General features: G+C 44.3%; 48 protein-coding genes, 3 pseudogenes and 2 riboswitches (2 of these 53 cut by a window edge). Of the genes and pseudogenes, 10 read left to right on the forward strand and 41 right to left on the reverse strand.

What is annotated here, in order from left to right; genetic code table 11:
• From RCO25_RS10025 to RCO25_RS10040, 4 genes are all read right to left on the reverse strand, one after another.
• Positions 1–403: the 5' portion of a S8 family serine peptidase gene (locus tag RCO25_RS10025; protein ID WP_308996009.1), read on the reverse strand. It extends 6,149 nt beyond the left edge of the window; only the first 403 of its 6,552 coding nucleotides appear in the window; it begins with the start codon at positions 401–403; the stop codon falls past the left edge of the window.
• 56 nt (positions 404–459) lie between these two features.
• Entirely contained in the window at positions 460–3,048 is a 2,589-nt protein-coding gene (locus RCO25_RS10030; RefSeq protein ID WP_308996010.1) for a S8 family serine peptidase, read from the reverse strand.
• 15 nt (positions 3,049–3,063) lie between these two features.
• Positions 3,064–3,186, reverse strand: a complete 123-nt coding sequence (locus RCO25_RS10035) for a hypothetical protein (protein WP_308996011.1) — start codon at positions 3,184–3,186, stop codon at positions 3,064–3,066.
• 330 nt (positions 3,187–3,516) lie between these two features.
• Positions 3,517–3,669: a hypothetical protein gene (locus tag RCO25_RS10040; RefSeq protein ID WP_308996012.1), complete on the reverse strand. Its 153-nt coding sequence runs from the start codon at positions 3,667–3,669 to the stop codon at positions 3,517–3,519.
• Positions 3,670–3,987: 318 nt separating this feature from the next.
• On the opposite strand from RCO25_RS10040, the gene RCO25_RS10045 reads away from it, so the two are divergent.
• The gene (locus tag RCO25_RS10045) at positions 3,988–5,316 is read left to right on the forward strand and encodes an FAD-dependent oxidoreductase (protein ID WP_308996070.1); all 1,329 of its coding nucleotides are present in this window, start codon (positions 3,988–3,990) and stop codon (positions 5,314–5,316) included.
• Positions 5,317–5,520: 204 nt separating this feature from the next.
• Here the strand turns inward: RCO25_RS10045 and RCO25_RS10050 are convergent, their stop codons facing one another.
• A complete protein-coding gene (locus RCO25_RS10050; RefSeq protein ID WP_308996013.1) occupies positions 5,521–6,492 on the reverse strand; it encodes a glycoside hydrolase family 43 protein in 972 nt (323 codons plus the stop codon).
• A gap of 303 nt (positions 6,493–6,795) precedes the next feature.
• On the opposite strand from RCO25_RS10050, the gene RCO25_RS10055 reads away from it, so the two are divergent.
• Complete coding sequence (locus RCO25_RS10055) at positions 6,796–7,710, forward strand: ArsR/SmtB family transcription factor (protein ID WP_308996014.1); 915 nt, start codon at positions 6,796–6,798, stop codon at positions 7,708–7,710.
• Positions 7,711–8,118: 408 nt separating this feature from the next.
• On the opposite strand, the gene RCO25_RS10060 is transcribed toward RCO25_RS10055, so the two are convergent.
• The 18 genes from RCO25_RS10060 to RCO25_RS10145 form a co-directional block, all read right to left on the reverse strand.
• Complete coding sequence (locus RCO25_RS10060; RefSeq protein ID WP_308996015.1) at positions 8,119–9,099, reverse strand: carbohydrate ABC transporter permease; 981 nt, start codon at positions 9,097–9,099, stop codon at positions 8,119–8,121.
• 5 nt (positions 9,100–9,104) lie between these two features.
• Positions 9,105–9,983 carry a carbohydrate ABC transporter permease gene (locus tag RCO25_RS10065; protein ID WP_308996016.1) on the reverse strand — a complete coding sequence of 293 codons (879 nt, stop codon included), beginning with the start codon at positions 9,981–9,983 and terminating at the stop codon, positions 9,105–9,107.
• 2 nt (positions 9,984–9,985) lie between these two features.
• Positions 9,986–12,343, reverse strand: a complete 2,358-nt coding sequence (locus RCO25_RS10070) for a DUF5696 domain-containing protein (RefSeq protein ID WP_308996017.1) — start codon at positions 12,341–12,343, stop codon at positions 9,986–9,988.
• A gap of 9 nt (positions 12,344–12,352) precedes the next feature.
• Entirely contained in the window at positions 12,353–12,970 is a 618-nt protein-coding gene (locus tag RCO25_RS10075) for a YIP1 family protein (RefSeq protein ID WP_308996018.1), read from the reverse strand.
• Complete coding sequence (locus RCO25_RS10080; protein WP_308996019.1) at positions 12,954–14,453, reverse strand: NHL repeat-containing protein; 1,500 nt, start codon at positions 14,451–14,453, stop codon at positions 12,954–12,956. The genes RCO25_RS10075 and RCO25_RS10080 overlap by 17 nt, the downstream gene beginning before the upstream one ends.
• A gap of 13 nt (positions 14,454–14,466) precedes the next feature.
• Positions 14,467–15,327, reverse strand: coding sequence for a carbohydrate ABC transporter permease (locus tag RCO25_RS10085; RefSeq protein ID WP_308996020.1), 861 nt, complete (start codon positions 15,325–15,327; stop codon positions 14,467–14,469).
• Between the two features lie 6 nt (positions 15,328–15,333).
• Positions 15,334–16,296 carry a carbohydrate ABC transporter permease gene (locus RCO25_RS10090; protein ID WP_308996071.1) on the reverse strand — a complete coding sequence of 321 codons (963 nt, stop codon included), beginning with the start codon at positions 16,294–16,296 and terminating at the stop codon, positions 15,334–15,336.
• 2 nt (positions 16,297–16,298) lie between these two features.
• A complete protein-coding gene (locus tag RCO25_RS10095) occupies positions 16,299–19,298 on the reverse strand; it encodes an extracellular solute-binding protein (RefSeq protein ID WP_308996021.1) in 3,000 nt (999 codons plus the stop codon).
• Between the two features lie 167 nt (positions 19,299–19,465).
• Positions 19,466–20,887 (reverse strand): ABC transporter substrate-binding protein, encoded by a 1,422-nt coding sequence (locus tag RCO25_RS10100; protein ID WP_308996022.1) that lies wholly within the window; start codon positions 20,885–20,887, stop codon positions 19,466–19,468.
• A gap of 799 nt (positions 20,888–21,686) precedes the next feature.
• On the reverse strand, positions 21,687–21,932 hold the full coding sequence (locus RCO25_RS10105) for a glutaredoxin family protein (protein WP_308996023.1): 246 nt from the start codon (positions 21,930–21,932) through the stop codon (positions 21,687–21,689).
• An 11-nt stretch (positions 21,933–21,943) separates the two neighbouring features.
• Positions 21,944–22,564 carry a nitrite reductase gene (locus RCO25_RS10110; protein WP_308996024.1) on the reverse strand — a complete coding sequence of 207 codons (621 nt, stop codon included), beginning with the start codon at positions 22,562–22,564 and terminating at the stop codon, positions 21,944–21,946.
• Positions 22,565–22,593: 29 nt separating this feature from the next.
• A complete protein-coding gene (locus RCO25_RS10115; RefSeq protein ID WP_308996025.1) occupies positions 22,594–23,472 on the reverse strand; it encodes a hypothetical protein in 879 nt (292 codons plus the stop codon).
• A gap of 31 nt (positions 23,473–23,503) precedes the next feature.
• Positions 23,504–25,939, reverse strand: coding sequence for a heavy metal translocating P-type ATPase (locus RCO25_RS10120; protein ID WP_308996026.1), 2,436 nt, complete (start codon positions 25,937–25,939; stop codon positions 23,504–23,506).
• A gap of 27 nt (positions 25,940–25,966) precedes the next feature.
• Positions 25,967–26,167: a copper ion binding protein gene (locus RCO25_RS10125; RefSeq protein WP_308996027.1), complete on the reverse strand. Its 201-nt coding sequence runs from the start codon at positions 26,165–26,167 to the stop codon at positions 25,967–25,969.
• Between the two features lie 454 nt (positions 26,168–26,621).
• Positions 26,622–26,972 carry a metal-sensitive transcriptional regulator gene (locus tag RCO25_RS10130; protein ID WP_308996028.1) on the reverse strand — a complete coding sequence of 117 codons (351 nt, stop codon included), beginning with the start codon at positions 26,970–26,972 and terminating at the stop codon, positions 26,622–26,624.
• A gap of 135 nt (positions 26,973–27,107) precedes the next feature.
• Positions 27,108–27,617, reverse strand: coding sequence for a hypothetical protein (locus RCO25_RS10135; RefSeq protein ID WP_308996029.1), 510 nt, complete (start codon positions 27,615–27,617; stop codon positions 27,108–27,110).
• Between the two features lie 313 nt (positions 27,618–27,930).
• Positions 27,931–28,536 (reverse strand): YdhK family protein, encoded by a 606-nt coding sequence (locus RCO25_RS10140; protein ID WP_308996030.1) that lies wholly within the window; start codon positions 28,534–28,536, stop codon positions 27,931–27,933.
• A 60-nt stretch (positions 28,537–28,596) separates the two neighbouring features.
• Positions 28,597–29,547 carry a F510_1955 family glycosylhydrolase gene (locus RCO25_RS10145; RefSeq protein ID WP_308996031.1) on the reverse strand — a complete coding sequence of 317 codons (951 nt, stop codon included), beginning with the start codon at positions 29,545–29,547 and terminating at the stop codon, positions 28,597–28,599.
• 437 nt (positions 29,548–29,984) lie between these two features.
• Here RCO25_RS10145 and RCO25_RS10150 point away from each other — a divergent pair, with 437 nt between their 5' ends.
• Both RCO25_RS10150 and RCO25_RS10155 read left to right on the forward strand, forming a co-directional pair.
• Positions 29,985–30,728 carry a response regulator transcription factor gene (locus RCO25_RS10150; RefSeq protein WP_308996032.1) on the forward strand — a complete coding sequence of 248 codons (744 nt, stop codon included), beginning with the start codon at positions 29,985–29,987 and terminating at the stop codon, positions 30,726–30,728.
• Positions 30,715–32,136: a sensor histidine kinase gene (locus RCO25_RS10155; protein ID WP_308996033.1), complete on the forward strand. Its 1,422-nt coding sequence runs from the start codon at positions 30,715–30,717 to the stop codon at positions 32,134–32,136. Before RCO25_RS10150 ends, RCO25_RS10155 begins: the two co-directional genes overlap by 14 nt.
• A 131-nt stretch (positions 32,137–32,267) precedes the next feature.
• Here the strand turns inward: RCO25_RS10155 and RCO25_RS10160 are convergent, their stop codons facing one another.
• The 5 genes from RCO25_RS10160 to RCO25_RS10175 all read right to left on the reverse strand — a co-directional run bounded on the left by RCO25_RS10160 (position 32,268) and on the right by RCO25_RS10175 (position 38,288).
• Entirely contained in the window at positions 32,268–33,746 is a 1,479-nt protein-coding gene (locus tag RCO25_RS10160) for a UDP-N-acetylmuramoyl-L-alanyl-D-glutamate--2,6-diaminopimelate ligase (RefSeq protein ID WP_308996034.1), read from the reverse strand.
• A gap of 236 nt (positions 33,747–33,982) precedes the next feature.
• Complete coding sequence (asnB, locus tag RCO25_RS10165) at positions 33,983–35,803, reverse strand: asparagine synthase (glutamine-hydrolyzing) (RefSeq protein WP_308996035.1); 1,821 nt, start codon at positions 35,801–35,803, stop codon at positions 33,983–33,985.
• A 221-nt stretch (positions 35,804–36,024) separates the two neighbouring features.
• Positions 36,025–37,197: a C39 family peptidase gene (locus RCO25_RS10170; RefSeq protein ID WP_308996036.1), complete on the reverse strand. Its 1,173-nt coding sequence runs from the start codon at positions 37,195–37,197 to the stop codon at positions 36,025–36,027.
• Complete coding sequence (locus RCO25_RS34820; protein ID WP_374992093.1) at positions 37,116–37,367, reverse strand: VTT domain-containing protein; 252 nt, start codon at positions 37,365–37,367, stop codon at positions 37,116–37,118. The genes RCO25_RS10170 and RCO25_RS34820 overlap by 82 nt, the downstream gene beginning before the upstream one ends.
• A 450-nt stretch (positions 37,368–37,817) precedes the next feature.
• On the reverse strand, positions 37,818–38,288 hold the full coding sequence (locus RCO25_RS10175) for a C40 family peptidase (RefSeq protein ID WP_308996037.1): 471 nt from the start codon (positions 38,286–38,288) through the stop codon (positions 37,818–37,820).
• A gap of 4 nt (positions 38,289–38,292) precedes the next feature.
• A riboswitch (cyclic di-AMP (ydaO/yuaA leader) is annotated at positions 38,293–38,424 on the reverse strand.
• A gap of 261 nt (positions 38,425–38,685) precedes the next feature.
• Between RCO25_RS10175 and RCO25_RS10180 the strand changes: the two genes are divergently transcribed.
• On the forward strand, positions 38,686–40,287 hold the full coding sequence (locus RCO25_RS10180; protein ID WP_308996038.1) for a multicopper oxidase family protein: 1,602 nt from the start codon (positions 38,686–38,688) through the stop codon (positions 40,285–40,287).
• On the opposite strand, the gene RCO25_RS10185 is transcribed toward RCO25_RS10180, so the two are convergent.
• Genes RCO25_RS10185 through RCO25_RS10195 form a run of 3 tightly spaced genes read right to left on the reverse strand, consistent with a single transcriptional unit; the run spans position 40,262 to position 42,596 of the window.
• A complete protein-coding gene (locus tag RCO25_RS10185) occupies positions 40,262–40,780 on the reverse strand; it encodes a C40 family peptidase (protein ID WP_308996039.1) in 519 nt (172 codons plus the stop codon). The two genes, RCO25_RS10180 and RCO25_RS10185, sit on opposite strands and share 26 nt — an antisense overlap.
• A gap of 26 nt (positions 40,781–40,806) precedes the next feature.
• A complete protein-coding gene (locus RCO25_RS10190; protein ID WP_308996040.1) occupies positions 40,807–41,907 on the reverse strand; it encodes a sensor histidine kinase in 1,101 nt (366 codons plus the stop codon).
• A complete protein-coding gene (locus RCO25_RS10195; RefSeq protein ID WP_308996041.1) occupies positions 41,904–42,596 on the reverse strand; it encodes a response regulator transcription factor in 693 nt (230 codons plus the stop codon). Before RCO25_RS10195 ends, RCO25_RS10190 begins: the two co-directional genes overlap by 4 nt.
• 123 nt (positions 42,597–42,719) lie before the next feature.
• On the opposite strand from RCO25_RS10195, the gene spoIIP reads away from it, so the two are divergent.
• On the forward strand, positions 42,720–43,631 hold the full coding sequence (gene spoIIP, locus RCO25_RS10200) for a stage II sporulation protein P (RefSeq protein WP_308996042.1): 912 nt from the start codon (positions 42,720–42,722) through the stop codon (positions 43,629–43,631).
• 280 nt (positions 43,632–43,911) lie between these two features.
• On the opposite strand, the pseudogene RCO25_RS10205 reads toward spoIIP, so the two are convergent.
• The 3 genes and pseudogenes from RCO25_RS10205 to RCO25_RS10215 all read right to left on the reverse strand — a co-directional run.
• Positions 43,912–43,999: pseudogene (locus RCO25_RS10205) on the reverse strand (cation transporter); the annotation flags it as partial.
• 146 nt (positions 44,000–44,145) lie between these two features.
• Entirely contained in the window at positions 44,146–44,346 is a 201-nt protein-coding gene (locus RCO25_RS10210) for a copper ion binding protein (protein WP_308996043.1), read from the reverse strand.
• Between the two features lie 20 nt (positions 44,347–44,366).
• Complete coding sequence (locus tag RCO25_RS10215; protein WP_308996044.1) at positions 44,367–44,714, reverse strand: metal-sensitive transcriptional regulator; 348 nt, start codon at positions 44,712–44,714, stop codon at positions 44,367–44,369.
• Between the two features lie 281 nt (positions 44,715–44,995).
• Between RCO25_RS10215 and RCO25_RS10220 the strand changes: the two genes are divergently transcribed.
• From RCO25_RS10220 to RCO25_RS10230, 3 genes are read left to right on the forward strand one after another with little or no spacing between them, the layout of a single operon-like run.
• Entirely contained in the window at positions 44,996–45,940 is a 945-nt protein-coding gene (locus RCO25_RS10220; protein ID WP_308996045.1) for a DoxX family membrane protein, read from the forward strand.
• Positions 45,941–45,965: 25 nt separating this feature from the next.
• Positions 45,966–46,712: a glycerophosphodiester phosphodiesterase gene (locus RCO25_RS10225; protein WP_308996073.1), complete on the forward strand. Its 747-nt coding sequence runs from the start codon at positions 45,966–45,968 to the stop codon at positions 46,710–46,712.
• A complete protein-coding gene (locus RCO25_RS10230) occupies positions 46,709–47,911 on the forward strand; it encodes an SLC45 family MFS transporter (protein ID WP_308996046.1) in 1,203 nt (400 codons plus the stop codon). The genes RCO25_RS10225 and RCO25_RS10230 overlap by 4 nt, the downstream gene beginning before the upstream one ends.
• A gap of 93 nt (positions 47,912–48,004) precedes the next feature.
• On the opposite strand, the gene RCO25_RS10235 is transcribed toward RCO25_RS10230, so the two are convergent.
• From RCO25_RS10235 to RCO25_RS10260, 6 genes and pseudogenes are all read right to left on the reverse strand, one after another.
• Complete coding sequence (locus RCO25_RS10235) at positions 48,005–48,871, reverse strand: YitT family protein (protein ID WP_308996047.1); 867 nt, start codon at positions 48,869–48,871, stop codon at positions 48,005–48,007.
• A gap of 362 nt (positions 48,872–49,233) precedes the next feature.
• Positions 49,234–49,971 (reverse strand): annotated as a pseudogene (locus tag RCO25_RS10240) (GerAB/ArcD/ProY family transporter).
• Positions 49,868–50,770: pseudogene (locus RCO25_RS10245) on the reverse strand (spore germination protein). The pseudogenes RCO25_RS10240 and RCO25_RS10245 overlap by 104 nt, the downstream one beginning before the upstream one ends.
• Before the next feature lie 175 nt (positions 50,771–50,945).
• Complete coding sequence (locus RCO25_RS10250) at positions 50,946–51,224, reverse strand: hypothetical protein (RefSeq protein ID WP_308996048.1); 279 nt, start codon at positions 51,222–51,224, stop codon at positions 50,946–50,948.
• Positions 51,225–51,296: 72 nt separating this feature from the next.
• Entirely contained in the window at positions 51,297–53,036 is a 1,740-nt protein-coding gene (locus tag RCO25_RS10255) for an ABC transporter ATP-binding protein (RefSeq protein ID WP_308996049.1), read from the reverse strand.
• A gap of 4 nt (positions 53,037–53,040) precedes the next feature.
• Positions 53,041–54,747: an ABC transporter ATP-binding protein gene (locus RCO25_RS10260; protein ID WP_308996050.1), complete on the reverse strand. Its 1,707-nt coding sequence runs from the start codon at positions 54,745–54,747 to the stop codon at positions 53,041–53,043.
• A 203-nt stretch (positions 54,748–54,950) separates the two neighbouring features.
• Positions 54,951–55,029, forward strand: a riboswitch (ZMP/ZTP riboswitch).
• Positions 55,030–55,091: 62 nt separating this feature from the next.
• On the opposite strand from RCO25_RS10260, the gene RCO25_RS10265 reads away from it, so the two are divergent.
• Positions 55,092–55,937, forward strand: a complete 846-nt coding sequence (locus RCO25_RS10265) for a bifunctional 5,10-methylenetetrahydrofolate dehydrogenase/5,10-methenyltetrahydrofolate cyclohydrolase (protein WP_308996051.1) — start codon at positions 55,092–55,094, stop codon at positions 55,935–55,937.
• Positions 55,938–57,439: 1,502 nt separating this feature from the next.
• Here RCO25_RS10265 and RCO25_RS10270 read toward each other — a convergent pair.
• Positions 57,440–57,671, reverse strand: the 3' portion of a protein-coding gene (locus RCO25_RS10270) for a DNA-binding transcriptional repressor DeoR (protein WP_308996074.1). 710 nt of this gene lie beyond the right edge of the window; the window shows 232 of its 942 coding nt (coding positions 711–942); its start codon lies off the right edge, out of view; its stop codon occupies positions 57,440–57,442.

Consider the following 57,671-nt stretch of genomic DNA (forward strand, 5'->3'; position numbering starts at 1 on the left):
TACCTGTATCGAGAACGGCTATTTTCACACCGGATCCATCGATGCCTCTAGCTTTCGCTTCTGTTACTGAAGCTGCCATTGCCTCATCTTTTACAGCATTTTTAGTGGCAGCTTTCGCTGAGATTTTAATGACGACATCCTCTTCAATGTATTCAACCGTCTTGGATTGAATCAATTGCAACAGCTCAGCAGCTGACAATTCAGCTGAAGCTAGTTTATTGTGTTTAAATTTCTTTTTGAGCTTTTTTCCTTTTAATTGTTGATCAATGCTACTCTTGTTTACAAACTTAACCAAATATGATTTGGTCTCTTTAGCTGGTCCTGCTGAAAACACACTTACGTCAAAGGTTGTAAATAGTATGATGAATGTTAAAAAAAGGGATAGTAGCCTTAGTTTTTTCAACTCGTAATCTCCTCTGATTTCGTATTTATACTAATCATTTCTACTAGAGTGAATATTCAAGAAAAAAATTCTTTTTTAACTAAGTTTCCGTTGTTATCGTACAGATAGTCCAATTTGCCTCCAGTAGCTATCAAAATATAATCTAATCTTCCGGCACTGTCGTACACATACGTGCTCTTAGGATTAGCAATCATTAATCGCGCACTAACACTTTGGCCTGCATAACCTGTGAGCCGAATATAATAGGTGCTGCCTGCATTTAACGTATACACGATTTCCGAAAAACGAGTACCGTTCGAGTCATCATTAGATGCCAAGGTGGTGGTTAAGTTGGTATTATTGTACAAATACAGCATGGTATCGCTTGATCCGCCGGTACCCGCATATGGACCCGTATAAACGCGGTATTTTCCAGTGACAGCAGGTGTGAAATTATAAGCAATATATTGATTCTGGCCTACATTAACATCGATGGGGGTATTCTTCGTTATGGTTTGAAAGGTTTGCAGTTCCTGAACGACATTAATTCTAGCATGAACACTTTTTCCGTTATATCCCGCAAGTTTGATATAAAAACTCTTCCCCGCAGTCATATTGATTTTGACTTGTGAAAATAAAGTTCCGTTTGAGTCATCATTATAGGCGATCTGGTTGGATAAACTTTCAACCGTATAAACATAGAGAAGAGTATCGCTAGAACCGCTTGAATTGGTTCCATTAAAATATTCCGTGTAAATTTTAAAGTACCCTGAACTGGTTGGAGTGAATTTAAAGATCGTGCTTCCACTGGTAGGAAGATCAACATCAATCGGTGAATTTAGCGATAGAACTGTTGTCGTGTTAACTTCCGCGGTAAGTCGTGCATGGACAGCGCCACTGGGGCTAAAGTGACGTATTTTGATATAGTATGTCGTGTTACCCGTGAGAATGGGTTTGATTTCTGAGAAATTTGTACTATTAGAATCATCATTTGAGGTAATAAGCATCGTAAGTGCCGCATCTGAATATAATTCGATTACAGTATCGTTTGATCCCCCGGTACCTCCATACGGGCCAGTGTAAATCCTATAAGTCCCGAATACTACTGGAGTAAAACTAAAAACCTCGTAAGCTCCTGCTGCCAAACTAACGTCGACAGGAGAATTAGGTAAAAGTTGTGATGATAGTGTACTTAATGGTTCAGTTTCAGATTCTATAAACGCCGGAAGCTTTGCGGTATAATCTGCGATTGTTTGCTCATATACCGTTTTAAGCTTTTCGAGTTCAATCTTATGATTTGAGTAATATGCGTTAAGTGATTGCGCTTGCGCGACAGCATCCTTTGATACTGGAATCTCTTGACTAAAGTACAACTCATTGTTGGAAATAATGAGTGAATTATAGTCATTATCGATTTGTTTGGCTAATGAAATATCATCAATTTGAATGGCATGGTCTCTCAGATTGATTAACATCTTGCTCATTACTAATATTTCAGAATCAAACTTTTCAATTTCTGATTTCTCTACTGGCTTGGTAACATGAGGACCCTCACTTAATCCCAGCGCTTTGGCCAAGTTGACTAATCCTTTGCCGTACTCATTTGGTTCACCTAGTGATGTGGCCGTATCCAACAGCTTCTGTTTCACATCTTGATTTGTTAACGTAGGATCGCTAGCCCACAATGCCGCTGCTGCTCCTGTAACATGAGGTGCCGCCATTGATGTTCCAGACTGCGTGGTTGATTCACCATTCAGACCTATACTTAATATATTTGATCCAGGAGCTACGAGATCAAGCTGTGATCCCGTACTTGAGAAACTTGCACGTTGATTCGTTTCATTGATTGCCCCGGCGGAAAGGACTTGAGAATAACGGGCCGGATACAATTCAGTCTCTTCACCTATTCCTTGGTTTCCAGCTGCCGCAACAATTAATATTCCTTGACTATCAGCTGCAGTTATCGCTTGTTGAAGGGCTTGGCTATCTGCCGTATTGCCAAAGCTCATTGAAATCACATTCATACTTTGGTCAATAGCCCAGTCAATACCTTGGATTGCTTGACTGTATGTACCTATTCCTTCTGTATTCAATACTTTTACAGCGTATAATTCGATGCTAGGTGAAATACCAATAAAACCTCTGTCATCCTGAATAGCAGAAATAATTCCGGATACCGCTGTACCATGACCGTTAAAATCATCGTAATCAGATTCTTCAGGTGCAAAAGAAATACCCCCGGCGATCTGCAACTCAGGAGACTCTTTATCGATACCAGTATCTAACACGGCGACTTTTATCCCTTCCCCGTAAAATCCTTCGTTATGAGCCTCCCATGCACCGACTTTTTTTATGTTATCCGTATAAAGGTCATCTTCTGACTGTTGGGTAGTTGGAGTACTTGTATCTCCTTCTGTATCAACTATTTCATTCATGACTTCAATTGGATGATCTTTCTCAATATACTCAATATTTTCATCCTTACTAAATGTCTCAAACTCTGTCTGTGTAAGCTTGGCTGTCATAAATGATAAATGTTTATACTCTTTCTCAGGTTTTTTATCTTTCTTTTCTAAAGCTTGCTTCACCTTTTTTTTGTCCTTATATTTAATGATATAACGTTCCTCTTTTGAGGAAGTATTGTCCCCCTCCCCATTCGGCTTCATTTGCTCATTTTCAGCTTATTCATTCGGCTCCAATATACTTACATTTTCTAGTGCGAAGGTAGGTACGTTGAAATAAACGAATAGTAATAAAATCATAAGACATACGAAGTACACCATCCCTTTCTTCACAATCTTCATCAAATTTCCTCCTTTTTTTATATTTCCTAGTAAATAATACAATATTTTATAATTATGATATACGATATAATTTGTAATAATTTTACTTTCATTGTCGAATAGACCAACAAACCTTTTGGATCTTACGTTAATTTTGTAAGCATACTTGTCCATGAAAAGAAAAAATAGGCAAGAAAAGAACAAGGATATATGAAATAGCTGCTTAAAGAATGCCGAATCATTGCGTAAACAGATCCTTCTATTGTGATATAGGCTGAGCGCCACGCCAAGATCGATTACGGCGTTTGATTCACCGGCAAACGATCGGGTGTTCATGATACGAATGAGCAGTTAGTGTATCAGATCTGTATCTCCGTCCGTAGAATCGCTGGTCTGAATAATCTTAAAGAATACGTCCTCGTATCGGTATACGATCAGACGGGTAACTTCCGCCTGATGTTCACTTACCATCTTCATCGGAAGCAGAACTATTGGAAATAGCAATTGAGCAGCTCCTGTAAGAGCTTGATAACATGATCCACGTGGATTATCAAACAACTGACGATTTAGAAATTTAACGTAACCTCCCGATGTGAGGTTGTTACAAATCCGTGTCAAATAATCTGAAAATTTAAATTAATAGGCTGAAAATGCTGCAAAAGCCCTTGTCATCCTATTCAAAAAGGCATATGATAAAAGCAAGAAAAGGTTGTGAATGTTTTCACATAACACCCTAGGTTGTGAAATGTTTCACGTTGTAAAGACAGCTGCCGATGCAGCTTATCCTCTTTACATTTACTATAGGAGGCGTTCAAAATGACAATGAACATCGCAGTTATCGGCTGCACACACGCAGGTACCGCTGCTATCACCCAAATGGCAAAGCTTCACCCAGGCGCTCGCATTACGGTTTATGAACGGAACGACAACATTTCGTTTCTCTCGTGCGGAATCGCCCTTCATGTCGGCGGCATCGTGAAGGATGCGGAACAGCTATTTTATGCAACGCCCGATCAGCTCGCTAAGCTCGGTGTGACGACGAATATGCGCCATGATGTGCTCGCTGTAGATACGGATGCCAAAACCATTCAGGTGCGCAATCTCGTCACGGGCAGCGAATTTACGGACAGCTACGATAAGCTCGTCGTAACGACAGGCTCGTGGCCGATCATCCCGCAAATGGACGGAATCGATCTGGAAAACATCGTGTTATGCAAAAACTACAACCATTCGCAGACCATTATCGAGAAAGCCAAAACAGCGAATCGAATCGCCGTAATCGGTGCCGGTTATATCGGGATTGAACTTGTTGAAGCCTTTGAGCTGTTAGGCAAACAGGTAACCTTAATCGATAACATGGAGCGCATATTGTATAAGTATTTGGACCGGGAGTTTACCGATTTGACGGAGCAAGCGCTTATTGATAAAGGAATCACGATCGCAACCGGGCAAACCGTCACTTCGTTCAAAGGCAGCGAAGGGAAAGTAACGACCGTCATGACAACTGCAGGCGAATATGAAGCGGATCTTGTTGTGCTCTGCATCGGTTTTAGGCCGAATACGGAGCTGCTCAAAGGGCAGGTCGACATGCTGCCAAACGGAGCCATTATCGTCGATGACTACATGAGAACGAGTAAGCCCGATGTATTTGCCGCCGGTGACAGCTGTGCCGTGCATTACAATCCAACGGGTCAAAATGCCTACATTCCGCTTGCAACAAATGCTGTTCGCATGGGAACGCTCGTAGCCAAAAACCTTATTCAGCCCACCGTTAGATATCTCGGCACGCAAGGCACATCGGGAATCAAGATTTACGATTACAACATCGCTTCGACAGGCTTAACGGAAACAGCAGCGATTGCCGCGGGTATGAATGTGAAAAATGTCACAATTATTGATAATTACCGTCCCGAATTTATGCCTACCTATGAACAGGTTACGTTAAAAGTCGTATACGAAGCGGATAGCGGCAGAATTGTCGGTGCGCAGGTGTTATCGAAGGTCGATCTGACACAATCGATCAACACGATCTCGGTATGCATCCAGAACGGCATGACGATGGATGAATTAAGCTACGTCGACTTCTTCTTTCAACCGCATTACAACAAACCATGGAACCTTCTTAATCAAGCCGGATTGCAAGCCGTATAATGTTCGAAGGAGCAGCGATGCAGCTTCACGCACAATCGCTCCTCCTTTTCCCACTGAAATTCTGCGCGAAACTTTCCTAATGAAATATATGTGTTCTTACAAGCTAGCAAATCCCGTTGCTTATTGCATCAAACCTGCCGTAACCATAAGCAGAATTAGCAAAGAGGAGCCACCTTTACCAGGATGGCTCCTCTTTGCTGCCTGCTAAACCGTATCCGCCGGAGGCTTCCCGAAGTCGGGAGTTCCGTCGCTGTTCCATGTAAACACCTTCGCACGTGCGTGACGGTTAGGATCAAACAGCGGATCGCCTTCAATTTCTTTGTAGCTGCGGGCATGGTAAATTAATATATCATGCGCCCCGTCCTCTGACACCGTGAAGCTGTTATGCCCTGGCCCGTATTGACTCGTCTCGGGGCAGCTGGCAAACACGGGCGATTGTGACTTTACCCAGGAAGCAGGATCAAGCAGGTCGCTTGTTTCCATGGCAGTAAGCAAGCCCATCGCGTAATTATGATTCGTCGCGCTGCCGGAATACGTCAAATAGATTTTTCCGTTCCGCTTCAGCACAGCCGCTCCCTCGTTAACCATAAAGCCAATTATTTCCCATTCAAGCTCCGGCTTTGTGATAAGCACCTGCTTGCTTTTGAGCGTCCAAGGGTTGCTCATAGCAGCGATGTACAAATTGGTATTGCCCTGAATGGCAGGATCCTGCTGCGCCCATACTAGATACTGCTCATCATTATGCCTGAAGGTCGTTGCATCCAGCGAAAAGGAATCCCAGTCTGTTATAATCTGGCCTCTCTCCGTCCAGCTTCCTTCAAGCGGATTGGCAGATTCATTCTCAAGAACGTACATACGATGCCGGAAGGGTGCATCTTCTCTTGCCGCAGCGAAATAGATATACCATTTATCATCGATAAAATGCAGCTCCGGCGCCCAAATATGCTTGCTCATCGGTCCTGAATCATGCTGCTCCCATACGACAACCTGAGCTGCGTCACGCAAGCCGGCAATCGTTGCCGACCTGCGCAGCTCGATACGGTCATACTCGGGAACGGATCCCGTAAAATAGTAATATCCGTCCATATGCTTCCAAACCCAAGGATCTGCCCGCTGCTCTACCAATGGATTTCGCAGCTGCATCAGCGACTGTCCGGATGCTTGTGTACTTGTCATTTCTCTCAATCCTCCAGCCTATAATTCGATATGTACGGAACTCGTCAGGTCGTAATCATTAACATATTTGCGAATAGCCGTTCTCTGTTAAATATTATTTGTCAAGAAATCTTTTTACATATACAATAAATGAGTAGATATTACCTAGGTTTAAGTCGATTTTTCATCTAGAAATAGCATACTCAATCGCCATACCGCTGTTGAACTGACGTTAGGTTAATATTTTTATTAACCTCCCCCTCGATATGACCGCCTTGAATTAGAACAATTTCGTTTGTTAAAAACGTGAAGCGGAGTGAAAGCATGAAAATCGATATTTCAGATACTCATTTACCCATCTATGAAGCATTAGCCAGCGATGTCCGGCTTCGAATTATTCAACTGCTTGCCCTGCAGGAAATGAACATCAAGGATCTTGCACAAGCGCTCGAGCTCAGCAGTCCGATCATGACCATGCATGTGAAGAAGCTGGAGAAAGCCGGACTAATCAACTCAGAGATGGTCTCAAGCAGCGGCGGCACCAAAAAAATGTGCAAGCTCATCACTGACAGCATTGAAATTGATTTCCCTTCCAAGAAGCGTCCCGCACTGCGCACCTATCACGAAAACATCGTTTCCATTGGTCATTACACGGACTTTGAAGTGGAGCCGACCTGCGGCCTCGCTACAACCGTCAAAGTAATCGGCATGTTCGACGAGCCTCGCTTTTTCCTTGATCCCGAGCGTATGAATGCCAAAATATTATGGTTCAGCAGCGGCTTTATCGAATATAAGATGGCCAATTTCCTGCTCAAAAGCGAGAAACCTACCGAGCTTGAAATCTCGTTTGAAATCTCGTCTGAGGCGCCTTTTGCCAATGAAAATTGGCCATCCGATATTTCCTTTTACTTAAACGGCACAAAGATCGGCCTATGGACCAGTCCAGGTGACTTCGGCGGGAAACGCGGCAAGTACACGCCTGACTGGTGGTGGGACGAGATTAATCAATATGGGCTGCTCAAGGTGCTGAAAATAACGTCAAACGGTACCTTTATCGATGGCCAGCAAATTTCAGACGTTACCCTAGATGAGGTTAACATCCTCAGCAAGCAATGGAAGTTCCGCATTGCGGTCGAGGAGGATGCCGAAAATGTTGGAGGCGTCACTTTATTCGGCTCCGGCTTCGGCAATTATAATCAAGACATCGTCTTTAAGCTTTATTACGAAAGAAACGAGTAGAACCAGCGGCGCAAGCCGCAAGCTCTTCAGCCTGTAAATCGTAACCGATTGCTTTGGGAGCTCTAACGTAAACCTCTTCCTAGCACTCCATCATATAAAACGGGATTCGTGATGGCTTTCAGCAAGTTTAGCTGGAAAAGCTCCCGTTAATTTTGAAGCAGGTACGTTCTCTGTGAAATTAGATGGAATTTCTCCCGTTAAACTTGTTGTTCTTAGCACTTGGATGTATTTTTGTTAAGATTAACGGGAGTTTTTCCCGTTAAATGCTCCAAAACAACCAATTCCAGAAAATTAACTGGAGTTTTTCCCGTTATATTCGTCACCAACTCCATCACTCCTCAGCTAGAATCAGCTGTTCCGACGAAAGCCTCCTGCATCTCGCATAAGAGCAGGAGCAGCTCGTCTTTTTTATTCCCCTGCGATACCGGAACGCTCGACGCTTTCCACGAAATAACGCTGCGTGAACATGTACAGGATCAGGACTGGCAGGATCGTAAGCATAACCCCCGCCATGACTTGGTTTTGCAGCGTAGGCGCCATGCCGAGCGTGCCTGCGGATACCGAGCTCGATGCCTGCTGGAGATCCAAATTCGCGTTTCCGTTGAAGAAAGCCATATTTTGCGCCAGGTTGAAATATTCCGGTACGAGCAAATACATGTTAGGTTCGAACAAGTCATTCCAGTGCCACACGACCGAGAACAAGAAGACGACCAGCATCGCAGGCTTTGCGAGCGGGAACATGATCATCCAATACGTACGGAACGCGCCTGCGCCGTCGATTCTCGCCGCTTCTTCCAGCACATTCGGGAGCGTCCGATAAAATTGGATGAAGATGAGCACGAACAACGAGCCCTTCAGTCCATGTCCGAGCAGCGCCGGCACCACAAACGGCAAATGCGTGTTTACCCAGCCCAGGTCGAGGAAAAAGGTAAACAGCGGGACTACGATAGTTTGCGGCGGCACAAGGAACGTAAACACCACCATCGCCAGAAACAGCGATTGGCCAGGAAAGCGGTAGCGCGCGAAGCCATAGCCCACGATCGAGCAGCTGATTACCTGCAGGATCCCGCTTCCGAACGAAATAATAACGCTGTTCAGCAAGCCCGGCCAGAAATTGATCTCTTCAAGCGCGATCGAATAATTCGTCAGGCTGAACTGCTTCGGAATCCATTGAATCGTAGCATCCGCCACGTCCTCCGGCCGCATGAGCGACTTCGATACCATATACAGCAGCGGATAGACGAACACAAATGCCAAGCTAAGAATGACTAAATAGTAGAAGAACGTTCCGGCAACGCCTCGTCCGCGCTTCATCCACGTAATCTTCCAGACCGCTTCCGCTTTGCCCTGAAGGTCGGCATATTTTTCGGTCATACCAGGTGAACTCATGCCCACTACCCCCTACCTTCGGTCGCTGACAAGCTTTTGCGGAAAATGAAGAACACGACCGCCAGCACGACCGAAATCACAATAAAGTAAATCCAGCCCATTGCCGAGCCGTAAGCGTAATTATTCGTTTTGAACACGTTGTTCATAATATGGTTCATAATTTGATTGTCCGTTTTGGTGAACGAGTTCACCACGCTGTACAGCGTGTTCACGAACATCATCGGCATAATCATCGGGAAGGTGATTTTCCAGAAGCTCTCCCATTTTGTCGCTCCATCACATTTGGCCGCTTCATATAATGCAGGAGAAATCGTCTGTAAGCCCGCGATGAAAATCAAGATCTGTACGCCGGAATCCCACATGACGAGCGTCAGCGAATCCGCATACTGGAGCAGCGGCTCCAAAATACTTTCCGGTATGAAGGCGTTCAGCTTGCTGAACAGGTCGTATTGGTAAAAAATTGGAAGCTGGGCAGCACCCTGCTCCAGCAGCTCCCGTAGAATCGCGCCCGACGCGATAATGACCGGCAGGAAGAAAATGCCGCGAAATAACGTACGGCCGCGAAATTGGCGATTGAGCAGCAAAGCGCTGAACATCGCAAAAATAAGAATCAGCGGCACCTGCGACAGCATCGTCGTAATCGTGCTTTGCAGCAGCGGAACAAAATCAATGTCCGTCGTGAAGGCAGCCCGGTAATGGGTTAAGCCAGTATAGGAAGCTTTTAGCCCTTCCTTCGTAACCTCTAGATTATTAAGCGAGTAATAGAGAGACTTGCCGAGCGGAATGACCATAAACAGCAAGAAACCGACTATCCAAATGGAAATGAACGAGTAGCCCTCAAAGATGTGACGGCCTCTCATTGAGAGTCCTAATTTTTTGCCCATGTTCATTCCCCTCCGTTCTGCATGAGATAGCCTGCCGCCGGAACAGAAAGTCCGTCTACCGTCGCCGGCTTACCGCCGTAATTGACAATAACCTTCGTCCCGTTTGCATAAGTCGTTCGATATACGTCCGTGCCCAGCTTCTCATGATCGGCAATCGCTTGATTCGAGATTGCTTTATAAATCGGCTCAAGCGCCTTGTATTCCTCGGCAGCATCATCAATCCAGGTCGTATACTGCGAGCTCCAAAGCCGATCCTCCAGCGTTCGCTGCAGCTTAGTCGTCGGCTCGTAGGTCAGCTCCAGACTAGGCAGCGCGCCGTATTCTACCATCCGCAGCAGCTCGTTTTGGGCATCGTTTCGCAAATTAATCGGCTTAGCCGCATAAGGCACTAGTCCGCGCACCGCGATTTGGTAGAAAGGTACGGTCTCGTCATTGTAAATAAAATGGCTGGAATCCAGCGGAATCCCGCTAATGCCGTCTATATGTCCGAGCATGTAGGCAAAGCCGTAATCGACCGATGCTCCGCCTGTCGCTTTGCGGACGTCATCTGCGGCTTTGACCCATACGGATGCCGTTTCGCCGCGATTTGTCAGCGATTTCGAATCAATATCGGAGTAAAGCGTATCTCCCCAGTAGGCGAGATGCACGCCTGAAATGCCCAGCTTCGCATAATCCTTCAGCTCTTTGTTCAAGTGCTTGCTGATGACGCGCTTCGGCTTCATCCAGTAGTAGAGCTTGCTGTCATCATTCCATCTGCTGCCGACAAAATAATCGGTGCTTGGCGCAACCTCCCGGTCCATGCCGCGAATCGCGTCCTTCCCCTTCTTCATGCCGTCACTTTCCGAGAAGGCGCGGGCATAATTGGCTTCCAAATAAAGCGAAACGCCTTTATTAGCCGCGTAAGCTGCCAGTTCCCCCAGCTCCTTCGCCCCGCCCAGCTTCTTCTCTACAGGGAAATGATCTGGTTGATCGCCATATAAGCCGTCATCGGACCATCCTGAAAAGGTAAGCTCTAAATTCGTTATCCCTTTATGCTGGAAAGCATCGATAATTTCGCGCGCTTGCTCGAAGGACGTCATTGAAATGAACGTGCTTCCGAGTACTTCATCCCGCAAAATACCGCCGAGCAGCTTCACCTTCACAGGCACGGTCGTTTGCTCGGCAGGTTTAACCGCCTGCTCGTCTTGCAGGTATTTGCCGTATGCCTGCGCCATGCCGACATAATCAGCCTGCTTATCCTGCAGCAGCACGTAACGCGTTTGCCGATCGCCCTTGATCCAGTTTCCTTGGAAAAACGGAATTTCGCCCGATGTCCCAATAAAGATCACATCGCTCCAGCGGTATACGAATTCCGCAGACGTCCGGTAATACGAGATCGCGCGAATGCCCGACGGCGTACCGTTGATTTTCGCATCGTACTGTCCCTTCGTTACGATTCCGAGCGAGCCGACTTCATTTCGGTAGTTGCCGAAAACAGGCAGCGCCACCGCTTCCTTCGGCGCCAGCTTTTGTCTCCACAGCTGATCGATGTTTTCATGCGACTGCGTGACGTAAGCGGGATCCGCGCCGTAAATCATTTCCGAGTAGCCTGCAAAAAATTGCGGATGCTTCGCGCTGTATTTCATAAGCGCGCCCGAGCCGTCAGGCAGGAAAATCGCGCCTTCCTCCGTATCGGCAGCCGCATTCCAGAACGGCAGCGGCTCAATGCTCACAAACTTTGCTTTACCGGATTCTTTAATCGAGGATTCCGGAATCGTCAGTTCGAAGCCGTTTTTCACCAAGCGGTACTCAATAGCAAACTCAAGCTTTTCCTTTACGAATTGGAAGGTAACCTTAGCCCCGCCATCGATGGTTTCGATCTTAAGCTTGTTTTCCTTTTCCTTCGTTAAGTACGTTTGAACCGTATCAGAGCCCTCCGTGTATTTCACATGAACGGCCGCGTCCATATACTTCTTGTTATTGGGCATCGTCGTACGGGGCAGCTGCGGCGTGCCGAGCCACTCCGTACCGGTTCCTTTATCAACGAGACGAATATTGCCCGTCTTCTCGTCGATGTACATTTTGTAGCCGTCGTTTTCCGCGATCTGCTTCGTCGCCGTGACGGGATACAGCTTCACTTTACCCGCGACAGCAGGTACCGCGGTTTCGGCAGCAGCCTCAGCAGCCGGAGCTTCCTCTGCTGCCGTCGCTTCCGCTGCATCCTCGCCGGATGCAGCATTCGCCCCCGCCTCAGCCGTGCTTCCGCCAGCATCCTCCTCCGCCTGAACCTCGTTAATCCCTTCCGCGGTCCCGATTGGAGGGAATATGCTGACAACGAGCAGCAATGCCGCGATAATAAGCCATTTTCGTTGTTTCCTCATCTCGTCCACCTACCTTCGGAAGTTTATTTCTTTGAACATGTCTACTACAAAGTTAATGAGTTGATTGACTAAGCCGAACATGAGAATGCCGATAAACCAGATGATCAATATGCCGACGATGCTCAGCACCGTGATCCATATCATTTTCATCAACTCGAAATCATGAACGATTCTGACCTTCAGCAGCAGCAGCCAGCATACCCAATAAACGGTGAAATTGATCAGGAACGAATAAATCGAGCTTTCATCCAGCGCCAAAATATTCGTAAGCAGCGTAATCGGGATAATGAAGATCGCATACGGCACCAGCGCGAACGCGCTGCCGACGAATACTTCCTTGAACTTCCCTTCTCCCTCAAGGATGGCGCTGACGCCCCAATTGGACACGGTCCAGGTTAACCAAGGCACAACGAACCAGATCAGCTCATGCACGAACGAAATCTCGTAGGTTTCCCTCGTCTCAAATGCGTAGCCCGTAATTAGAATCGCAATCATTCTCGCCAAATAAGCGAGTGCGACAATGAAGAGCGCTTGCCCCCACTTAATGCGGCCCGGCTCCTGAATGTCATGGTAGAAATCAATCGGGTGCACGAGCACCTGCCGCATCATTTTAAACGTTGCGATCATGGGGCACCCCTCCCTTCATGCCAACCGCTCTAGCGGTATTTCGAGCTGCTAGAATCGCAGCCATCCTTCTCCACAGGAAAGGAATGACATAGCGCAATGCGACGATCAGCACAATGATGGCTAAGCAGATCCATGCAAAATGCTCTCTAATATATTCCTTCCGGTATTCCTTGAACGCGACCGAATAATCGAAGCGCGATCTTGCCAGCTCAAAGTAAGTCATGGCATCCTTATAGTTTTCTGCTTTATAGAGCGATTTGCCGATAGCCAGATAAGCGAGATCGAAGTTTGCATTCAAGTGCAGCACCTCGTTCCACATTCCCTCGGCTTCCTTATAGCGTCCGTCAACGAACAGCCGCGATGCATCATGCACTAGATCAGCAAAGGGAGTCGTACGAAACAGATCGATACGGTTACGTCCTTTATCTACGACATACACCGTGCCGTCCGCCGACTGCGCAAGGCTCGACGGCGTAATAAACAAGCCGTTCTGATCCCCAAGCCCGCCGAACACGAACAAAAAATTGCCCAGCTTATCGTATTGATACACCTTGCTGGATTGCAGATCAAGCGCCGTAATCACGCCGTCCTTGTCGACAGCCAGATCAAGGAACGAAGGAACCTCAAACGGGCCTGCATCGAAACGTCCTCCGTACCTTTTTGGAACTACATTGAGCGTATCGACGCCGACAGGCGACAGCCGCTTCAATTGATTCATTTCCGTTCCGAGCGTTGACGTATAAATAAAGCCTTCCGCATCCTGTACAGCATTGGAGAACTCGAGCGGCTTCACAACCGACAGCTTTGCCTTCTGCTCATCCGTTGCGACAAGCTTCACGAACAAACGGCTCCAGCTAAAACCGACGTGGTTCGCACCGTAAAAGCCCTTGAATTGGCCGTTTGGATCAATTTGAATGAGTCCTTGCGTATTTCCGTCGCTTACGACAAACATATAATTACGCTTGTCGACGAGCAGCTTCGACGGAGAATAGGAGAAGGTCGCTCCGAGCAGCGGGCTTTCCGGCTTGCCGTACTGATTTACGAATTTGCCGTTTGGATCAAAAATCGCGATCCGCTGGTTTTTGGTATCGGCAACATAGACGCTGCCGTCCTGCTTCACATAAACGCCCTTCGGCTCGTTCAGCATGCCGTCTCCTTCGGCGTCGCCGATGATTTTCAGCACCTCGTGATTCGCATCCAAATGCACGACGCGGCTGTTGCCGGTATCAACGACATAAATCGTTCCGTCGTCCGCCAGGAAAACATCCTCGGGTGCGTTAAATGGTCCCGACGACAAGTTAAAACCGTCAATCGAGCTCTCGTACATGTACCCGTTAATCGAGTGAACATCTTCGCCCAGCTTATTCCTCGTATAGCCCTCGTAAGGCGAGGCGGCGAACGTTTGTACCGGTAGAGCTGTAACTAACATCAGTAAAGCGATAGCCGTACTGACAACGAATCGGAATATCGTAACCTGCTTCATCCCGGTTGTCCTCCTACTCTTTCAGACCTGAATGCGCCATCGTTTGCAGCACCAGGCGCTGCGTTACGATAAAGACGATAATCGTCGGCACAATCATCAGTAAACTTGCAGCCGCCAATGTGCCGACACGCGCGACCACACCGTATCCGCCGCTTAATGTCTGGATCGCAAGCGGCAAGGATTTCATATCCTGATCGGTCGTATATACCATCGCCGGATACGGATCATTCCAGGCGGATATAAAGCTGAATAAAGCAAACGTAGCAATGGCCGGCTTCAACATCGGTATTACGACAACCCAGAATACCTTCCATTCGGATGCGCCGTCCATGCGGGCCGCCTCAAGCAGCGCATCCGGAATTTGGCGCAAAAACTGCGTCATCAAAAACATCCCGATCGGAGCGGCCAAATACGGCAATATCATCGCCCAATACGTATTGATCAGGCCGATTTTGCTGATAAGCAGGTATTGCGGAATTTGAACGACCATCGGCGAGAACATGATCGCGAGCACGACCATGTTAAAAATCGCGCTGCGGAACGGCATGTTATGCTTCGCGAGCGGGTAAGCCGCCATCGCCGATACGATAATGCCGAAGCCTACGATGCAGGAGCTGATCAGCAAGCTGTTAAATATAAACCGTGAAAACGGAACGCTCGTCGTACCCGTTATGAGCAATAGATCGCGAAAATTGATTAACGTCGGGTTATTCACGAAAAATCGCGGCGGGAACAGGAACAGCTCGCTTGTCGGTTTAAAGGCGGTAGATACCATGTAAACGAGCGGTGCAAGCATCAAAAGACCGAACAACGTTAGAAATAGATAGAGGAGAAAGCCGCCCCAATCCTTCCTGCCTTTCACTGCGCCAGTCATATCGGTTCAGTCCTTTCCTAGCCATTTGAATATGAGACGGTTCAGTCCGATCATCATGACGAACAGCACGACCGCGATGGCCGCAGCGTAGCCCATCTCAAACTTAATAAAGGCGTAATCGAATAAATGCGTCAAAATCGTATGGCCCGCGTACAGCGGACTCGGCAAGCCGACTAGTTGGACGCTGACATCGAATACGGTCAGCGAGCTTACGACCTGGAGCACCGCGCCGAACAGCAGCTGCGGCTTAACCGACGGTACCGTAATATAAATGAGCTGCTGCCATCTATATTTGATGCCGTCAATCTCCCCTGCCTCATACAAATCCTTCGGTACGTTTTGAAGGCCGGCAAGGAAGGCCAAGAAGCCTACGCCCATCGACATCCACAAGGAAACGATAATGATAACGGGAACGATCGAGTTAATGTTTTGCAAAAATAAATACGGCTCGTCGATAATGCCCAGCTTCGATGCAAAATAGTTGAGCAAGCCCTTGCGGTCGCCCGCAAACAGATAGAGCCATACGACCGACATCGCTGTTGCGCTCGTTATCGACGGCGTGTAGTAACAAAGCGTATAGAAAAATCGGTATTTTTGCGGAATTTGGCTGATGAGCCAAGCCAGCAGAAACGCCATGACATAGCCGACCGGCCCTGTAATGAACGCGAATTTCAATGTAATGCCAATCGCTTTGAGAAAGATATCGTCATCGACGAACAAAAGCCTGTAATTGGAGAGGCCGATAAATCTCGGCGCCTCCAATATGTTGTAATACGTAAAGCTTAGAACGACCGATGTGACGACCGGAACGATCGTAAACAGCGTGAACAGAATGAGAAATGGAGCGAGAAACAGGTACGAGACCTTGTTTCTCTTCATTTCCTGCCACAGCAAGGACATTTTGCCCGGTTTGCGGAGGCGCTCCGCTTTTGGAGTGTCCACGATTACCGCCGCCGGCTCTGTGTTCATTTTCACGGACTATCGCCTCCTTTTGAAGCTGCCTGATCGGCGGATTCATCGTTTAAGCCAAATTCCTCGCGCTTTTTGCGCAATTCCTTATCGATTTCCTTAACGCCTTCCTCCACCGCTTCACGCGGTATTTTGCCGTTCAATACAATTTGATTCCATATATTCGCGATATGCCTTGTCGTGTAGTAACCGCCGATAACGACCTCGCGCTCCTTGAACCATTCCCACTGCTCAAGGATGGCCTCGATATCGGAGGACTGCCAAGGCATACGCTGCAGCGCTTCGATATTGGCCGTATTCCATCTCGCCTCTACGCCAAGCAGCGCTTCCAGCTCAGAGCCGAATCTTTCCTGCGTATCCGCACTCGTCCACCATTTCAGGAATTCCCATGATTGTTCCTTCATGTCCGTGTCTTTGAAGATCATGCCCGTTTGCGCTAGGCCCCCGGTGGAACGGTTAATCTGTCCGTCCTCCTGCTGAATGCCCGGCATCGGCTTCATCCCCCACCAGCCCGTTAGCTCCGGCGCTGCCGTCGACAGCAGTACATAGGTTGAGTAATCAGCTACCCCTATCGGCATTTCGCCGGAACGGAAGCGGTTATAGAAGTCGGCTTGCTTCGAGATTTTAAAGTTCGTGAACAGCCCCGTCCACAGCTTGAACGCCTCCATCGCCTCCGGTGAATCAAGGTTTGAGAATTTACCGCCTTCACGGTAGAACTCGCTGTTCTGCTGGAATAGGAACGGCGCGAATTCATTGATTGCAAGCGCCGGATTATTCGGTGCATGCGGGTAGAAGAAGTCCATCCCGTTTTGCTGCAAAATAGGGATAAGATCCATCACTTCCTGCCAGGTGTCCGGAATTTCTTCCTCCTTTATGCCCAGCTGCTGCATAATATCCTTGCGATAGAACAGCATGTTGAAGTTTTGATTCTCCGGCAGGGCATAGCTGCCGCCGTCATATTTGTAAGGAATGAGCGCGCCTGGCCTGAAGCGTGCGGCTACCTCGTCGTAATCGGCGTATTCCTCCAGGTTAACCAGCCCGTTCCGGACGGCGTAATCGATTGGAATTTCGCCCTCTACGCCAAGCGCAACATCCGGTGCGAGACCGGCCGTGCTCGCAAGCAGAAGCACTTGCATTTGCTGCGCCGGAATCACGTTCACGTTTACTTTAATGCCCGTCTCCGTCGTGAAATCCTCGTCAATCATCTGCTTGATGATATCGACCCAATCACGGCCTCTGGCTACCCATACGTCGAGCACCTGCTCGTCTTCATAGACATTGCCGATACCGCCGTAATTTTTCGTAAAGGAGCTCGTAAAGTCGTACAGCATCGTCCCCGTTCTAGCCACCCATCCGGCAGCAGGCTTCGGCCAAGCCGTATCCGGCGACTTGACGATCAGATAGTCAAGCAGCAGACTTTGCTTGCTCAGCCCATTCACCCATGTGCCAAGGGATGCCTGCAGATCGTTAAACTGCGGCATCCTTCCCGGAATGGTAGTGGTCTCCTCCGCCATGCTGAGAAGAACATCGCGCACCTCATAAAGCGTGCTGACCTCCGAGCTGCCTTCATCTACGCCAAGCGCGTACAGCCCGTTGATCGTTTCATCGATGCTTTTTGCCATGAGCTGCAGACGCGGCACAAGGTTCGTAATATTTTGCTCCAAGCGCCAGTCGCCGTTTGGATCCGGATTCGTCCCGGTTACTTGAATGACCTCGCGTCCGAGGAGAGACATTTTGCGCGTCGTATCCGTAACCGTCTCCAGCATCTGTCCGAGCGCTCCCACCTGAACCTCCATGCGAATCGTATGCTTGCCCTTCTCCAGATAATAGAGATAAGGCTCTTTGCTTTCGCTGTTGCCGCCAAATTTTGAAATTTGGAATTCAGACTTGTAAGGAAAGGAAATTTCATTCATTTCTTTAAAAGGCAGCTTGCCATCGATGGTTACTGTTCGCTGTGTCGGCATGCCATTTAGAAACCATTGCCCGTAACGGGCGCCAATCTCATACAAGCCGCTCTCCGGTACCTCGACCTCCCACTCTGCCCATTGGCCGCCCGTCCGCCAGCTCGCTCCGCCAAACGTGTTGAGTACGATCGAATCCTTCTTGAACGGCTCCGTTGCCGGCTCCCGGTCCTCGATACGTTTAAGCGTTGGATCAGACTTCAAGGTTGAAAGCTCCGCTTGCACCTTAATAAGCTGTCCGGCGGTCTTCTTGTAGCCCATCTGCTCATAGGTGCTTGCCACCTCTGCATAGGTCGGCACTTGTACCGGCGAGTAAATATCGATCTCCCCGATTGCCGCAGGCTCGCGTACCGCTTGTATGCGGAGCGTATGCTTGCCCTTCGTCAGATAAAAACGGAACGGCTCATACGTTTTTCCTTCCGAATCACGGAATTCCCTGTACTGCCAGCCTGCTGTCTCTTCCCTGCGCGGATTGAATTCATTGTTTTGATTATCGAACCAAGGCTCGCCTGCTTCCTTCCACATCCTCTGGAATTCCAGCTTCTTGGCCTGGTAAAAAGGATATTTCCCGTCAATCTGCACGCTGCGAACAATCGAAGAGCGCTTGCCTTCCATCGCATAGTAGCTCATTCCCATTTGATAGTAACCGTCCTGCGGCACCTCAAAGGCATAATCCGCCCAGCCATCCTCATCGATTAGCGCCAACGCTTGGCCGGCTCGATCGCCAAGGCCCGTTTCGATTCGCGTTCCCGATTCGCTGATCGCCAAATATTCCGTTGAAGACAGCGTCACGCTGAAATCCTTCGTATCCCCTGCGCCCTGCTCGTTCCAGCTGTCCGCATATTTATTAAAAGACGGCTCCAGCTTGCTGCTGGCGTCTTCACCTTCCAAAATTGAAGATTCATCGATTCCCGCATCCAGCGCAATTCCAGCCATTGCATCATCGTTGTAGCCCCTCGAATTATTCCACCACAAAAAGAAGCAGATCAATGCGGCAATGACAACCAATGTTACCTTATACTTACTTAGCCAACGAATCACCAAGGAGTACCCCCTTGCCATACTAGCGTAAACGGCTGCCGTCATTCTCAGGCGGTTCAGCTATCGTTTCGCGATGAAAGTTATATTTGCGGTTGAGCAGAAATGCCGAATCATCCTCCGTTCGGAAGGATGATCCGGACCTGCAAAAGCATCAATTACTGCAAGAGCTATTGTGCTAGCTCTTTCACCAATTTTTCTTTTTCAGCCTTCAGCTTGTTCTCAATGTTTTCTTGCGTTTGCTGAATCGCTGTTTTGGAATCGATGTTTTTATCAAGCGCAGCGAGTACGCCTTCTACCCATAGCGGCCATGCCAAGCCGTCAAGACGAGTGTAGCGTCTTACCGGAATCAAGCTGGCAAGCTCATTGTAGAACTTATAGTCCTCTTGGTCCCCGAGATATGGATTCGTGTGGTTGATGTACCATTCTTGGCCAGTAATATGCTTGTAGTCCGGTTGAACGGATTGCTCAATCCAAAGCTTCCATGCTGCTTCGGAAGTCGTAATGAATTCCACGAATGCCCATGCCGCGTCTTTGTTACCGCTTTGCGAAGGAATAACGAAGGTCGATCCGCCCATGCCTACGTTCAGGCCGAATGGCATCGTTGTTGCTCTCCATTTGCCCTTTTGATCCGGGAAGTTGATTTCCAGGTCACGCGCGCCGAAAGTTCCCGCTACGTACATTGGGGATTCGCCCTTTTTCACGCGCTGCTTGCCTTTGTCGCTGTAGATACCGTCATGTGGAGCAATTTTCAATTGGTTAACTTGCTTCGAAATATCAAGGAATTTCACGAATTCATCCGTATTCCGTAACCAGTTCATTTCGCTGTCATAGTAACCCAACGAGTCGCCCAGCCAGTGAACCGGTGAATCGCGCCATTCCATCGAATACTTGCCGTTTGCTTTCAAGGTTTGAGCCAGCGTGAAGAAATTGTCCGGGTCTTGAATATATTCGCCAAGCTCAGCTGGATCGGAGGGCAAGCCCAGCTCTTCGAAAATGTCTGCGCGGTAGTAAGTTACAGCCGGCGTAACATCCCACGGCATACCGAGCAATTTGCTGCCATCGATGGATGACCAGCGGTTCCAGTTGTATTCGGACACGAGGCTTTGGTATTTGCCGGCGTCATATTGCGGCTGAAGCAAATCCTCCAGCACGTTTCCTGTGCTGTAACGCGTAAATTGGCCTTGCTCGACAAGCGCCACATCCGGTGCGCCTTTTCCTGCTGCCAAAGTCGTTTGCAGCTTATCATGCAAATCTCCAAACGGTACAAAAATCGTTTTCAGCTTAATGTTTGGATAAACTTCGTTAAATGCCTTTTGAAGCGCTGCATCCTTCTCTTTATTGTCGAGGAACGTCCAGAACGTTACTTCTCCGGAGATGGACGGATCAACGGTCGATTGGGCAACCCCATCCTCAGACGCTGCATTTTCTGCTGCCGGCTCATTCGTTGCGGCTTCTTTATTGCCTTCTGCATTCGCAGGCGTGTTTTCTGTGCCGTTATTGACCGTGTTCGTCCCTGCACCGCTGGAGCAGGCCGTAATGAGCATGATAAGTGCCAACATAAAAATGAAAGTGCTTGCAATCTTTTTCATCTAAAATCCTCCTTCATTTTTTAGAAATAAAGCGTTTACATTCGATCCCTTAAACGATATAGCCATTAGTACCTGACTCGTTTATCGTGTTTGGTTGAATACCTGTGATTAACTAATTCATTAATCATTATTCAGAGCATTGCTTGAAGCAAAAATGGTTCTTATGCCTGTCATGCTGTCATGACTCCCCTTAGTAAGCAGCCGTTTCAATCGCGATTGGGTCATGCAGTCACTTATCGGCAGTACTTCCCATTTGCGATAAAGATAAGCAGTGTCTGGTTTTTCGCCCCCACCTGCTTAATAAATCATTAATTTATTAACCGTAAAGCGCGGTATCGGATTAGAGAACCTAAAATCCCGCATGCTGAATCGGCTTACGCTCACCCCCAAAAGAAATAGTAATTATATTAATCGATTAACAACTTTGTTACACGATTAGTTTAACACGTATTCCTATCTTTTCAAGCCCCCAAATTGCATTTTTCAATATTTTTAGTAAGCGTTTTCTATTCCTGGCCCCTCATACCATCCACAATCCGCGTAACCATTGGGTTTTCCAAATTTACGCTTCGCCCAAAAAACAAAAAAAAATCACCTGTTTCCAGGTGATTAGCATTTATATAAAGGTTTTCGGCCTTTTCTTTATTATTCAGCCTCTATCGTAAACGGAATAATAAATGTTTCATGAACCTTACTTTTAGTAAAAATTTTTGCAACTTTGATCTACATTTGCAAATAAACAAACTTAGCTTGCGAAAAAACAAGCCCACTTCTTCTTCTTAGTGGACTTGTTTTAATCTTAACCTATATTTAGTACCTCGCTTATTTCTTTCAAATTTTCAGTAAACCCAATAAACACTTTGTCTTTAATGACAATGGTCGGGACAATTCGCTTCCCCGTTAATTCCCAGACCTCTTTTGCATAAACTTCATTATTTTCGCAGTTGAATTCAGAAAAGGAAATATTGTTTTCATTGAAGTACCGTTTTGCAAAGGTGCAATCACTACACGTTGGTATCGTATAGATGCGCAATTGATCATTCATAGGTATCTCTCCTAGCCAGCAATTTGCTTTATCTGATCAAGCGTTATTCGATCGACGAATTTGCTGAATTTTTCTTTTCCTTTTGCATTTTCTTTATAGAAATCAATAATGGCCGTTATGACCGGCACCAACTTCTCTTCCGTTAATCCAGATAGAAGCAGTTTGGCTATAACCGTTTTTAAGCCCTTCGGTTCTCCTCCGACGAATATGTCGAATGTATTGCGCATTTTTACGACACTAATATCTTTGAGAAGCGGCTCGCTTGTGCCAAGTGCGCAGCCGGCATAACCTATTTTAATTGGAGTGGGCGTCTCAATGCCAGCAATGGCTTGGTTTAATTTTATCGCCGTCTCCAATCCTGCTTCTTCCGCCCCTCTGCAAAAATTGCAAGCTATTAAACTTTTGGTTGTATAACCTGACGGATAAACCTCAAGACCGATAAGCTTAAGTTCCTCTTCAATGGCCTCGCGTCTATCGAGCGGAATCTCTGCGTATAGTTGTTTAAATGGTGTCATTTCAATTTTTGCTTCCTCACCAACAACGTTGCCGATCTTTATTAGCTGATCCGGCGTAAATATGCTTCCGCCAATCTGTATTTTAGGAGTAATCGCGATCTTCATTTTCTCTCCCATGGCCTATCTCCCTTACTGATTTTTAGAATTTACTTCACATCAACCACAAAAGGAACAGTTATGATTTCACCGTTGTGTTGAAATTGGCCCCATATCTTATAAGTTCCGCTTTGAGGGAATGTGGTTGCAAACTCTGCAACCGGCCCCGACGCTTTTTCATCGAGGGGATGCACGTGGAGATAGCTCTCTGCATCAGCCGACAATATGACGACATGTCCTACTGCTCCCAGGTAAGGTTCTAAATTATTAATTCCTTCCTTCGTCTTAGCATCACGAATATTATACGAAAGGGTTATATCTTCTTTCGGTTTCACTCCACTCAAAGTAAGCTCTATCTCTTTACCATTAACTTCTTTGATAAAACTCGAGTCGGCTATTATGTCAGTATGCTCCCCCTCCTCGCCTTCTACTTCTACCCATTCGCTAAGCGTCTCATTCGATCCTCCGGAAGGGATGAAATCTGCAAATACCTTATATTCACCACCCGCAGGAAAAGTAGTTTCTATAATAAACTCTCCTTCTCCTTGGAATTCTGGATGGATATGATTAAAGAACGACAAATCGTGATTAACAATAATTAAATGAAGCAACTTTTCATGATTGATCTCAAAATTATTTACAGGTTCACCATCTTTTTCAGTGATTTTGATCGTTAATTCCGTTACTTCCTCGGCCTTAGCACCGCCTTTTTCAAAAGTAAAGGCCGCTTGAATGTCATTATTGGACAACTTTTGATCAGCAACATGCCCGCTGTGATCTTCATCTTCTCCCTTATTATCTGTATTTTTTTTCTCGCCGTGGCCCTCATGTCCGGCTGCGTGATTATTTTCTACTGAAGCATTACCGCATGCGGCTAATAAACTTAGAGTAATTAACATTGAGACAAGTAGTATCAACCTATTCCTCATGATAGAACTCTCCAATCATTTTTCGATAGATTTAATGTCGAACTTTGACACGCTGCAGCCTAAGTGCATTAAGAACGACGGAAACGGAGCTTAAAGCCATCGCAGCGCCAGCTACCCATGGCGCTAACAGACCAATTGCAGCAATGGGTATTCCGAGTGTATTGTAACCAAGTGCCCAAAATAAATTTTGCTTTATATTGCTCATCGTCTTACGACTCATGTAAATAGCATCCGGAATGCTTGAAAGATCACCGCGCATCAGAGTTACATCGGCTGCTTCCATAGCCACATCTGTACCCGTACCGATTGCCATTCCTACATCTGCAGTTGCAAGTGCTGGTGCATCATTAATGCCGTCACCGACCATTGCTACCTTTTTCCCTTGAGCTTGCAGTTTTTTCACTTCTTCTGCTTTTCCTTCTGGCAGAACTTCTGCAAGTACATGATCAATACCAACCTGTTCTGCAATGGCAGTTGCTGTACGTTCGTTGTCGCCAGTGATCATAATGACCTGTATTCCCATTTCCTTCAGTCGGCTGATCGCTGCTTTTGACGTTTCTTTTACTGTATCGGCTACCGCTACTATACCTGCATAACGGTTATTAATCGCAACAAGCATAGCCGTTTTCCCTGTTTCTTCAAGACGTGACATTGTTTCGTAAGCTGGCTTTGCATCCACTCCGAATTTCTCCATTAATCGGCGAGTTCCGATCAATACTTCTTTTCCTTCCACTACAGCTTTAATGCCAAAACCAGGAATCGCTTCGAAAGATTCAGTTCCCGAAAGTGAGATAGCTCTCTCCTGAATGCCCGCAACGATTGCCTCAGCAAGCGGATGCTCCGAGTTTTTTTCTGCTGCACCGACTAGTCTTAGAAAATCTGTTTCATTCTCATCTGTCAAAACATCTGTCAATTCCGGTTTTCCTTTGGTCACTGTTCCTGTTTTATCCAAAATAATGGTGTCAATCTTATGGGTCTGTTCCAGATGTTCTCCGCCTTTAAACAAGACGCCTAACTCGGCTGCACGGCCGGATCCTGCCATGATCGAGGTCGGAGTGGCCAGACCTAATGCACACGGGCAAGCAATGACCAAAATCGCAATTGCTTTTTCCAAAGCTTCTGCAAAATTACCTGGGGTTACAAAGAAGAACCAGACTAAGAAAGCAACGACTGCTATTCCAACAACAATCGGTACAAAAATTCCCGAAATGACATCCGCTACCCGTTGAATTGGTGCTTTTGATCCTTGAGCTTCTTCCACGACTTTAATGATTTGTGCTAGAGCCGTTTCCTTTCCGACTTTTTTTGCTTGAATTCGGAGAATTCCGTTTTTATTGATCGTCGCTCCGATGACACCATCACCGGATTTTTTATCGACTGGAATACTTTCACCGGTTAGCATGGATTCGTCTACGGAGGAAGATCCCTCCATTACTTCCCCGTCTACAGGAATTTTCTCGCCTGGTTTTACAAGCACAATGTCTCCTACGATGACTTCATCCACTGGAATGGAGAGTTCTTGACCTTCGCGGACAACCAAAGCTGTCTTTGCTTGAAGTCCCATCAAAGATTTAATGGCCTCTGATGTCCTCCCTTTAGCAAGTGATTCGAACAACTTACCCATAATAACGAGTGTAATAAGCACAGCACTCGTCTCATAATACAAGGACGGTCCATGATGCGCGGAGGCGCCGCTTGAAAACCAATCGATAGTGAGATACAAGCTGTAAAAATAAGCAGCAGATGTTCCAAGTGATACCAGCACATCCATGTTGGCGCTACCGTTTCGCAGTGCTTTATATGCACCCACATAAAACTGCTTACCAACATAAAATTGAACCGGAGTGGCCAAGATGAACTGAAACCAGGGGTTCATAAAAATTTCAGGGACGTAAATCCACGAGGTGAATGTAAAATGACCAACCATGCTCCATAAGAGCGGGAGAGAGAGAATGGCAGATAGAAGTAAAATTCGTTTTTGATGCCGGATTTCTTTCTCACGATGGTCACCCTTATTTTCATTCTCTTGTTTCGTGTTCGCTTTATAACCTAACTGCCTTACCTTACTCTGCATATCAGCGATGGTGATTTCGCCCGGAGAATATTCTACACGCGCTATCTCCATCGCAAAATTGACCGTCGCATTCGTTACGCCTGGAAGTTTGCTGAGCCCCTTCTCAATCCGATTCGCACATGCTGCACAAGTCATGCCTTCAAGCTCGAAATCGACAACTTCCTTTGCTGTGCCGTAACCCAGTTTATTAATGCTTTCTTCCAGCTTAACAATGTTTACTACTTTTGAATCATAAGTAATGCTGGCTTTCTCCAACGCAAAATTTACATTAGCAGATGATACCCCTTCTAGTTTATTTAAACCTTTTTCGATTCGATTTGCGCATGCGGCACACGTCATACCCGTGATTTGAAGGCTAACCTGGCTGCTTTCGTTCGTTGCAGTAGCTTCCACAGTCATTCGCTCCTTTAATTTTGTTGATTAAACGACGTCATAACCTTGTTCTTCAATCGCTTCTTTCACAGCATCAATAGTTATTTGATTTTCGTCAAATAATACTTCTACTACATTGTTAGCAAGTTCTACTTTCCCAACGACACCGATTTCTCTTAATGCTCCCTCGATGGAATTCACACAATGTTGGCAACTCATACCCTCTACTTGCAATACCGTTTTTGTCATTTTAATTTCTCCTTTATCTAATCAATTTTCGTACTCTAAAGTTTAGGAAGTTCGTTTTATCGATTACAATGTTTGCCATCTCTTCGTGGTTTTAGTATACCCCCCTACCCTATATATGTCAAGTGTATTTTACGATACCCCGGTACCGTATATTTCACATACGAAAAAAGCAACATTCCTGCTGCTCCATTTCGTTCTTTCCATAAATTATTGTTTCTAATTTTCCGTAAAATTATTATTTATATCGCAGCATCGAAGGCTATGCGAGAACTCAGATCATTGTTTCGACTACCAGCCAGATTTACTAAGTGTAAAAAAGAATAATCCTGAAGAAAGTACTGCAGATATTACAGTTAAAGAAAAATCCTTACCTCCTAGCAACGATGCTTAACATTATTTTATAAAACGACAAAAAGAGCATTTATAACCATCATAAATGCTCTTCTAGATTCGATTATTTAATTAATTTATTCATGGTTGTCATCAATTCCGTCAATACTGCTGTATCCCCGACTTGCAAACGCTCGAGCACACAACTTTTCATATGATGTTCTAACAGGAGCTTACCTACACTATTTAAGGAAGATTGTACGGAAGCTATTTGATTCAGCACATCGTCACAATACGTATCCTTTTCGATCATTCCTTTAACTCCGCGAATTTGACCCTCAATACGATTGAGACGCGAAATTAAATTATTTTTATCCTTTTCAGAATGGTGGCTATTTCTCCCTGATTCCTCCGTTGAACAACATGAAGGATCTTCGTGAGTAAGTGGTTCTACAAGTTTCGTTGGTTCATTCATCCAAATCAGCCTCCTTCTTCTTATTATACCATACTCCCATACCCTATATTAAGTGGCTTAAAGCAGAGCCGTCAAAAGGCCCACTGTTATCAAATGATAACCGTGGGCCTTTTACAGATTTATTTTTCACCGTTATTATGGAATGTATTGTTGAACGATTTTTATAATTTTATTATTCTTGATTGTAAGATGATACGGAAAGTCCTCCAAGTTAATTCCATCGTTATTAATAAAGTGGTATTTATATTTCTTTACATGAATTCTTTCGTTCCAAACAATATCTGCCTCTTCTACTTTCCCCGTTCTATTATAGATCTGCATGAGTATAACTGCATCATTTGCTAATTCGAAGGTACGCAACTTTTTATTTTGGTTAACAATATAATACCCGTCAGGTGCTTCAGATATTCCAGAATCTTTCTCATAATCACGGAATACTTTATTTGCTTCTTCTCCTTCAAACCACTGTATATAATCCGCGGTAATAAATATCTTACCATTTTCAGAAAATATTTTTTGAATATAGGCCGGGTGAGTATCTTGACTTTTAGGTACTGGATTGTACTCTGCCTCAGCTGCATTGACATAAATAATTTGAGTCAAACTAAGGAATATAATACTAATACCGATAATTAATTTTCTCATACATGAACTCTCCCTTTAGGTATATTTTTTTTATAACCTATCAGTTATAGCATATTCATACCTATAAATTTTAGAAGAGAGGAATTAATAGAGGTTGCCCCCTATGTCAACTAAATCTGTTTATCATCATGATGTAACATACCCTTTATATCGTTGACCTGAAACATACCCAATATCAAGTTAGCTATGGTTTTATTAATTAATTCGGGATCGCTTCTTATATTCCTCCTGCAGTTATCCCTCATTTCTTATAACAGTAAAAGCAGCCTTATCCTTATTCTAAGGATAGGCTGCTTTTAAGTAGGTTGCACGATTAATGATTCATACCTGACATATTGCCTTCTCCGGCTGTTCCATTACTTGAAAGTTCATTTTCTGTTACCCATTGATGATTTTTAACTTTTTCACCGCCTGTAGACGGCGTATAATCCGCCATGTACACCGTTGTTTGCTCAGCTGAATCAATCGTAGCAGTTGCTCCATTCATTCCCTTCATATGGTCAGCCTGTAAGACAACTTCTTCTCCCGGTTCATAAGCTTTTCCGCTGGCATCTTTTATTTCTTCATGAATAACCCACTTATGGTTTGTCACTTTCTCGCCACCTGACGTTGGAGTATACGATACGGAATAAACTGTCGTAGTATAAGCTCCCACTATAGTTGCAGTAGCACCGTTCATCCCTTCCATGTGGTCTGCATTAATAACCGCTTGACTTCCAACTTTGTAGGTTGGATTGTTTGCTTCTTTTAACCCTTTGGGCACTTCACCTGTCGTGGAGTGGTTCATATCTGAATGATTTGTTTCTGTAGAGTTTCCATTCTGACTGTTGTTTGTTGGAATCTCATTAGTTGTGTTTTTTCCACATCCACTTAAAGCAATCATTGTTGCTACACCGAGTAATGCCAACTGTTTTTTCATTTTCAAAACACTCTCCTAAGTTATAATGAGTTAGTTTAGAACATTTTCTAGACAAGTATTTTATTCATAAATATCGCCTTTTTTAGCGATTTCCTTCCATGTAGCGCCGCTATCTGTCGAGATGTAGATATCCTTCTGTTCAGTTGCAATTGCCAATTCATCGGATTTAGTGGGGTTCTGGGCTACATAAGAGATGACATCACTGCTTGGCGTTTTCATAACAACCGTTGTCTTTGTCTCAATATTGACACTAACAAGTGAAGCTTCAGGCTTAGAAGAAGCAATCAGCACATCACCTGAATTCGTAAAAGCCAAAGCTGTGACCGGATGATCTGAAGCCAAGGCGGTTAACGATTGACCGTAATCATATGAAATAAAAGCGCCGTCTGTTGTGCCAATAACGACAATGGATCTCTCGTCAGGATGTGCATTAATCGCTGTTATCTCTCCTTGGATACCTGTCATAGGACTACTCGTCCATGTCTGCCCTTCATCTTGGCTGTAATATAACCCAGGTTGTTTCATCTTAGAGTTAGGCTGCGGATTCAGCACATATATCGTATGTGTTCGGTAACCAACGGTCATGCCATGCAGATCGACTTCTCCCTCGAGAGCCAAAACCGTAATCGATTTTCCCTCATTCGTGCTTTTTATTAAACCTAATGGGTTTTTGTATGTCGATCCAGCAGCCGGATGGCCACTGCTGTAGAATCCGTTATCTGCCGCTGTGAAACCCATATAATCGTGCTTCTCCCCTAAACCTTCGCTCCACACACCATCCGCATATACGTTTAATCCGTTGTGAACCGGGATGAAGAGCTGTTTACCATCTGTGGAATAACCTAAACCATGAATGTGCATAAAAGTCATATCCACGTGCTCAGAACCATTTGACTTTTCAGTCGCTTTTTTTGAACATGCAGCAGTCCCGATGGAAAGTATTATTGCTAACGTTAGAATCATGATTTTTTTCAGAAATAAATACCCCCTAATCCTATATAAAAAAGACATTTTCAAGTGTCTCCACTTATCCCCAAACCATACATAAGGTTCGGATACGATAAGTTTAACTCATACATTTGAAGATCTCGTGTAGAAATGCTAGTAATCCTCAGATAACCGACCAAGATTCATACAATTAGTTTATCGATAACGATTCATTTTAATGTGCAGATGATAATACAACAAGGTGAAACCCAACAATATGAAGCTAAAAAATGACCAAATGGATCTGAAAGACACTCCCTTCGGAGTTACACTTCCAGAAGTTACCTCAATTAAAAAGATGCTACAAGATATAATTGTTCCTAGAACAAGAACTATTCCGATAAAAGACTTCATAAGTTATAAATTCCTTTTTCTTTCATGGATTTTAAACCCTTCTATACATCTTCACTTATTCTTCAAAATTTAGGGGTAAAATAATGATGTACAAGGAGGTACTCAATATGAAAAACGGTATCAATAAAAATAGATTAATTTTAATTGTTGACGATGAAGCACCAATGCGTCACTTGCTTCAGCTTTATTTGCAGGCCGATGGTTATCAAACAGATTCCGCAGCCAATGGAAAGCAGGCCTTAGAAAAACTTAAAAACAATAACTTTGACTTAGTAGTTTTGGATTTAATGATGCCGGAAATGGATGGTTTTGATGTTTGTAAATCCATTAGGAACTGGTCGACCATTCCCATCATTATGCTTACTGCTCGTGATGAAATGATTGATAAGGTTATCGGTCTGAAACTTGGCGCAGATGATTATATAACGAAACCTTTCGAGCAGAATGAGCTGTTAGCTCGCTTGGAATCCATATTTCGGCGGGTTCATTTTCAGCAATTCGACAATACAGCAGCAGTTGTTGAAAACCCCGCTCATTTAAAAACCATTCTAAATTTCCATCAATTAAAGATGAATGTTCCGTTACATCAGGTCTTTTATAGCGAGCACAAACTTGCATTTACACCCAAAGAATTCGCTATTCTCCGGTTATTTTTATCTAACAAAGGTAGACTATTTCACCGCGAAGACGTACTTGAATTGCTCTGGGGAACAAGCCAGGTAACTGATGACCGTACCGTGGACACACATATTAAAAACATAAGAAATAAACTAATTGATGTTGGTATGGATGGTCATAAAGTTATTAAAACCATATGGGGAACTGGGTATATATGCAATGAAAACAATTAAATTAAACGGCATTGCCTTTAAGCTAGGAGCGTTTCTAATCGTTTTTGTAATGGTGCTCATCTTTTGCATTGAAATTATTCTCTATTCACTGTTCATTCGGTTTTATACAGATGACGTCATTGATGAACAAATCATGCGAAGTGATAGTTACGCCTCTGTATTGAATGATCACTTTAATGAAAGTACCATTGGACATATCATTCGAATAGAAAATGCAACTGACAACATGCTTATTATTTTGGATAAAACGAAAAAAATCATAGGACAAACCCAAGGAATCGATAAGCTAAATGTAGATGATTTAAAAGATGTTCTTTCACACGATACGAAATCACATGGTCCAGTACTTGCTTCAGATTGGAAAAATGAGTCTTATTTTATAACTCAAGCACCTGTCACTTCCGGTGGTAATATTATTGGTCAAATCATTATGTTCAGTCCTACCAAGCCAATACAAACTGCTGTACAAACGTTAAGAACTACTTTCGTTGGAGTAACGATTATCATTATTTTGTTGGGAATTTTCACCACACTGTTTGTAACAGGCAAGATTGTCCACCCTCTCCTGAACATGATTCGTTTAACGAATCGAATATCAGAAGGGAAACACGATATCAAACTAGATACGCAGGGCTCAGATGAGATAGCACAATTGGCTAGCTCAATTAACCGAATGTCAACTAATATTCAATTTTTCAAGCAGCAACGCAATCAATTTTTGGCTGATATTTCACATGAATTAAGAACACCTATAACTTATATGAAAGGTTATTCCGAGATTTTACTAAATGGATTAGCTCAAAGCGAACAGGAGCAGCAACAGTATTTGAAAATATTATTCAATCAAAGTGTACATCTTCAGCGACTCGTTCAGGATTTATTTGATCTGGCTAGCCTGGAGCAGAAATCTTTTTCGCTTACATTTAATCGACTTTCTTTGGATAAAATTATTTTAAATGCCCTTAATCTAATGGAGATACCAATTAAACAAAATGAGGTTATACTCACCTACACCCCTTCTGCTGTACCATTATTCGTCAATGGCGATGAAAGACGATTACAACAGGTTATTATAAACCTGCTTGAGAATGCTAAAAGTTATACTGCTCCGGGAGGCACAATTTCAATCTTGGTCTATAAAGAAAATGAATCCGGATATATCAAAGTGAATGACAGCGGAGTCGGCATACCGCAAGAAGAAATACCGCTAATTTGGGAACGACTTTACCGAGTAGACAAATCCCGTTCTCGGGCTTCTGGTGGAGCTGGCCTTGGGCTTGCCATTTGTAAGGAAATCATTGAACTGCACCAAGGGCATATAGAAGTTGAAAGCATTCTCGGAGTAGGCACCACTTTTCAAATCAGTCTTCCATTATTAATAAAAGAAACTACTCAAAACGTTAAATGATAAATGGCTTGCAAGACAGATGCCTTTCGAGGCATCTGATTGCTAATATACATTATTCAAATTAACTAATTCCTTCTGACTGCAACCATTAACGAAAAACTTTTATGATACTCCTCTTTATGTTCATTATATTATCTTAAACTTAGCAAAAACTCTCTTACTACATCTTCATCACTAAATAACTCTATACAATCCCCGTTTACTTGCTTTGTCTCATGCCCTCTGCCAGTGATGATAATACAGTCATCATCCTTAGCGGTCTCCAGAGCTTGTCTTATGGCCTGCTTGCGATTCATTACGATTTCATATGGCTTGTTTGGGTTTGTTTCTAGTCCCTTTATCATATCAGTCAGTATCTGTTCCAAATTTTCAGCATACGAATTATCAGACGTGAAAATAACCACATCCGAATATGTTGCAGCTATGCTTGCCATAATGGGTCGCTTCAATCGATCACGATTTCCGCGGCTGCCCATCACGCAGATAAGTCTTCCTGCTGTGATTTCCCTTGCCGTTTTTAATACAGCAGATAAACCATTTGGATTGTGAGCATAATCTACAACAGCTCGAAACTTTTGACCTGCCCAGATATTTTGAAATCTCCCTTTAACCCCTTGAAACGCCTCTAAGCTATTCTTAATTTGATCAAGTGGTATGTTTTCGATCAAGCATGCTGAAATGGCTGCAAGTGCATTATAGACGTTATATATTCCAGGTGTATTTATATAGAATGGCAGGCTACCCCAAGGCGTAACAACTGTAAAGTGTGTCCCCTCCCAAGTTGTAACCACATTTTTAGCCATAATATGTGCATCTCTTTCAATGCCATAAGTTAAAATCTGCGCTGCAGTTCTGTTAGCATAATAATCCGAAGCTTCATCATCCCCATTTAAAACTGCTGTCTTACTCATAGCATCAGATGCATTACCTAATTGAGAAAATAATAATTCTTTCGATTTTTTGTAACTATCTATATCCGGATGAAAATCCAAATGGTCATGCGATAAATTGGTAAATATAACCGTTTTAAAATCACATCCTCTAACCCTGGCCATTTCCAATCCATGTGAGGATACCTCAAGTACAGCATATTGACCCTTATCTTCAATAATTTTTTGAAAATGACGATTCATATCCAAAGAATCAGGAGTTGTATTTATCGTTTCCTCATAGTAATCACCAATTTTCATGCCAAGTGTTCCGATTAAACCACATCTCTTTTCATTATCATTCAATATTTTATCAATCATGTGTACGGTTGTTGTTTTACCGTTCGTACCCGTAACTCCAATTAACTGTAATTTTTGTGATGGGTTATGATAAAAATTGCTTGCAAGAATTGGGAGAACCCTTTGTGAATCAGGAACTTTTACCAAAGTAACGTTTTGCGGAATTTCACTAAGTAATTTTTCAGTTACTATAGCAGCAGCGCCATTCTTTATGGCCTCTCTCACAAAATCATGTCCATCGCTGTTGTGACCTCGTAAGCAAATGAACAGTCCCCCTGTACTAATTTTCCTTGAATCAATTTCAATGTTCGTTATTTCTATATCAGGATCTCCATCGAACTCTTTAATCAAGAGGTTATGTGTCAACGTCAGTAAATTCATAATGTGTTCCTCTTTTCATCCGAATGAATAGCATTATATTAATTTTAGTGTACATGCTGTTTTTGAGGAAATCGTGAAGATTTCTTTATTATGATCAAATTCTAATCTAAATATAAAAAAGTCCCGAATATTTGGATTATGTTCGGGACTTTATCGTTTTTCAACTTTTCGATTCTTGATTTTTTCAGTAATATTTTCACAATCGCATTCAATACTCGGATAACTTTTAATCGTTCTTAGTTAAAATATTGCTTATACCACACCAAGAACATATAAATCGTCCAAACCTTCCGAGCATGATTAGCTTTTCCTACCGCATGATCGTCAAGAAGCTTAAGGATCACATCTTTATCAAAAAATTGAGCTGCAGCGTGGCTACTAAAGGCTGCCGCAATTTGATCATAATATTTTTTCTCTCTGATCCAGTTTCGAATGGGTACCGGAAATCCGATTTTTTTTCTTTTTGCCGATTCTTCTGGAAGTGAGCGTTTGGCAGCTAAGCGAAACGCATATTTTGAGTCAAGCTCATTAACCCGGTATTTGGTTGGGATTTTAGATGCTGTCACCATTACTTTTTTATCAAGGAAAGGAACTCGAAGCTCGATCGAATGAGCCATGCTCATCTTGTCTGCTTTAAGGAGGATATCATCTACTAACCAATGATGTAAGTCTAAAATCTGCATTTTCGTGACATCATCTGCATGCTTCACTTGGCTGTACGCCGGTGATAGTATGTCTTTCACCGAAGGCCCATTTCTATAAGGTTCATTTAGTACATTAACGGCTTCTCTTTCAGTAAAAATATTTGCTTGACCAATAAACCATTCTTCAACTGGTCGAGTGCCTTTGATTAATAGATTCTTGCCCCTCATCTCAGGCATCCTTTTAGCGATCATGCCAAGTGGCTTTCGTATCATGTGAGGAAGCATTTTGATTTTATTTTCAAATGGGGAGGTTTCATAACCAGCATAACCGCCAAACAGTTCATCTGCACCTTCACCGGAAAGAATAACCGTAACGTCTTTACTAGCTAGCTCGGCTAGGAAGTACAGTGGAACAATAGATGGATTTGAATGTGGCTCATCCATCATATATTGAATTTCGTCTAACTTTTCAAAACAAAGATCTGAATCTAGTATTTTACTTATATTTTCAATTCCAAGTTCATCCGACAATGCTTTTGCATGATCGATCTCGGAAAAATTCTGGTCATTAAAGCCTACGGTAAATGTTTTATCCGGCTGTAGAACCGAAGCCACGTAGCTAGAATCGACCCCGCTGGATAAGAATGAACCCACCTTTACATCACTGATTTTATGAGCATGTATTGATTCTCGAACAACCGTATCAATCTCATTAACAATGTCATCCAAAGGTCTTTCAGAAGGACTAAACTCCGGATTCCAATAGCGCTCTATAGTTAAGCAGCCTTTCTTATAGGTCATATAATGAGCTGCCGGTAATTTATAAACGCCCTTAAAAAACGTCTCATTTAGTACTGGATACTGAAATGTCAAATATGGCTTTAAGGCCTCTTTATTTAATTCTTTCACAAATGAGGGATGACTTAAAAAGCTTTTAATTTCGGAACCAAACAGTAGTGTACCGTTCATATTAGCATAATAAAAAGGTTTTATTCCAAACATATCTCGTGCCGAAAAAAGCTCATTCGTATGCCGGTTCCATATGACAAAAGCGAACATTCCTCTTAGCTTTTGCGTGATATTTTGCCCATACTCTTCATACCCATGTAAAATGACTTCACTATCCGTATGCGTTTTAAACACATGCCCTTTTCGTTCAAGCTCTCCGCGCAATTCTAGAAAATTATAAATCTCCCCGTTGAAAATCAACACCAAAGATTCATCCTCATTGAACATGGGTTGACTACCTGCGTCCAGGTCAATGATACTGAGCCGGCGAAATCCGAGCGCGGCTATATGTTCGACAAAATAGCCTGAGGAATCCGGACCCCGATGAATAATCTTATCCATCATACTGCTCAAAACATCAAGTGAAAGGTCAGTTTCCCCTATAAAACCTGTAAACCCGCACATCTTCCATCCCTCTATTCTATCTGATAACTACAACTGCCATTTATGACTCCTAGTAAATACGATAATCTATTCATTCGTATGCCTAAGCGATTGGCGGTATCTACCTATTTCATGTTACAAGGATTATTAGGAATGAATGTGATAGCTTCATTACAGTTTTCTTTCTCTTTCTCCTTATAATCTACAAATATGTTATGAAAATAAAAAAAGAGACATCCTATTCACAAGGATCTCTCTGAAAATAATGTGTTGCTAACGATTAAAGCATGACTCCCCATCTCATCGTAGCTTTTAAAAAATGTATCTGCATTATAAGTCACTTGTCCTTTTAATGGATTCATTACATGTACAAGATTGTCTTCATATCCGTTTAATACGACGACATGCAGGTTAACTGGTGCAGGGAAATAATCGCCTGTATCGTTAAAATACCAAGCAGCATTCATTTTCGGCTTAGATAAATCAAGTGTCGTCCATACAACAACCGGGATTCCTTTGTTAAGATATTCAATAATTTGTTCTCTCGAACTACCACTGACATCAGCTACACGTTTACTGTCACCCACAGCATCTAAATATAACTTTGCAGCTTTTACGATAGGAGGTGCATAACTAAAAAAAGCACCTTTTAAATCACGAGGGTTACCAGCATAAGCTTTATAAGGATCTGGACCATATAATTTATTAGCCTTTATTGTAAACGGCTGCTTCGGCAAGTATTTATCAGCCATCTCCGTTTTTGAGACCTCATAACCATAATAATTAAGCACAGCTGTCAATGAGACGATTTCACAGCCGTTCGGCAGTTCAGGTTTCTGCATGAGTTCTTCTACATCCATATATACCTTAGAAATCTTTATTTGACCGTCCTCAGAAACTCTCTCTACTTCCTTCACATGTTCAAGCAACTGGTTTGTGCTTTCAAATTCCTGAGAAAATTCATTCACTTCAACAAACAATTCTGCATCGCTTCGCTTGTATGGAAACTCAATCTGCTTCTGCTTGATAAGATATCTGGTTCCATAATCAAGTAAACTTGATTTTGCCTTGCCTTCGGCATCTGTCATAATTTCAGTAATTTCTCCAGATACCTCATTTCTAAAGGTATATATAGTATTTTTAATCGGCAACTGGGTAATGGCATCCGTATTAAGAATGGTTATTGTTCCTTGCATCGTTACTGGTTTCTTAACTCCAAGTTTTGTATCACTTGTTTTTTCTGAATTTAGCAGTAAAAAGCTGACTATTATTACGCATATTATTATTCCCAGAAATACATTCTTATTTTTCATAATAGCTATACCTCTATTATTTATTTTCTTTTGTAATGTAATTGATACAATAGATAAACCATAAGCAAAAATAGTGAATAAATAACGACCACAATAATCCATTCTGTGGAACCTGAGTGCATATTGGCACCAACATATGCAAAGACAATCATAACGGGAATTTTGCCAAGGAGAGTCGACAATATAAATATTTTAAATGGCAAGCCAAAGACGCCTGCATACAAATTGATAAGTGATGCAGGCATAATAGGAATAATGCGTGCAATTAACAACGCCCAAGATGTTTAATAAATTCATGCATTCGTCGAAATGAAGTATTTCTCTTCACCAATGCTGTTCCCAGACTATTCAGCAAAAGATGCAAACATCCATTTGTTTATTTTCAAAGAAATATTCCTTTCCGCTTGTCTTTATAAGCTTACCTCATCTCCATGGAATGATCTGAAATGTTTGACCAACATTCTTGAAAATACAACACATTAGGAACAGAGCTCCTACGAATAAAGAACAGCTTCTCAACACTATTTACCTGTAATTCTCCTCACTAATTCATTCATGATTATACTACAGATAATAGTGATTAAATTTCATATATTATCCAATTTTAGAAACCTATACCCGTATTCTCAGCTCTGCCATCAATTGTTGAGTTTGATGTTATATACAATAAAAAGAACAAGCTCACATTTTACAAAACATGGGCTTGTTCTTCTATGTTTATTTTAATGTTCTTTATTCATCATTTCTGCATTTACTTCTTCGGATACAACACGGCGAGCTGTAACATATCTTTTCTCCCAATAGTCTTCAGACAGTTTACTGATGCGCACACCTTTACTACTAGAGGCATGAGCGAACTGTCCGTTGCCTATGAATATACCGGCATGCGAAATATCTCGACCATTTGTATTAAAAAAAACAAGATCACCAGGCTTCAAATCATCTTGAACGACTTTCGTTCCTTCTTGTGCTTGTGCTTTTGAAGTTCTTGGAAGCTTCACATTATACTGATTAAATATGTACAAGATAAATCCGGAGCAATCAAAACCCTTTACAGTCGTTCCTCCCCATTGGTAAGGAGTTCCAACTACCTCATCGACAGAATGTTTAACATTCATCCCATTAGCAAATACACTCCCTGCAAACGTAAAGCACATGACACTCACCAACAAAGCTGCAAATATTTTCTTCAAAAAAACTTTCTCCCTTCGATGCCTACGAGGTTAGCTAAGGGTTCGGAAGAAGGTTTCCCTATAATCCTTGAAAGACAGATTAATTCACCCGAGTGGATCCCCCGTTTCCTTAAAAGGAATTCGGCAAATTCATTTCTATTTTGTCATTCTTCGCTATTCTAAGTTCTTTTTTGTCCGTTCATTTCCTTCTTTTAGAAAATTAAAAAAAATTAATGTCAATAAATAAGAGTTCAATATTAGCTTTAATCCCTGGTAGAACATGCAACAGCAATAAATATTAGGAAATTCTCATTTGAAAGGATTGTCGAGTAAGCTTTTTTAGATCTGTAATTCCTCCTACACTAGATCTTCATAAGTACTTGCTAAGATAAAACGTAATAAAAGGAGGTATTATATCGTGAGAACAAATCGATTAAAAATGATTACTGTGGTCATTACATTGGCCCTGGTACTGTCAGCCTGCACATCAAGCGGTTCTATAGGGGGAATGGACCACACTAAAATGAATATGGGGTCGGATAGCGACAAAAATGAACAAAGCAATAATTCAGGTACAGTAGAAACAACTAGTGATGCTCCATCCATACTAACTGGACCCGATATTGCATTAACAGCTGCACCGTCCCAATTGGATACAGGCAACGGCAAAAAACTCACTGTATGGAGCTATAACAATACGGTCCCCGGCCCTCAAATTCGGGTTAAAAAAGGAGAAACTGTCCGGATTACTTTAACGAATAAGCTCGACGTTCCAACCTCTATCCATTGGCATGGTGTTCCCGTTCCGAATAGCATGGACGGAATACCAGGCGTAACTCAAAATGCCGTTCAGCCAGGAGAGTCCTTTGAGTATAAATTTAAGACCGATGTACCTGGAACCTACTGGTATCACTCTCACCAAGATAGCGTTAATCAACTGGATATGGGCTTGTATGGCAGCTTCATCGTTGAAGATCCGTCTGAAAAAGTCGATCGAGATTATACTTTGGTATTGGACGAATGGATGAGCTCCGGTACCATGAACATGAATAAGTCGTCATCTTCTGAAGAGGATATGGCTGGAATGAATCATGGAGATATGGAGATGGATGAAACGGAGCAAACGGGTACGGATGACATGCAGGGGCATGATATGAGTATGTATGACCTGTTCACTATAAACGGTAAAACAGGAAGCGGAATTGAACCTCTCCTCGTAAAGGAAGGCGAAAAGGTTCGGATTCGTCTAATTAATGCAGGCTATATTTCCCACCAGCTTCACTTACATGGCCATGAGTTTAAAGTAATGACGACTGACGGACAGCCTGTTCAAAATCCTGCTGTTTTAAAAGACCAATTAATTACCCTTGCACCCGGCGAGCGGTATGATATTGAATTCGAAGCGAATAATCCCGGTCAGTGGTATTTAGAGGAACACGGATCCGATTCAAGGATAACCGATATGAAGATAAAAATTAACTATGAGGAACAAAGCAACAGCAGCGATAAAGCCAATCAAAACGAACAACTCCCTTCTCTTGATTTAACTCAGTATGGAAAAGCTTCAAGCATGAAGTTCACTTTAGATCAAAAATACGATATGGAATATACAATGAAACTAGGTACTGAAAAAAGAGATGGCGAAGAGGTCTATACCATTAACGGCGATATCTTTCCTGAAACAGAAGCTCTTTCGGTAAAAACAGGAGATACCGTAAAAGTTCGCTTAGTAAACACATCTTCAACGGATGATCATCCCATGCATCTTCATGGTCACTTTTTCCAAGTATTAAGTAAAAACGGACAGCCCGTTACCGGTTCGCCTATTGTAAAAGATACAATCAACTTAAAACCTGGCGAAGAGGCTATTGTCGCCTTTGAAGCTGATAATCCGGGAAATTGGATGTTTCACTGCCATGACCTGCACCATGCTTCAGCAGGTATGATGACTGAATTAAACTATTCCGATTTTAAAAGTACCTTCGTCAACGATCCTAATGCCGGCAATATGCCGGAGTAAAGGGAGCCTTAGCGCCCTCTCCTATATTACGAAAATAATCCAGAAAAAAGATCACCCCTAATCCCGCCATGCGGGTATGGTGATCTTTTTTTGCTCTCTTGGCGGTAATGTTGTGAATCATTTTTCCATCGCCAATGTAGATTCCAACATGACCGACATTCTTCTTGTCGCTGCTGTCGAGCCAAAAGAAAATCAAGTCACCTATTTTAAAGTTGCCCCCAAAAACCTTCTGACCTACTTTAGCTTGACCGTCATCATCTTTATTAACAAGCTTTAAACCGACATTTGCAAGTCTGTACGCAAGATATGTGAAGCCGGAACAGTCTGTTTTATAGGGTGCACGGATTTCTTGTCTTTGTCTCCAGTTCACATACTCGACTTTATTTTGCAGAGATAGTGCCGTTTGGACAACCTTATTTCTTTTGGCTTCTATAGAAGATGCAGCTTCGACATCCTGTAATAATGCGGTTGCAGGCAAACTGATGGCTAACATTAAGATCGCTATTCTTCTTTTAAACTCTATGGTTCATGATTTTCTCCCCGTTCTTTTTTCGGCAAGTATACATGAAATTGCGTACCCTGATTACTTTCTGCCCAAATCTGTCCGCCATGACGTTCGACAAGGGTTTTAGTGATTGCCAGCCCTAGACCACCGCCTCCGGGTTGTCGGTTCCTAGATTTATCCACTTTATAGAAACGATCGAATACATACGGAATTTCATTATTTGGTATACCAATACCTGTATCTCCTACGGTTATCTCTACACCTTCATCCTGTAGTTGACCGCTTATGAGCACTTTGCCGCCTTCTGGGGAAAATTTAAGTGCATTTGATAAAAGATTAGTCCAAATTTGTTTTAACCGATTTTCATCCGCATGAATGGTAATATCGGGAATATTCCCTTTTTTCAACGATATTCCTTTTTCAGAAAAAGAAGGCTCCATTAATGCGAAAACTTGCTCAATCGTCTTCATCAGATGGACGTCCCTTAAGGAAAGATGGAATTCTGGAGAAGTGAGAGTATGTAGCTCTTCCAGACCGTTAACTAACTGTACCATTCGATCAATTTCTTCCCTACTTGATTGTATTCGCTCTGGTGTGGCTTCCCATATTCCATCTTGAATAGCCGACAAGTAACTGTTAAGGGTAGTTAAAGGTGTTCGTAGTTCATGAGCAATGTTTTCTGTCATAGTCACTCGTAAATGTTCCTGTTGTTGAAGTTGTTCGGCCAAGTGATTAATTGAGGCTGCCAGTTCATCAACTTCATCCTTTGGTTTACCTTTTAAAGGTAAACGAACATCTCTTTTTCCTCTTGCCATTACTATCGTCAACCGCTTCATGCGTATTAATGGAGCTGAAATTTTTTTAGCAATATAAATACTAAGAATTAGTGATATAACTAACGCGCCCGCTATCGTCCAACCAATAGATTGAATGATTGCTTGTTCCAAATGTGTGTTTAGTAGAGCAGTTGCATTTTTTTCGTGTGCCATTTCATCACCATATAATTGAAAATGGTAATGTGTAGCATTAATGATGGCAAAGGATGCGATAATTAAAATTGCAGCCGTATAAAAAATCAGCAAAATGCTTAATCGAAAGGAAAGAGATTTATTCATTTTATCCCTCCATGAAAACGATATCCTACCCCAAATACGGTTTGAATATATATTGGGTTTTTCGGATCTTCTTCAATCTTCTGACGCAAATTTTTTACATGCTGATCAATGGTTCGGGTATCTCCATCAAAATCTATACCCATGATTTTTTCAATCAATTCGTCTCGCGTGAACGTTCTTTCTGGATTTCTAGCTATAACGATAAGCAGCTTATATTCATTTGGTGTTAAATTTACAGGAACCTGATTGATAAAGACTTGCTGTGCGTTACTATCCACAATTAAGTGTCCTTTTGCATATTCCATACGATCTGCAAGCAATTCCTGTTGATTCGTACGACGCAAAACGGCGCGAACTCGAGCTATTAACTCATGTGGATCAAAAGGTTTAACGATATAATCATCTGCGCCAATCGACAGACCATGTATACGATGATTCATAGATGATTTAGCCGTCAACATAATAATGGGTACAGGATTAAATGCACGAATTTTATTACATAAGGTCTCGCCACTCATATCAGGAAGCATCAAATCAAGAAGTATTAAGTCTACGTGGTTACTGTTTATTTTATGTAGGGCAGATTGGCCATCACCGGCCTCATAAGTCTCATACCCTGCTTTTAACAAGTAGGCGATTATCACTTCACGAATTTTCTCCTCATCTTCCACAACCAATATTTTACTCATAATGCCTCCTATATAGCTTATTTTTATTATGAGTTATTATCATAACAATTATCATCAAGTTCTACTTTCTTTTCTCCTCTCATAATCTATTAATATGTGATTCATAATAATAGAGAAGGGGGAATGATGTTGAGTGTACGATCAGCTTTAGTATTATTTGCATTTTTATTTTCTTGTACATTTATTGTAACCAATGGATTAATGATGACAACAGACTCAAATCATTCTTTAGAAGAACATATCCACCCCCGTGAAGAAGTAATGAATATAAATGATAGCTTTAATGAAGATGATAAAACTAACTCAGTTAATAAACAGGTACCTACACAGTTGAAAAAGGGGACTATTCCCGCCATTTCCACTGGTAACCCCCCGCAAATTATTATCTACCATTCTCATAATCGAGAATCCTGGATACCTGAATTAGAAAATATCAAGGATCCCGATAGAGCTTTTGACAGTAAAATAAATGTAACATTACTAGGAAGATATCTTCAAAACAAATTGAAATTGTCATCAAGTAAAATCCCTGTACTTCATTCAAAAATAGATTATCCATCTCGTATTACTAATTTCAATTATGCTAAGTCTTATTCATATTCAAAAACAACAATTAATCAAGAGCTGAAAATGCACCAAAATGTGAAATATCTGCTTGATCTGCATAGAGATTCTCAAGGGCGCGAAAAAACAACCATAACCCATAAAAACAAGAACTTTGCACAAGTTTATTTTGTGGTAGGAATCAATCATCCAAATTGGAAGGAAAATATGGAATTTGCAAACCGTATTCAGGAAGGCTTAAATAAAATAGTTCCTAATCTATCAAAAGGAATTTATCAAAAGGATAAAAATAGCGGAAACGGCGAGTACAATCAATCACTCTCAAGCAATAGTGCTTTAATTGAAATTGGCGGAGTTGAAAATAGTTTGGACGAAAGTTATCATACAATCGAAGTATTAGCAAAAGTCATTCAGGACATTTGGTTAGAAGATAACTCAGGTGTGGTGAAATCATCGAGTCCGTCTATTTGACTCTTCACATAACAAAAAGAGCGTTTTCTTATTATGAAAATGCTCTTTTTGTTGTTTATTCGATATCATTATTACAAACCACTTTGCTGCCTTCTCAAGGCTAAGGTACTTTTAACTCTTTCCTCCTGCATCTCCTATCGGTGTATTCCTACGTGATATGTCCAACTTTTTTGAACATACAATCTATCGTCTTAAATTCTCACCTCATAACTGAAATTTCTGACCTGCGGAAGTTCGCAAATGTGTATTAGCTTGAAAATAATAATGATGTCTCGCCCCGCTCCAGCGCCAAATTCACATTAGCTTCGGACACCCTCCATCCGATTGAGACCCTTCTCAATCCGATTGGCGCAGGCCGCGCAGGTCATCCCTGTAATTTGAATGGTCGTTTACGCTTTTTCCATGCATGCTCACCTACCGGCACTATACCCTCATGGGGTATATAATTTTGTAAAAAAAGAGAGGCTTAGCTCAGCCTCTGCTTGATTCTTCTTCATTAAGCTTTGCCAAAACCTTAAACAACATCGTAGCCTTGATCTTCGATGGCTGCTTTGACGGCTTCTAGCGTTACTTTGCTTTCGTCAAACTCGACCGATACCTTCTTACCCGCCAAATCAACCTTGCCTACAGCACCCGTATTGCCTACTGCTTTCTCAACTGCACTTACGCAGTGCCCGCAAGTCATGCCCTCTACTTTCAATACTACATTTGCCATTTTATTATTCCCCTCTCCGACTATTTCATTAATTTGTTAACCGTAACCAGCAATTCATCAATCACTTCGCTCTCGCCGGCTTGAATACGTTCGACGACGCAGCTTTTCATATGTCCCTCAAGCAGCAGCTTTCCTACGCTATTCAGAGCAGATTGCGCAGCTGCGATCTGATTAAGCACATCATCGCAATACGTATCCTTCTCGATCATGGCCTTTACGCCTCGAATTTGCCCTTCAATTCGATTTAGGCGTTTCGTTAAATTATCCTTCATCTGATCGGAGTGATGGCTCTTGCGAGGAGCTGCTGAATCACAGCATTCTTCGGAAGAATGCTCGTGCTCCCCCTTGTTTATTGCGCTTTTGTTCATTCGACATACCTCCATGGGGTATATGTTTCTGAGATCAGCTTATCATACCCCCATGGGGTATGTAAATACCTTTTTTTAAAATATAAGAATTTATAAGTTTCACATTTATAAATAAGCTTATATTTCACCGCGAAACGATCTTTTGCCGCCAAGGACGGCAACAGCCGTTTACACTTGTTTTGTGTTTTTATTCCATTCCTGACACTTTTATTATGGAGGGCAATATGCTACGATCCTCGTAAACAACTGTAAATAACATCTAATCGGAGGAATAGCAGCTTATGGATTATTATGCACATGTCAAATGGTTCACAGACGTCGTTGCAGAGAAAGTACCGATTGCCGCTGTGCTCTCTCCTTTTTTCATGACACTGGCTGTGTTTGTCGCGGTTCTGCTGGCGGTCTTGACCCAGCTGCTGCCCGCGCTTTCTAAATCAAAGCTCTCTACCCGAATTGACAGCGAGCTTGATAAGCTTAGAAAATATTCCTTGCCGATCCTCAAATACGGTACTGCCGCATCACTGCTTATTCAAGCAGCTTCGGGAACGCGCTTCGCGCTTGAGTTCGAGCTTACAAGCGGCTGGCAAACCATCCTCATGTGGACAGCAATCGCACTTCTGCTTATTCCGCAGCATTATGCGACTAAGATAGGTGCGCTTGCCATGCTTGTCTTGTTTATTGACACGAGCATCGAAGCCGGACTGTTCCATATGCTCGATTACGGCTTTTATCTAGCCATTATCGGCGTTCTTCTCCTTGAGAGGACCAAGGAATCCAAATGGGGCTTCCCGCTTCTCTACTTAGGAACCGGGCTATCGCTATGCTGGGTGGCCGTGGAAAAATGGATCTATCCCGCAATGGCCGAGGATATTATCACGAACCATAACGTGCCGACGTTCGGCTTCGAGCCGGCGTTGTTCATTGTCATGGCAGGCTTCATCGAATTTGTTGTCGGTTATTTGCTTGTCGTCGGCATATTGAACCGACTGCTATCCGTCGTGTTGACGCTTATTTTCATATCTACCACGATGCTGTTTGGCATGAGTGAGCTTACGGGGCATTTCATGATCCACATCGTGCTGATCCTGTTCATTATCGAAGGCGCCAGCTTCTATAAGCCGCCTGTCTCGATGCACCGCACGGTGATTGACCAGATGATATTCGTATCGCTCAACTTTATATTTGTGCTAGCCACCTTCGTGCTCATTTATTATCGCTTCGCTTAACTTGAGAAAGAGAGGAGTGACCCTTATCAAAAACGTGATCAATTTCGCTCACCGCGGCGCAAGCGGCTGCTCCCCGGAAAATACACTGGCTGCATTTCAGAAAGCGCTTGAACTGGGCGCTACAGGTATCGAGACCGATGTTCAATTAACCAAGGACGGGCGAATTATCGTCATTCATGATGAATCCTTGGCAAGAACCGCAGGCTTAAACAAGCTTGTAAAGGATACGGATTATGATGAGCTCGCAGCCCTAGACGCTGGAAGCTGGTTCGCTCCAGACTTCCATGATCAGCGGATACCTACGCTTGAGCAGCTTCTGGAGCTGCTCAAGCCTACCGGGATTGTTCTCAATATTGAGCTCAAAAACGGTGTTTTCCCCTATCCTGGGATCGAGGAGAAGGTCATCCAAATGGTTCGTGCCTACCGCATGACAGAACGCGTTATTTTATCAAGCTTTAATCATTACTCGCTTGCGCTTTGCAAGCAGCTTGCTCCTGAAATTCGTACAGGGGTTTTGTACATGGAAGGACTGTATCGTCCTTGGAATTATGCGGCATCTCTTCAAGCCGATGCGCTGCATGCCTATAAATTAGCGGTAACGCCGGAATGGGTCGCAGAGGCGTCCGCGCACGGCATCGCCTATCATCCTTTTACCGTAAATAATATGGCCGAGATGGAGAGACTTGTCGAGGCCGGCGTGAATGGTATCATTACCGATTATCCTGATCGCCTGGCGGAGATGCTGGCAAAGAGAGGAGCAAGCACAGAGTGAAAAAAACATGGCTGCTCGGGTTCGGTTTCTTCAGCATCAGCATCACATGGGCGCTGTATAACGCATTTGTCCCTTTTTTCCTCGATAATTTTTTGAAAAGCACCGCGCTTATCGGGTTTATGATGACGATCGACAATTACTTTGCATTATTCTTACAGCCATGGATCGGCAGCCGCAGCGACCGCACGAACAGCCGTTTTGGCAAAAGAATGCCCTACCTGCTTATCGGCATGCCTCTCGCCGCACTGTTTGGCGCTTTGATCCCGTGGCATATCAGTTTGCTTACTTTAGTCTTGTTCATGGTCTTGATGAACCTGTCGATGAGCCTGTACCGTTCACCTGCCGTCGCGCTTATGCCGGATATCACGCCTGACAGCAAACGGACCCAAGCAAACGGCATCATCAATTTCATGGGCGGTATCGGCTCCATTATTGCTTTTGCCGGGGGCTCGTTTCTTTACGTGAAGCATGCTTCACTGCCCTTCCTTACCGCATCCGTATTAACGCTGGTCTGTCTTGTCATACTCTTCGTTACGATTAAGGAAAAACGCGATTCGATGGGCTACAATGTAACCGAGGAGAAGACCAAAATATCCTTTAAAGGACAGCTGACCCGTCCAACGATTTTTCTGCTTGGAGCGATTTTTTTCTGGTTCCTTTCCTATCAAGGCGTTGAAGCCTTCTTTACCTTATATGGAAAAAATCATTTGCAGCTGACCGAAGGGCAGTCATCCTTCTCGCTTGCCTTCTTCTCGCTCGCCTTTGTGCTTGCCGCCATTCCAAGCGGCCTGCTTGGCAACCGCTTCGGCAAGAAGCTTATCATCACCCTTGGCGTCATCGGTCTCGTCGTGATTTTCGCCGCTATTTCGTTTGTTGACGCGCTGCTCCCGCTCCGGGCACTGCTCCTAGCCGGCGGAATATGCTGGGCCATGATTAATATCAATTCCTACCCCTTCATCGTTTCACTCGGAAAAGAGCAAAGCATCGGTACGCGCACCGGTATCTATTATCTAATATCCTCGCTCGCCGCTATTGCTTCGCCGCCGCTTATGGGCTCCTTGATTGATCTGTTCGGCTACTCGGTATTATTTTATTTCTCATCGGGCGGTATGGTTATCGCACTGCTCTTTCTGCTTGGGGTTAAGGATAAAGGCTTAGCACGGTCAGCCGACGAAGCGGCAGCAACGACAAGCCTTTAAATACAAACGGCTGCCGCCGTCCTCCTTGGCAAAAGCACAAAAAAATCCGGCTTCGCGTCTTTTAAGACGCTGCCGGATTTTTTTGATAAGTAATTAGTGAATGCTGCCCTTACTGAAGCCGCCGCCCATGACGTCGGATACATGCTCGATGGCAATAAAAGCATTCTCATCGATAGATTGCACAATAGATTTTAGCTTAGCCAGCTCCAGACGGGATACCACGCAATAGATCATTTGCGTCTCATCCTTCGAGTATCCGCCTCGGGCTTGAATCAACGTTGTAGTGCGGCCAAGCCGATCAATGATCGCTTGCGATATCTCTTCGTATTCGGATGAAATAATCGTAACCGATTTGGATTCATCGAGACCTTCCACGACGATGTCGATCAATTTAATAGCGATATAGTATGTAAACATCGAATACATAGCCGAATCCCACTCAAAGACGAAACCGGCGACTACAAAAATAACCACGTTAAAAATCATGATAATCTGTCCGACCGGCATGCGCAGCTTCTTCGAAATGAGAATCGATACAATCTCCACGCCATCGAGCGATCCGCCGAATCGAATCGCAAGACCGACGCCCACTCCCAGAATAAGTCCGCCGAACAATACTGCCAGCAGTTTCTCCTCCGTGAATGCTTCAACATGATGGAGCAGCGACGTTGTAACGGACATGACAATAATGCCATACAACGTCGAGATCGCGAAGGTTTTCCCTATTTGCTTATAACCGAGAATTAGAAACGGTACGTTTACTACGAACAAGAACACGCCTAGGGGAATCGAAGTTAAATGCGCCAGCATAATCGAGATTCCGGCAATGCCTCCGTCGATCACGTTATTGGGCACTAGAAACAATTCCAAGGCAACGCCCATTAGAACCGAGCCGATCGTAATGAATATAAATCGTTTGAAAATTTCTAAAGATGATAACCCCTTATGTACTTTCGCCAACAGCTCTACCTCCATTTTATCTTATTCTATCCTTTAACCTTAGCACAAAATTGGAATTTTCTCAAAAATGCATGTACCCCGTTTAGAACATATGCCGCATACTCCCGTCCATATTCCGCCACAATAACGACAAGCTGTTACAGCAAAAAAAAGGAGACTTGCCATGAAGGTGCCACTCATTATTATCGGTTATGCCCTAGCAAATTTAATTTACGATTACGTCATGAACCTCTTTGACGGAATGACTTATCTTGAAGCATGGCTTGGTCTAGGCACGTATTTCCTTATGCTTTCGACTCCGGAATACTTGATGATAATTTTCAGCATATTGGTGCTGATTCTAAGCATGTTCAACCCCGCCATCATGCGGCGCTTTGCTTCTTCTTCCGCACCAAAGCAACGATTAACAGCAAGATCGGGATCGCCGTCTGAAAAGGGAAAGCCACGTAAGGGTTGATAATATAGCCTTCAATATAATTTTCTACCGAATTTTCCGCAACCATAATCGAGGAAAACAAAATGATAATGCCAAGCGGAATCGCAATGACCTGTATCCCCTTCAGCTTCCACAAATCGGTCACGGCCATGACAGCCACGTAAAAATAGATCACCGCTTTGAAAAAATAACTGATGACCAGCGTTGATATCGATATGCCATCCATTTTCTGAATAAAATCCCCGATATTGATTTTCGAAGTGGTGGCCATAAACGGTATCGTCGATCGGCTAAGCAGATCCGGTCCAAGCACCGAAGCGTTAAGCGCCATCGTTTAGCTTAGCACCAGTCCCGAGAAGATGGCGGCCATGACCCCTATCCGTACCACTGAGCCCGTTTTTTTTGTATCGACATACGTATAAAACATCATGATAACGACCAGCTCGGCATAGGGCAGGAAATAAGTAAGCAGAATCGAGATAATGACCGTTTTCCACCCATTTTCGAGTAGGGGCAGCATGTTGTTCACATCAATGATATCCGAGAAAATGACGAATAAATTACCGAGCACCCCCAGAACCACCATGACGATAAAAAAAGTAACGATTGTCCGCGTCATGGCTTCTATCCCTTGATAGACAATATAGATCATTGCAATCGCCATTAAACATAACTGTCCCGTCCATTAAATGTCCGACGACGCCATCGGGCCTCTCCGTATCGTAGATCGTCGGAAACGGCGTAAACCTCGAATCCATGAGATGTTTTTCAATCGTTCCGGATTCTAGAACCCCGTCCTCCCGAATGGCGTTAAGCCGCTTCCGCAGCTCCTGAATAATTTTCTCGTCGGCAAGCCCGTTAATATACACCACCGCGACATCCGTTTCCGTCAAATCCCCGATCGTAAACATTACAAGCCATAGGTTCTCATTTTTAACCCGGCGGCGTATTAAGGAAATGTTCGTGCTGAACGATTCCGTAAAGCTGTCCTTAGGCCCGCGAATGGTCACCTAGGTCGTCGGCTCAGAAATCGCTCGCCATTCCATCCCTTGCGTAAATACAATAACAGCCTCGCTGCTGCCTTCTACAAAAATAATCAGGTCACCCGTCACGACGGCCCGAATGACCGTTCTCCAGTCCATTGATTTGGCTGCGCTGCCGATCAGCGATGACTGGGCCATCACCCAGTGCAGCGGATTGAAATGATCCCCTCGATCCTGATCGCAGGGCCTGCTCTCATCGAATAAATTCGTAATCACATCATCAATGGCTTGCCGATTAGAGAGATTGGCATTGTAGACAACTGCCGCAGTCAAGCTCGGATCGACGCTTCGTGTGTAGTGCCGCATCACATAATCAGGGCTTTGACCAACCATTTTATAGAGATGTTCGATATTCAGTTTTATTTGCTTGACCAGCAAGGTTTCGATACCGGCTGTGGTTTGAACATCCGCTTGCGCCATTCCATCACCCCATGCCCAAGTATTCCCGGGAAAAAATGGGAGTATGCGCTATGTCTGCTCTCCCGCATATTATCTGACTGATTCGTTAAAACAGCAGCGCAAAAAGGGACCGCCTCCGCAAGCCGCAGCTTGGAAGCAGTCCCTTTGACAGTCTGTATTTATTACATTCATTCAACTAATCGACGTAGCCGGCAAGTCCCTTATCCATCAAATAATCCATCTCAGCGTCCAAGATCGATTCAACGATCAGCTCGTTCGACTTCACGTCAGGGCGGCTCAGCACATAATCAACCAAATCATCGCCGTCGATGTCTACCTCGCCGTTTTTGTCTTCCTTTGCACTGTTAATATAAGCCTGCTCATGCTTCAATACCAGCTTTATCAGCTGCTCGTCCGCATTGGTTTCGCTTGCTATATACTGCACTAGCTCTTGCTCGTTTAATTGTTCACTCATCGTTTGTCATCTCCTAATCGTAGCGCTTGTCTCATTGTACCACATTCATTCCGCCCGCATGGGCTGGACAAGCTAAGCGTTTTGTAAAAATTGATTGCCGTGCAGCTGATAATAAAGCCCTCTTCCGGCAAGCAGCTCCTCATGGCTGCCGCTCTCCGCGATTTGGCCGTCTTTAATGAACAGGATCTTATCCGCATGACGGATCGTACTCAATCGATGGGCAATCACGAAGCTGGTTCTTCCGCTTAGCAGTTTTTTCATCGCCTCTTGGATTTGAAGCTCGGCAAGCGTATCGACGCTGCTTGTCGCTTCATCCAATATGAGCAGCGCGGGATCTCCGAGTATTGCACGCGCAATGGTGATAAGCTGGCGTTGTCCGTGGCTGACGTTGCCTCCTTCGGCTGTCAGCTCCGTGTCATAACCTTGAGGCAGCTTGGCAATGAAGCTGCTTGCATTCGCTTGGACCGCCGCGGCCTCCACCTCTTCGTCCGTCGCATCCAGCTTGCCGTAACGGATATTTTCGCGAATGGTCCCCGAGAACAGATGGGCGTCCTGCAGCACGATGCCGAGCTGTCTCCTAAGACTATTTTTGTCCAAGGAGCGAATATCCTCATCATCTATTAAAATTTGTCCGTCTTTGATTTCAAAAAACCGGCCGATTAAATTAATAATAGTCGTCTTGCCCGCCCCGGTAGGTCCAACTAACGCAATCGTCTCCCCCGGCTTGGCTGTAAAACTGATGTTGTTCAGTGCTGCCGTTCCATCCTGATACTCAAAACGCACATCGCGGAATTCCACTTTGCCGGCAATCGAATCGATCTGCTTGGCCTTTCCTTCTTCTTCATATTCGGATGGAACCTCCATCATTTCGAATACCCGCTCCGCTCCCGCAACGCCGGACTGGATCATGTTGTATTGGTTAGCAACTTCATTTAGTGGTCCACTGAATTGCCTCGAATAACCGAGAAAACTAATAATTACGCCTACGGTTGCTTGGTCATGCACAGCAAGCCAGCCGCCGACTCCTGCGATGATTAAATAGCTGATATGGCCGAACATATTCATGAACGGCCCCATGGTGCCGGAGTAGATCTGGGCCTTGATGCCGACTTTCTTCAGCTTTGCGTTCGCAGCGCTGAACTGCTCAGCCATCCGCTCTTCCTGATGAAATAAGGCTACTACCTTCTGACCGGATATCGTCTCCTCGATAAAGCCGTTAAGCCCTCCCAGCTCCTGCTGCTGGCCTTTAAATTGCCGCTGTGTCGCCTTCGCGATTCGTTTTGACACGAATACGATCAGCGGGATGACTACAAGCGCAACCAAAGTGAGCCACACATTTAGAAGCAGCATCATCGTGAAGGAGCCGATAAGCATAATCACGCTCGATATAATTTGAATCAAGCTTTGGTTTAGCGTATTCGTAACGTTGTCGATATCGTTCGTTGTACGGCTCATCAGCTCGCCGTGGTTTTTACCGGCAAAGAAGGGGATAGGGAGCTTTTGCAAATGATGAAACAAATCCTTGCGTAAGCTCCAAACCGTGCGCTGCGATACTTCCGCTAAGAAAAAAGCCTGCAGCCAACCGACCACGCTGCCCGCAGCGTATACCCCGAGCATAAGCAGGCAAATTTGAAGCAGGCCGTCATATTGCTTGGCAACGATATAATCATCAAGTGCGGTTCCGAGTAGATAAGGGCCTGCAAGCGTAAGCCCCGCAGCAGCAAGCGTAAGTAACATGACCGTCAGAAGACTGGTTTTTTGATGAAATAAATAATAGCCAATTTTTTTTAATGTCGCCAAAGTATGATTCATCTGGTTATGCTCCTTGCTGGGATATGGCCATTTGCTGGTAAAGCTTGCTCCCTTGAAGCAGCTCGCCATGCGTGCCGATCGCTGTGATTTGACCGTCCTCAAGCACGATAATCCGATCCGCCTGCTGCACGGATGCGATCCGTTGTCCGATAATGAGGCAGGTGCTGCTCTTCATAATCGTTTGCAGCGATTGCCGGATGAGCAGATCCGTATTCAGATCAACTGCGCTTGTGCAGTCGTCAAGGATGACGATCTTCGGCTTCAGAAGCAAAGTGCGGGCTATCGATAAACGCTGCTTTTGCCCGCCGGATAGATTGACGCCCCGCTGTCCGAGTACGGTATCATAGCCGTTTTCCAGCTTCATAATGAAAGAATGAGCTTCGGCCGCTTTTGCCGCTGCTTCAACTTCTTGCTGCGTTGCATCCGGCTTTCCGAAGCTGATATTATCCCGAATCGTGCCGCTGAACAAATGAGCCTGCTGGAGCACCATGCCGATTTGGCTGTGAAGCACATAGGGATCCATCTCGTTAATAGGCACGGAATCAATGCTCAACCGGCCCTCGGTAGCTTCATAAAAAGCCGGGATAAGGCTGACGAGCGTCGATTTCCCCGCTCCGTTCACACCGACGATCCCTATCGTCTCTCCCGGCTCAGCAGTGAAATCAATATCACGCAATACCGCTTTCTCCAAATTCCCGTCATAGCTAAAGCTCACTTGCTCAAAAGAGATTCGGCCTTCTCGAATGGGCTTCGGCTGCTGACGGGATTGCCGGTCATCCTTCTGATGGTCGACAGGGAGTTCCAGAATCTCATTAATACGGTCCGCCGAAGCTTTCGCCCTGGATATGGCCATCAATTGATTGCCGAGCCCTAAGGTGGAGAACAACAGCTGCGTAATATAAGTTAGAAACGCTGCTAGGCTGCCTACAGAAAGTACTCCTTGTTCAGAGAGCATGCCCCCATACCATAACGCTGCTACGATGCTAAAATTCAGTATGATCGACATAAGCGGCGTATTAAGCGCAACGATTTTTGCAGCTCGCAAACTGGCATGCAGTAAATTCGAATTCGTTTCATCAAAGCGCTTTTCCTCGTAATCCGCGCGGACAAATGCTTTGACCACGCGAATGCCTGACAAATTTTCCTGCATAACGGTATTCACTTGATCAAGCCGCTGCTGCATTCTCGCGAATAGCGGAACCGTTATCCGGGTGGTAATGACGAGAAACGCAGCCAGCAATGGAATCATCGCCAGCAAAATAATTGATAGGCGCGGACTGATCATGAATGCCATGATCAAGCTTCCGATAATAATGAACGTATCCCGTGCAAAAACACGGAGAATTAACAGCACTAAGCCCTGTATTTGCGTGACGTCTCCCGTCAAGCGGGTCACGATGGACCCTGAACCGAAGCGGTCAAGCGACTGAAGCGACAAACCCTGTATCTTTTGAAACAGCTCCTGCCTCAAATCCGCTCCAAAGCTTTGCGAAGCTATCGTCGCAAACACGGTGCAGCCTACGCCGGCAACTAAACCGACAAGCGCCGCCAGCAGCATTTTCGGCGCGGTTGCCGCAATCGTACTCAGCTCGCCGGCGATAATTCCATCGTTCACGATGCTTGCCATAAAGCGCGGCTGCAGCAGGTCCATGCATACCTCCAGCAGCATGAATAACGGTGCCAGCACGGCCGGCAGCTTGTATTTCTTCAAAAATCTACCCAGCTTTAACACGTATGCACCTCGATCTCCTATCATTTTGCGAAACTGAAAATAAAGAGGGCAGCGGCTCTGCACCCTCCAGGTAGAGTAATTATAGCATCCCTCGAATCGTTTCCCCACTCCTAAATCCAGAAAGCCTATGCGAATGGACTCGTTTTTTCACGCAGGAACTGTTAAAATGAAGCTAACATCAAAAAGCTGTGCGTAACTGGCGGAGCATGGGGAACCATGAGGAAGCGCGCAGATCATTAGCCGTACGCCTGGGCAAAGGTAAGGGGTCATTCCCCTTGCCTTTTTATGTTTTTCGATAACCATTCGAAGGAGCTGGGTAAAGGATGACGGACAAATTGATTTTAGACGGCGCACGTGTGGCAGATGCAATTAAAGAGCAGTTGAAAACTAGAGTGGAAGCACTCGGGGCCGCAGGCATTGTGCCCTGCTTGGCGACGATACTAGTCGGAGATGATCCTGCTTCCGAGACCTACGTTCGCATGAAAGGAAATGCCTGCAGAAGGCTTGGCATCGAGTCGAAGCGCATCCATTTGGATAGGTCCATTTCGACCGAGGATTTGATTGCTGTCATCACGCAGCTGAACCGTGATCCGCTCGTTCACGGCATCTTATTGCAGCATCCTGTGCCGCATCAGATTGATGAACGGGCAGCTTTTGAAGCGATAAGCATTCAAAAAGACGTGGATGGCGTGACTGCGCTCGGCTTCGCTCAAAATGCTTTTGGCTATGCGGACTACCCGTCCTGCACGCCTGCCGCCATCATGGCTATTCTGGATTATTATCAAATCCCGATTGAGGGCAAGCATGCCGTAGTCGTCGGGCGCAGCCCGATTCTGGGCAAGCCTGTTTCGCTGATGCTGCTTAACCGCAATGCAACAGTGACAACCTGCCATTCCAAAACACAAAATCTGGCGGATATGCTGAAGCTCGCAGATATTGTCGTCGCCGCGGTCGGCAAACCGTCTTTCATCCAAGGAGAGTGGATTCGCGAAGGGGCAGTCGTGCTTGATGCCGGCTACAACCCGGGGAACGTCGGGGATGTCGATTATGAAGCATGCCTAGCGAGAGCCAGCGCCATCACTCCTGTCCCAGCAGGTGTCGGGCCCGTCACAATCGCTACGCTGCTGAAGCATACGGTTGATGCCGCGGAGAAGCTCGCTCCAATGTAGCTTGGTAGTTTTATAGTTTGTGCAGTAGATTGTTTCGCAGCAGCTAAATAGTTTGGTTCGTGCAGCAGAATCCCGCTCATCTGGAATGTTTCCTGGCTACGCTGCAGTTTCTACAACAGAAACAGCGAGTTGAATTGTTTATTGGTGGAGTCTGCCCTCAACTGCGGAGCTATTTGGTTATGTTGAGGTTTGTGCATCAGAATCCCGCTCATGCGAGAGGTTTCTTGGCTACGCTGCAGTTTATACAACAGAACCACCTTCAGACGAGCTGATTCTTGACTACGCTGCAGTTTTTACAACAGAAACAGCCTATCTAGACTCATTGTGGTCTTCATAGGCTGTTTCTGCTGTATTTTCTACACTGTAGCGCTCCATCATGCTCGCAGAACCCGGTTTCTACTGCACAAAGTACAATATAGTAACTAGTAACAACCGGACGCAGCTCGACATATAAGCAAATCATAGGTGAGCAAATGAGAGTTAAATTGTTTATTGGTGGAGTCTGCCCTCAACTGCGGAGCTATTTGGTTATGTTGAAGTTTATGCATCAGAACCCCGTTCATGTGAGCTGTTTCCTGTCTACGCTGCAGTTTATACAACAGAAGCACCTTCAGATGAGCTGTTTCCTGTCTACGCTGCATTTTCTACTACAGAACCACCCTCAGATGAGGTGTTTCTTGACTACGCTGCAGTTTTCACAACAGAACCAACCTCAGATGAGGTGTTTCTTGACTACGCTGCAGTTTTCACAACAGAACCAACCTCAGATGAGGTGTTTCTTGACTACGCTGCAGTTTTCACAACAGAACCAACCTCAGATGAGGTGTTTCTTGACTACGCTGCAGTTTTTACAACAGCCTATCTAGACTCATTAAGGTCTTTATAGGCTCTTTCTGCTGTATTTTCTACACTGTAGCGCCCCATCATGCTCGCATGACCCGGTTTCTACTGCACAAAGTGCAATGTAGTAACTAGTAACAACCGGAGGCAGCTCGACATATAAGCAAATCATAGGTGAGCAAATGAGAGTTAAATTGTTTATTGGTGGAGTCTGCCCTCAACTGCGGAGCTATTTGGTTATGTTGAGGTTTGTGCATCAGAATCCCGCTTATGCGAGAGGTTTCTTGGCTACGCTGCAGTTTATACAACAGAACCACCTTCAGACGAGCTGATTCTTGACTACGCTGCAGTTTTTACAACAGAAACAGCCTATCTAGACTCATTGTGGTCTTCATAGGCTGTTTCTGCTGTATTTTCTACACTGTAGCGCCCCATCACGCTCGCTAGACCCGGTTTCTACTGCACAAAGTGCAGCGTAGTTGCCGTCTACGTCTAGCACGTTGTTTCGCAGCAGCGCAGCTGTGTCTAGCTCATTGCAGCTACTGTCTAGCACGTTGAGTTGTATCTACTTAGCTCCCTGCCGTCTAACACATAATTTCACAACGACTTAGTTAGTCGGATTTCGTTGCAGCAAGCTGATTCGTTCCCCATATCTATGTAATCTACATATCCCGCTCCAGCAAATATCTGCCCGTAAACTGATCGGTAATCAGTACGTTCGTATACCCCCCGCGCAGCGCACCATATATACCGTTCACCTTCTTCACTCCGCCCGCTACCAGAATCGACTGTTCTTTGCGCTTCAACTCATCGAGACTGATGCCGATTGTGCGCTCATTGAGCTCCTCGGAGCAAATGGCCCCCGTCATATCAATGTAACGCGAGCAAATATCG

This window comes from Paenibacillus sp. LHD-38, assembly GCF_031157315.1.
Lineage (GTDB): Bacteria > Bacillota > Bacilli > Paenibacillales > Paenibacillaceae > Pristimantibacillus.

What these genes read in the sequence shown, in the direction of transcription:
- RCO25_RS10030 (WP_308996010.1), bottom strand. Translation starts at nt 3,048, where the DNA reads ATGAAGCCGAATGGGGAGGGGGACAATACTTCCTCAAAAGAGGAACGT.
- RCO25_RS10035 (WP_308996011.1), bottom strand. Translation starts at nt 3,186, where the DNA reads ATGAAGATTGTGAAGAAAGGGATGGTGTACTTCGTATGTCTTATGATT.
- RCO25_RS10045 (WP_308996070.1), top strand. Translation starts at nt 3,988, where the DNA reads ATGAACATCGCAGTTATCGGCTGCACACACGCAGGTACCGCTGCTATC.
- RCO25_RS10050 (WP_308996013.1), bottom strand. Translation starts at nt 6,492, where the DNA reads ATGACAAGTACACAAGCATCCGGACAGTCGCTGATGCAGCTGCGAAAT.
- RCO25_RS10055 (WP_308996014.1), top strand. Translation starts at nt 6,796, where the DNA reads ATGAAAATCGATATTTCAGATACTCATTTACCCATCTATGAAGCATTA.
- RCO25_RS10060 (WP_308996015.1), bottom strand. Translation starts at nt 9,099, where the DNA reads ATGAGTTCACCTGGTATGACCGAAAAATATGCCGACCTTCAGGGCAAA.
- RCO25_RS10065 (WP_308996016.1), bottom strand. Translation starts at nt 9,983, where the DNA reads ATGGGCAAAAAATTAGGACTCTCAATGAGAGGCCGTCACATCTTTGAG.
- RCO25_RS10070 (WP_308996017.1), bottom strand. Translation starts at nt 12,343, where the DNA reads ATGAGGAAACAACGAAAATGGCTTATTATCGCGGCATTGCTGCTCGTT.
- RCO25_RS10075 (WP_308996018.1), bottom strand. Translation starts at nt 12,970, where the DNA reads ATGATCGCAACGTTTAAAATGATGCGGCAGGTGCTCGTGCACCCGATT.
- RCO25_RS10080 (WP_308996019.1), bottom strand. Translation starts at nt 14,453, where the DNA reads ATGAAGCAGGTTACGATATTCCGATTCGTTGTCAGTACGGCTATCGCT.
- RCO25_RS10085 (WP_308996020.1), bottom strand. Translation starts at nt 15,327, where the DNA reads ATGACTGGCGCAGTGAAAGGCAGGAAGGATTGGGGCGGCTTTCTCCTC.
- RCO25_RS10090 (WP_308996071.1), bottom strand. Translation starts at nt 16,296, where the DNA reads ATGAACACAGAGCCGGCGGCGGTAATCGTGGACACTCCAAAAGCGGAG.
- RCO25_RS10100 (WP_308996022.1), bottom strand. Translation starts at nt 20,887, where the DNA reads ATGAAAAAGATTGCAAGCACTTTCATTTTTATGTTGGCACTTATCATG.
- RCO25_RS10105 (WP_308996023.1), bottom strand. Translation starts at nt 21,932, where the DNA reads ATGAATGATCAATTGCGCATCTATACGATACCAACGTGTAGTGATTGC.
- RCO25_RS10110 (WP_308996024.1), bottom strand. Translation starts at nt 22,564, where the DNA reads ATGGGAGAGAAAATGAAGATCGCGATTACTCCTAAAATACAGATTGGC.
- RCO25_RS10115 (WP_308996025.1), bottom strand. Translation starts at nt 23,472, where the DNA reads ATGAGGAATAGGTTGATACTACTTGTCTCAATGTTAATTACTCTAAGT.
- RCO25_RS10125 (WP_308996027.1), bottom strand. Translation starts at nt 26,167, where the DNA reads ATGACAAAAACGGTATTGCAAGTAGAGGGTATGAGTTGCCAACATTGT.
- RCO25_RS10130 (WP_308996028.1), bottom strand. Translation starts at nt 26,972, where the DNA reads ATGAATGAACCAACGAAACTTGTAGAACCACTTACTCACGAAGATCCT.
- RCO25_RS10135 (WP_308996029.1), bottom strand. Translation starts at nt 27,617, where the DNA reads ATGAGAAAATTAATTATCGGTATTAGTATTATATTCCTTAGTTTGACT.
- RCO25_RS10140 (WP_308996030.1), bottom strand. Translation starts at nt 28,536, where the DNA reads ATGAAAAAACAGTTGGCATTACTCGGTGTAGCAACAATGATTGCTTTA.
- RCO25_RS10145 (WP_308996031.1), bottom strand. Translation starts at nt 29,547, where the DNA reads ATGTCTTTTTTATATAGGATTAGGGGGTATTTATTTCTGAAAAAAATC.
- RCO25_RS10150 (WP_308996032.1), top strand. Translation starts at nt 29,985, where the DNA reads ATGAAAAACGGTATCAATAAAAATAGATTAATTTTAATTGTTGACGAT.
- RCO25_RS10155 (WP_308996033.1), top strand. Translation starts at nt 30,715, where the DNA reads ATGAAAACAATTAAATTAAACGGCATTGCCTTTAAGCTAGGAGCGTTT.
- RCO25_RS10160 (WP_308996034.1), bottom strand. Translation starts at nt 33,746, where the DNA reads ATGAATTTACTGACGTTGACACATAACCTCTTGATTAAAGAGTTCGAT.
- asnB (WP_308996035.1), bottom strand. Translation starts at nt 35,803, where the DNA reads ATGTGCGGGTTTACAGGTTTTATAGGGGAAACTGACCTTTCACTTGAT.
- RCO25_RS10170 (WP_308996036.1), bottom strand. Translation starts at nt 37,197, where the DNA reads ATGGATTATTGTGGTCGTTATTTATTCACTATTTTTGCTTATGGTTTA.
- RCO25_RS10185 (WP_308996039.1), bottom strand. Translation starts at nt 40,780, where the DNA reads ATGTTAGCCATCAGTTTGCCTGCAACCGCATTATTACAGGATGTCGAA.
- RCO25_RS10190 (WP_308996040.1), bottom strand. Translation starts at nt 41,907, where the DNA reads ATGAATAAATCTCTTTCCTTTCGATTAAGCATTTTGCTGATTTTTTAT.
- RCO25_RS10195 (WP_308996041.1), bottom strand. Translation starts at nt 42,596, where the DNA reads ATGAGTAAAATATTGGTTGTGGAAGATGAGGAGAAAATTCGTGAAGTG.
- spoIIP (WP_308996042.1), top strand. Translation starts at nt 42,720, where the DNA reads ATGATGTTGAGTGTACGATCAGCTTTAGTATTATTTGCATTTTTATTT.
- RCO25_RS10210 (WP_308996043.1), bottom strand. Translation starts at nt 44,346, where the DNA reads ATGGCAAATGTAGTATTGAAAGTAGAGGGCATGACTTGCGGGCACTGC.
- RCO25_RS10215 (WP_308996044.1), bottom strand. Translation starts at nt 44,714, where the DNA reads ATGAACAAAAGCGCAATAAACAAGGGGGAGCACGAGCATTCTTCCGAA.
- RCO25_RS10220 (WP_308996045.1), top strand. Translation starts at nt 44,996, where the DNA reads ATGGATTATTATGCACATGTCAAATGGTTCACAGACGTCGTTGCAGAG.
- RCO25_RS10250 (WP_308996048.1), bottom strand. Translation starts at nt 51,224, where the DNA reads ATGAGTGAACAATTAAACGAGCAAGAGCTAGTGCAGTATATAGCAAGC.
- RCO25_RS10255 (WP_308996049.1), bottom strand. Translation starts at nt 53,036, where the DNA reads ATGAATCATACTTTGGCGACATTAAAAAAAATTGGCTATTATTTATTT.
- RCO25_RS10265 (WP_308996051.1), top strand. Translation starts at nt 55,092, where the DNA reads ATGACGGACAAATTGATTTTAGACGGCGCACGTGTGGCAGATGCAATT.